Raw genomic sequence first — 57671 nt, 5'->3', positions numbered from 1 at the left:
CCCGGCCCGATGGGCGCGGTGCTGACACCGGTTTTCGATGGCCTCGAGTCGTCGCGCGACCTCCCGCACGCATGCACGATGAACGGCAAGTGCCAGGAAGTCTGCCCGGTGGCCATCCCGCTGCCGACCCTGCTGCGCGGCTGGCGCGACCGCTCCTGGCGCGAGGGCCTGGAGCCGGCCACGGTCCGTTTTGGCCTGGGCATCCACACCTTCGTCGCATCACGCCCGCGGCTGTACCGGCTCGGCACGGCGATCGCGATCCGGGTGATGCGCCTGTTCAGTCGCGGCGGCCTCGTGAAGGGAATGCCCGGCCTGGGCGCGTGGACCGCCTACCGCGAGTTCCCCGCGCCGGCGAAGCGCACCTTCATGGAGATGTACAAGGACCAGGAGAAAGGCCAATGAGCGCACGCGAAACCATCCTCAACGCCGTGCGCAGCGGCCTCGGCAACACAGCGGTCGATCCGGCGGCGGTACGTCGCGACGCGGATGCGCTGCTGCAGGATCTGCCGTCCATTCGCCCGGCGCTGCTGGCCGACGGGCTGGTGGACGCCTTCATCGCCCGCGTCACCAGCCCCAAGGTGGCCGCAACCGCCGAGCGCATCGCCAGCGCGAGCGAGCTGCCGGCGGCGGTCGGACGCTACCTCGAGGCGTTTGGACTGCCCGCGGTGGTGGCACTGCAGCCCGCGGCGCCGCTGCAGGACCTGGACTGGTCAGGGTTCGAGCTCCACGACAAGGTGGCGCCAGACGAGATGATCGCGATCGGCGTCGCGCGCTGGGGGATCGCCGAGACCGGCTCGCTGGTGTTTCACTCGGGCGCCGATACGCCGATCCTCGCCAACTTCCTGCCGCTGCATCACCTCGTCATGGTACGGGCGGACACGATCCTCCCCTTCCTCGACGACTACGCCGCGGCCACCGCCGGCCAGCGCCCGCCGCGCAACGTCAACATCGTCACGGGGGCCAGCGGCACCACGGACATCGAGGGCAGCCTCGTGCTGGGGGCGCATGGCCCGCGTTTCCTGCACGTGGTGATCGTCGGAACGCCCGACAGCAGGGAATAAGTGAAGGCGTCGCACCAAGTCAGCTCTGTGCTGGTGCGGCATCAAGACGTCTCCACCCCAGTTTCATCGGCTCCCTCCTCCGGCCGGTGAAAACGAGGCGGCGCCGATGGGCTCCCCCCCCATGCAACAGGCGCCGCCTCACCTCTCCCCCGACAAATCCGATTGAAGGCGTAGCGATCGATCAAGACCGGAGCCGTCCCGTGTGTTTGCATCCGCAAGATGCGGGCGCGCCGCCAACCTTTCCTTTTCCCGAAGAGCGATGGGGGGACGAATCGGGTCAAACCTCGATGCTGATTTCCTCTCGCCCGTCACGCCGAGGAATGGCAGGTTGATGCCATGTTCTGCTGACTCCCCTCAGCAACATGCCCAGGTAGCCATGATCCCCGAGGCTAAGGCGCGGTTCCGGCCGCGTTGATCACACCAGTTCGCACCGACATCCATGTGCGAACGGCCATCGCCTGTCGATGGCGATGTCACCAAGCTGTTCCATCAACCCACGCGGGGTTCCACACCTCCCGCGCCTGGGTCCGGTGTGTCTCCGCCTCATTGTTCTCAGGAGATTCACCATGACCACTTCCAACGAAAAGTCCTACTTCGATCTGCACATCACCGGCCTCGGGTATCTCAATCGCATCCGCGAAGTGAAGCCCAAGAAAGGCGATTCCTTCCTGGCCTGCGACATTGCAGCGCTCAATGGTCCCAGCGACGACGTCTCATATGTGCGTTTCGACGCGCGTGTATCTGGATCGGAAGCGCAGCACCTGGTGCGCCGTTGCATCCAGGCAGTCGATGCCGAGAAGAAGGTGATGATCGGGTTCCGCCTCGGCGACCTGTGGACCGATACCTTCACCTACTCCAAGGGCAAGCGTGCTGGCGAGCAGGGGGTGAGCCTCAAGGCCCGCCTGCTGTTCGTCAGTTGGATCAAGGTCGACGGCAAGCTCGTCTACAAGGCCGAACCCAAGCCGACCGAGACCGACGAGCGGGACCTGGAGGAAAGTCTGACATCCGACGTAGCCGCCTCGCAGCAAGGCGCGGCTCCGGCGTCATCCGAGCCTGTCACCGAAGCTGCCGACGGCAACGCTGCCGACGCTCCTGCATGGGTCGTTGCCGAGTCGTTCTGATCCGCAAGGCACCATCCGCGGGGCCTCGTCCTCTCTTCGTCAGCAGGAGACCTTCATGATCACCATCCCTGGCCAACTGGCCATCAAGACCATCCACGGCCGCAACGGCGACTTCAACGTCGGCCGCCTGGCGACTTCGATCGGCGAGTTCGTCGTGAAGAACGCCGAACTCGATCAGTACCGCGAGGGCAAGTACGACGGTGATTTCGTCATCGTCGAGATTCGCCCCTCAACGTACAACGCCAACGGTCGCATGGTCATCGAGATCCGCGCCCACCTGAGCGGGATGACGCTGTCCAACATCGACGCCCTGAGCTGCGACGAAGCTCGCCAGCTGAGTCCGCAGGAAGTCGATCCGATCGACGAGGAAGCGCCGCCGCCCGCGCCGACCTCGCCTCCGGCCAAGGCGAAGGCGAAGCAGCGAAGCGCGCGCGATCCTCTGGTTGATACCACGCCGTTCGGCAACGAACCGGCCGTCGCATCCCCCGAAGCATCTGTCGAGGTGGATGACATGGTGCTGTTCAGTGCGCTCTGGCCGCTGGGCAAGATCGTCAAGCTCGATGCCACCGTGGATCGCCGCGTCCTGCGTCAGCAACGCGACCGTCTCGGTGCGTTGGGCTACGAGTTCGCTCCGCTGTCCCAGGACTGGCATCTCGCCAAGGCCTGATCCCAACCGTCGCGTGAGCGGCGCTACACCACCCGCCGGGGTTCTTCCCCGGTGGGGCGGGACTCCGGTCTCTCATCCAAGGAGATCGCCATGCAACTCGCGTCCCGCTTTTCTCATCGCTCCCCGGTGCTGCGGTCGAATCATCCGTTGTCGGATGATCAGATTCGTGCCGTCGCGCCCTCCATCTTCGCGGACACCCCGCACGAAAGTCGCTCCGAGCGGTACAGCTACATCCCGACGGCGACTGTGCTGACCGAACTGCGCAAGGAAGGCTTCCAGCCGTTCATGGTGTGCCAGACCCACGTGCGCAACGAGGATCGCCGCGACTACACCAAGCACATGCTGCGCCTTCGCCATGCGAGCCAGATCAACGGCGACGAGGCGAACGAAGTCGTCCTGATCAACTCGCACGATGGCACGAGCAGCTACCAGATGCTGGCAGGCATGTTCCGCTTCGTCTGCCAGAACGGCTTGGTGTGCGGCGACACGTTCGCCGACGTGCGCGTGCATCACAAGGGCAACGTCATCGATCACGTGATCGAAGGGGCCTACGAAGTGCTACGTGGCTTCGAGCTGGTGCAGGACTCACGTGACGGCATGCGTGCCATCGCGCTCGATGACGGCGAGGCCGAAGTCTTCGCCAGATCGGCCCTGGTTCTCAAGTACGACGAACCCGGCAAAACCCTGCCGATTACCGAAAGCCAGATCCTGCGCCCCCGTCGTTTCGACGACAACCGTAAGGACCTTTGGTCTACGTTCAACCGGGTGCAGGAAAATCTCATCAAAGGAGGCCTGGCCGGCCGCAGCGGCAATGGGCGACAACAGCGCACACGGCCTGTCCAGGGCATTGACCAGAATGTCCGGCTCAACCGGGCACTCTGGCTGCTTGCGGAGGGTCTGCGCAAGCTGAAAGCCTGACGTCCGAGCGGATCGTGTCCATCGCGGCATGGTCCGCTTTTTCTTTGCCGATCTGCGAGGTGGGCTTACGGCTTCGACCTTGGCGTGCCAGATGACGTCTGCAAAGTCGCGGTCTACTCACCGATCGTCAAGCTGCCAGCCGCTTCCTTTCCGACTGACAGCCTCGTGCTCGGCCCGACCCGACACCCACCGTCTCTCTCGATCGACGATCAACGGCCGCTATCGGAACGCGTTTCCCAATAGCGGCATGCGGCCATCACGAGACGTAGCGACTGGGAAATTTCCGCCAACGCGAACGACGGATAGCCGATCAGGGACTTGCCGTCTGCTTGTTATCGGCCTCGGTCAAAAACTGTGTCTGCGCCGCTGCTTGCGAACTATACGTCAATGACGTATAGTTCGCATATGAGAACAGTTGCTGAAACCGCTATCTTCCAGCGCTATGCCAGTGAAATCTGGTCGGAGGCCGAGCGCGCTGAGTTCATCAACTGGATTGCAGCCAATCCAGAAGCCGGTGACGTCATCCGGGGAAGTGGCGGCTGCCGCAAGGTCCGTTGGACATCTGCGGGACAAGGAAAACGCGGTGGCGCCAGGGTCATTTACTTCAACGCGAACACCGAAACCATTTGGCTCTTGATCGCCTACAAGAAAGCCAAGTTCGACAATCTCCCCACGTCCTTCTTGGCGGAGTTAAAGCAAGGAGTCGAAGATGCCCTCTGAAATCGAAAAGTTCCAGCAGGATTTGCTTGAGTCCGTCAAGCAAATGAGGCGTGGCGAGGCCGTACGCACCACGCGTGTCGAGTTGTCCGAAGCAGCTGAGGCTCGTGCAAAGATGGGCTTGTCTCAGCAAGCTTTTGCGGATCTGCTCGGAGTGTCAGCCAGAACGCTGCAGGAGTGGGAGCAGGGGCGTCGCTCGCCTACGGGTGCGGCCAAGACGTTGCTCCGTGTTGCCGTTTCTCACCCTGAAGTCTTGCAAGAGTTACGTATGTAAATAAATTCACATCGGGTATTTTCAAAGAGCCGCACGGACGGCAGCTTGGTGACCGGCATGTTGCCGTTTAGCTTGATAACGTCATCAGGCGGCTCAGGGTCGATACTTCCAGTTCGCCGGACGGAGAAGCCGCCGTTCACCGTCGCCCGACGCGCGAACGGCAGGTGACCAACCCATTGCTGCCTGACTGTGCCATCAAGCCACCGGCAGCTGAGGCCGATTATGTAGATGCCTCGATTATGTTAAGCGTCCGGGATAGCAGGCCGTAGATCCCAGTGTGCTCGAGCTTTTGCTTGCCGGGGTAGGAGTCTGAGCTCGACATAATTCCAGCGCTCTCCTGAAGTGGAGTTTCCACTCCAGGAGACGCTCATGAACCCATCCGCCCAATCCCGGCGCGCGCAACCTACGCGCCCAAGCGCAGCCCCCTCCGACGCCATCGCCGACGAACTGCGGCGGTACGACGACCACCTGCATGACGTCCGTGGCCTTGCGGCATGCACACGTCGCAACCATTGCCGCATCGTCGGTCTGTTGTTGCAGAAGAAGTTTGCCGGCGGCGTCATCGACATGGCCAGGCTGCATGCAGCCGATGTTCGGCGCTTCATCGCCGGGCAACTGGGGGACGGCCCCTCGCATTCTGCCGCTTCGCAAGTCGCAACCGCCTTGCGAAGTTACCTCCGCTACCGGACGATCTGCGGCGACTCGGTTGCCGGTCTGAGCGCAGTCATCTCCTCACCGGTGCAGTGGAACCTTGCAGTGCTGCCCCGCGCCCTCAAGCCGGACGAAGTTCAACGGCTGCTCGCCGCACTCCCTTATGGACGCAAGCCCAGGCGAGGTTATGCCATCGTCCGCTGCGCACTGGACATGGGGCTGCGCGCGGGCGAGATCGCGAACCTGTCGATCGACGACATCGACTGGCGAGAAGGCACGGTCACGCTGAAGGGGACGAAGTCGCGACGGCGGGACGTCCTGCCGCTGCCGATGACCACCGGGCAAGCCTTGGCGGACTATTTGCAGCATGAGCGCCCGGCAGCCCCAAGCCGGGCAATCTTCCTTTGCCGCCGCGACTCGCGTGACGTTCCAGTCACAACCTATGCGATTCAGAACGTGATCCGCCGGGCGTGCCAACGGGCCGGCTTGCCTGGTACAGGATCGCACGTCCTGCGGCATACGCTGGCGTGTCGCCTCGTCGAGAACGGCGGCTCACTCAAGGAAGTTGCTGATGTCTTGCGGCACCGGTCTCTGGAAACCTCCCGGATCTACGCGAAGCTCGACACGCCAAATCTCGCCGACGTTGCGCTGCCCTGGCCGGGGAGTGAATCATGAGCCGACGCCGAAGCCTGCAGGCCAGAATCGACGACTATCTGGCCGAGCGCCGTCGTCAGGGTTTCCGTCTGCGCTCCGGTGACGCCTTCCTCTCCAGGTTTGCCCGCTTCGTGGCGGCCAAACGCCATCGTGGTCCGCTGACGGCCGAGCTCATGGCCGAATGGGTGCGTACCGCCAAGGATGGCAATGGCGATGCAGGCACCTGGGCGCGCAGTTGGGGACGACTGCGGCACTTCATCTGTTACCTGCAGCAGTTCGAGCCGGATACCGAGTTGCCCGAGGCATCGCTCTTCGGCCCGGAACCCGGCCGCGTTGCACCCCACATCTACCATGACGACGAGATCGTCGAGTTGCTCGCGGCAGCACGCACACTCGGCCCCACTGGCAGCATTCGGCCCTTCACCTACGAAACCCTGTTCGGTCTGATGGCTTCGACCGGACTGCGCGTTTCCGAAGCCATTCACCTGCGCGATGCGGATGTCGACCTCAAGCGCGGGATGCTGACGATCCGGCAGACCAAGTTCGCCAAGTCTCGGCAACTGCCGATCCATCCGAGCACGGTCAAGGCACTGGGCTGCTACCGAAGGCAGCGCGAGAGGCATCTTCCGACGACAGCGGGCATGCCGTTTCTGATCAGCAGTCGTGGCCGCCGACTGGGGCTGCCGCTCAGCGATCGACAGGTACACCGCGTCTTTACCGGCCTGCGCGAGCGCCTCGGATGGATCAATCGCGGCGGACACGAGGCGCCCCGCTTGCACGACTTGCGCCACACCTTTGCTGTCCGGCGGTTGATGCGCTGGTACGCCGACGGTGCCGAGATCGACCAGAAGATGCTGGCCCTGGCGACCTACATGGGCCATGCCGAGATCTTCTACACGTACTGGTACCTCACCGGCGTTCCGGAGTTGATGGCCATCACAGCCAGGCGGTTCGAGCAGTTCGCCGACCTCGCGGGAGACGATGATGCGTAGGCAAGCCAAACCACCGCCATCGTTTCCCGCGCTCGTACAAGCCTTCTTCGTCGAACACCTGACACAACAACGCGCCCTCAGTCCGCGCACCGTGGCCGCTTACCGGGATGCCTTCATGCTCTTCCTGGGGTTTGCCGAGGCGCGCCTCGGCCGGTCGCCTGCGCTACTCACACTGCCCGACATCACGCCGGATCTGATAATGGCCTTTCTCGACCATCTGGAACGCGATCGGCACAACAGCGTGCGTAGCCGCAATGCCCGCCTCGCGGCGCTGCGTTCGTTCCTGAAGTTTGCGGCGCACCGCGACGTGTCATCGCTGCAGGTGATTGAACATGCGCTCGGTGTTCCGGCAAAACGCTTCGAACGCCCGATGCTCGGCTATCTGTCCCGGGAAGAGATGCTGGCGGTGATCGGAGCGCCAGATGGGACGTGGTTCAGCCAACGGGATCATGTGTTGCTACTGATGCTCTACAACACCGGTGCGCGGGTTTCAGAGATCGTCGCCGTGAAGGTCGGCGATGTCGTACTCGACGATGCTGCCGCTTGTGTTCATCTACATGGCAAGGGGCGCAAGCAGCGCAGCGTGCCGCTGTGGCGCTCAACCATCAGGGCGATCAGGGCTTGGCTTCGGCGCAATCCGCAGTTCGATTCGAACTCGCCGTTGCTACCCAATCGCGAAGGCCAAGCGATGTCGCGATGGAACGTGATGCAGCGACTGGAGCGCGCCGTCCAGGTGGCCGCGAAATCGTGCCCCGACTTGGCGACACGTCACATCTCGCCTCACATGATTCGCCACACGACGGCAATGCACCTGCTGCAGGCCGGCGTCGACATCAGCGTCATTGCGCTTTGGCTCGGCCATGAGAGCCCGGCAACGACGCACCAGTACGTCGAAGCTGATCTGGCGATGAAGGAGCGGGCGCTGGCCCGGCTTCACGAGCCAGAGGCCAAACTCAGGCGCTATCGGGCACCCGACTCGCTGATCGACTTCCTGCGAACGCTCTGATTATGTGGAGATCAAAAACGGCGCCTGCAGCCCCAGCCGGGCGGTTGGCGCACGACGCCCATGCTGGCTCAACATAATCGAGGCATCTACATAATCGGCCTTATGTGGAGCTCCACATAAGGCCGACATCCCGCCGTACCCCGTCCAGCCGTACCGGCACGGCCCTTCTCCGTGCATTGCCAAGGCTGGTGCCCGTGTGGCGTCCGGCGGTCAGGGTGTGGCGCTGCGCATCTGCAGCGTTGCTCGGCAGCGTGGGAAGTGGGTGCAGCCCCAGAAGCGCCCGCGCTTGCTGTCGCGCGCCGCCATCTTCACGCCGCAGGAAGGGCAGGTGGGTGTTGTCCAGTCGCCCTCGGTCGCAAAGTCGAGAAGCTGCTGGCGCAGGGGTTCGGGCAGGCGCTCGAGCATGGCGAGGAAGAGCTTGCCGTCGAGCAGGGTGATCCGGTTTTCGGCGGCGAAGGCGCGGGCCTCGTCGGTGAAGCCGTTCGGGGCCATGAAGAAGGCCTTGTCGACGCGCTCGTGGGCCATGACCCCGCGCAGTTCGCGCACTGGTTTTACGCCCACTGCCTGGTTCCAGGCCTTGTACTGCACGACGGCTGTGCAGCGCTCAGGGGCGGTGTCGTCCTGGAACAGACGGATATCCACGCCGCCGTCGGCAGTCGGACGTGGTAGCGATCTCGAACAGGCCCGGATCGCGGCGGGATCTGCGGTAACGGCGGGACATGGGCCGATTATGCGTCCACCGAACCCATGCGGCATGGCTGATGCGATGACGTCCGAGAACTATGTCGCGCTCGCAGCTCAGCCCAACAGGTTCAGTTGCTCAACCAGACGGTCGTGCAAGGCGTTCAACTCGCCGATGCGTGCGCGCACCTCGTCGGTGCGGCCCTCGCGCTTCAAGGCGACCAGTGCTGCAGCCAGGCGGTGGATGTCGCGTTGCAGGGCATCCACCGCCTGGCTGGCATCTTTCGTACCCGGCGTGGCCGCGGTGGCCTTGTCGGGCAGGTGGCCGAAGCGGTACTGCTGGGTGTCTGGCGGTGCGGGGCGGTCGCCGTCGCCCGACAGGTAATCGACGAGCGCGGCCATCCATGCGCGCTGCTCCACGGCGGCGAAGAGTACCGGCAGGCGATCCTGGCTGATGGGGGCGGCGGCTTGCCAGCTGGGCGGGGTTTTCCAGGAGCCCACCCAGCGCTTGAGGTCCTGCGCAGGCATCGGACGGGCGATCGCGTAGCCCTGGCCCCATTCGCAGCCCATGCGCAGCAGCATTTCGCCGTGTGGCAGCGTCTCCACGCCTTCGGCGATGGTCTGGCGGCGGAACGCCCTCGCCAGGCCGAGCACGCCTTCGAGAATGGCCAGGTCTTCCGGGTCGTTGAGCATGTCGCGCACGAAGCTCCGGTCGATCTTGAGCAGGCCGGCGGGCAGTTGCTTCAGGTAGCTCAGCGACGAGTAGCCGGTGCCGAAGTCGTCCAGGGCGAAGCCGATGCCCATCTGCTGGCAGGCCTCCATCACCTGCGATACCACGGCGATGTCTTCCAGCGCGCTGGCTTCCAGGATCTCCAGTTCCAGCTCGCCGGGCTGCACGCCGGGGTGGCGGGCCATCAGCGCGTGCAGGCGAGAGACGAAGTCGGCTTGCTGCAGCTGCAGGGCGCCGACATTGACGCTGACCGGGACGGACAGCCCGTCCGTGCGCCAGGCTTCGATCTGCTGCAACGCGGTGTCGATCACCCATTCGCCCACGTCGATGGCAAGCGGATGGCCCTCGATGACGGGCAGGAACGCGGCCGGTGGCAGCAGGCCGCGCTGCGGGTGCTGCCAGCGGATCAGGGCTTCGGCCCCGACCAGCGCGCCCGTGCGCATGTTGACCTTGGGCTGGTAGTGGAGGACGAACTGCCGCTGCGCCAGCGCTTGGCGGATGTGCTCCAGGCTCTCGTGCAGGCCCCGTACGTTGCGGTCCTGTTCGGCGTCGAAGATGTGGTAGCGGTTCTTGCCCGCCTGCTTGGCCTGGTACATCGCCTGGTCGGCCTGGCGCAGCAGCTGGTCGGCGTCGATCTCCTCGCTTTGCGGGAAGAAGGTCACGCCCAGGCTGGCGGAGACGTGCAGCATGGTGTCGCCGTGGGCCACCGGCTGGGCGGCGGCGTCGAGCAGCCGGGTGAGCATCGGCACGCTGGCCTCGTGGTCGGGCAGGTCGACGAAGACGGCGACGAACTCGTCGCCGCCGATGCGCGACAGCGTGTCGCCGTTGCGCAGCACCTGTGCCAGGCGCTTTGCCAGGGTTGCGAGCAGGTGGTCGCCGACTTCATGGCCATGGTTGTCGTTGATCGACTTGAACCCGTCCAAGTCCAGATAGGCGACGGCCACGCGCTTATTGCGCCGCGGGGCCTGGTTCATGGCCTGCCTCAGGCGGTCGGCCAGCAACAGCCGGTTGGGCAGGCCGGTGAGCCCGTCGTAGTGTGCGATGTGCTCGAGCTCGTTCTGGTATTCCTTGAGTGCGGTGATGTCGGACAGCAGCGAGATGAAGTGCTTGATCTCGCCACGCTCGTCGCGCACGGCACTGATGGTCAGCATCTCGGCATACACCCGGCCATCCTTGCGCCGGTTCCAGACCTCGCCCGACCAGCAGCCCTTGGTGTTCAGCTCCTGCCACATGGCGGCGTAGAAGGCCTGGTCCTGCTTGCCCGAGCTGAGGATGCGCGGGTTCTGGCCGAGCACGTCCTCGCGCTGGTAGCCGGTGATGTCGGTAAAGGCGGGGTTGACCTCGAGGATGTTGGCATCGCGGTCGGTGATCACGATGCCTTCGCGGGCGTGCGTGAAGACGTTGGCCGCGAGGCGCATCGATTCCTCGGCCTTGCGGCGTTCGGTGATGTCGCGCACATGGGCTTGCAGCATCGTATGGCCGCCCAGCTCGAAGTGCGACAGCAGCACCGAGGTGAGGAAGGTTTCTCCGTTCAGGCGCCGGTGCTCCCACTCGAACAGGAGCGAGCCCTCGGCCAGGGCGGTCTCCATCATCTCCCTGGCCTTGGCGGCTGACGGGCTGCCGTCCGGCTGCAGTGCGGGCGAGTAGTCCCAGGGTGTCCGCGAGATGAAGTCCGCCTCGTCATCGGCGCCGAACAGCGTGATTGCCGCGCGATTGCAGGTGGCGAACCGCCATGACGGGGGCGCCAGCGTCATGATGGCGTCGCGCGAGGTCTCGAACAGCACGCGGTGCTTCTCTTCGCTTGCCCGCAGCGCAGCCTCCACCCGCATGCGTTCGACGATGTCCTGCTTGAGCGCCTCTTCATTGCGCCTGACCGACTCGATCAGGCGGTTGAAGCTGACGATGAGCTGGCCGACCTCGTCGTCGTGGAGCACGGCCAAGGGCTGCAGCGCTGCGCCCTGGGGCTGGGCCATGCCGGACAAGGCCTGCGTTGCCGACACCATGGGTGCGAACTGGCGCCGCAACATGTGGCGCACGAGCAGCCACGCCACGAGGCCGGCGAGCACGCTGAACAGCGCGGCAACACCCATCACGCGCCGCTGCGTGGCGTGGATGGGCGCGAGGGCTTCGGCAGTGGGCAGGGTGCCGACGAGAAACCAGTCGGCAGCAGGGATCCGCTTGGCTGCCGCGATCTCCTCCACGCCACGCGAGCTGACTGCAACGCCATAGCCCTCATAGCCGGCAACGAAGCGGTCGTGGTTCCGATTGACACCAAGTGGCGGCATCGGCGACATGGTCCGCGACTTGTCGGTGCCGGTGACGATCAGGCCGTGCTGGGGCGCGATGAGCAGGTAGCCGCCGCTCTGGCCGAGGCGGCTGTTGGTCATGCTGTCGAAGAAGCTCGGCTCGCCGAGGTTGATGGCGCCGACCACGGCGCCGACGATTGCGCCCGTACCGTCCCGAATCGGGGCTGCCAGCCCCAGGACCGGCGCGTTCAATACTCTGCCGAGGATGGGGCGCCCGATGCTGGTCCTGCCGTCGCGCAAGGCGGTGACCATGTAGTCGCGGTCGGCGTAGTTGGCGCCGATGCGCTCGGGTGAGTAAGGCATGCTGGCGACCGTATCGGCCGCCGCATCGTTGACGCGTATCCCGCCGTTGAACAGGGCGAGCAGGTCGGTGCGCGTGGCGATGTATTTCTGCAGCCCGGCCGCATCGCTCATGAGCGCCACCGGGACCTCGCCCGCGAAGCGGTCCAGCGCCTGCAGGCGTGTCCTGAGCTCATTGTCGAGCTGGCCGGCGACCGTGGAGACGGCCGAGAACTGCTGCGTGCCGAGCAGCTCAAGCATGTCGCGCTGCAGGCGTTGCGTGGCGTAAAAGGCGATCGACCACACGCCGACCAGGAAGACCGCCAGCGTCAGCAACGAAATGCGGCTTTTCAGCGAGAGCTGAAAAAGCTTGCCGAGCGGCATGGGATCAGTCCTGACATGAAGCACGCCACATTGTCCGTGGTCCGGGGAGGTGTGGCGCAAGCTTACCCGATGTGTAAACCCGGATATCAGGTCAGGAGATGAAGGCGTGCACTTTGCCGCGCCTGGCTGCCTTTACCGCATCTCGAACGCCTCGCGGCGGAAGCGCAGCCGTCGTCCCCACAGCCGTGCGAGCCCGGCCTTGAGCTGGTCGCCGAAGCCGCGCGGACCGCAGAACCAGACTTCCGCGCGCTGGCCGGTGGTGGCCGTAGCGGCGAGGCGTTCGGGCGTCAGGTCGTCGCCGGCGGCGCGGTCGTGGATGTGCAGGCGCACGCTCGGCAACTCGGCGCACAGGCTGCGCAGGCGTTCCACGAAGGGGTCTTGCGCGGCACTGCGGGTGCTGTAGTGCAGCTCCACCGGCGGGGCAGCGGCGGGGGCGGCGCGCAACGCATCGAGCCAGGCCAGGAAGGGGGTGACGCCGATGCCGCCCGCGATCCAGATCTGGCGCGCAGTGTGGTCCTGGCGGCCGAGCACGAAGCGGCCATAGGGGCCTTCCACCGTGACTGCCTGGCCGACAGCTACGCGGCTGGCGAGCTGGCGGGTGTAGTCGCCCAGGGCCTTGATCTGGAAAGTGAGGCTGCGGTTGCCGTGGTCGGCGCTGGCGATGGTGAAAGGATGTGCCCCTTCGAAGCGTTCGAAGCCGATGAAGGCGAACTGCCCGGCCTGGTGTCCTGGCCAGGCATCGTCCAGCCGACAGACGATCTCGGTGACGTCGGGGGCGGGCGAGGACACCGCAGTGACCACGCCCTGCACCTTGCGATGGCGGCCGATCCGACCCGTCAGCGCGATCAGCGAGGCCACCGTTCCGCCGGCCAGCAGGAGCGCGAGCAGTACGCCAACCGGCTGCGTCCAGTAGGAGGGTGGGGCCAGCACTGCGGCATGGAAGGCGAGCAGCAGGTAGAACACCGGCATCGCACGGTGCAGGTGGCGCCAGAACTTGTAGGGGAAGCGCTTCCACAGGCTGAGCACGACCATCGCCAGCACCAGGTAGATGGCGAATTCGCCGGCTTCCTCGCCGGCGTCACGAAGCAGCTCGTAGAGGCCGCCGAACTCGTCGTGCGCCGGCCGCCCGGTGCGGCCGTAGATCGACTTGATGACGTCGTCCGACATTTCGACCAACCAGTGCAGCGCGGCGAACACCGCGGCGAGGATGCCGGCCCATTTGTGCAGGCGGAAGATGCGGTCCATGCCGCCGAGCGGGCGTTCGAGCATGGCCGGGCGGGTGGCGAGCACCATCGCCAGTGACATCAGGCCGATGGCGAGCAGGCCGCTGAGGTAGAGGCCTTGTTCGCGGACGAGCCAATGCAGGGAGGCGGTGCCGCCGTCGAGGGCGGCGACGTTGAGGCCCCATGCGAGGGCGAGGATGCCAATGAAGGCGGATAGGACGGGGATCATGGCGGGGCCTTCCAGGTGGCGGGAACCGGGAAAGGGGCGTTGGCCGCGCCGTCACCCCCTCGGGTAAGCGCTTACTTGTTGCGCTTGACCTCGGTCTTGAGGATTTCGCCGGTCACCGGATCGACATCCAGTTCGACGCGCTGGCCCTGGGGGTCGGTGGCCTTGACCTCGTACTTGTTCTTCTCGCGCTCGACCTCGCGGAAGTCGCTGTAGCCGGCGGCTTCGAGCTTGCTCAGTACATCCTGCACGCTGAGCCAGTTGGGCTGGGCAGCGGCTGGGGCCGAGCTCTGGGCGAACGCCGGGGCGATGGCGGCGCCCGCGCCGATGAGTCCGCCGCTGAGGGCGAGGGTGGCGATGAGGGTGGTGGCACGCATGATTGCATCTCCTTGCTTGGGTTGGCGGTCTCGTTTCGACCGTGATGCCATGGTGCGCGCCATGGGCTGAATCGATGCTGAAGGGGGTGTTCACCTTCCGTTAATGTCGAGCGCGCCCGCCCTTGGGGGGCGCGCCGTCGACGCCGCCAGGGCCTCGGCTGTGACCGGCCATGCTTTGCCGGAGACGCAACTTCGCGTCGGCGAACGGTTCGAAACCGGGGAACTTGCTGATGTCGTGCCGATCGACAGACGCTTCAAGCCACAATGACGCGGACCCTGGCACGGCGTCAGCGTGCGTGTCGCTGCGCGTCGCGGAGCGATTTGACGGAAGATCTCAGGATTCGATGGATACCTTGACCCACGCCCTTTCGGGGGCCCTCATCGGCCGTGTGCTCGCGGGTCGGCGCATACCTGCCGGCACCCATTCGGGCACTTCCCGCGCTGCGCAGCCGCCGGTGTGGCAGATGGTGGTCGCCGGCACGATCGCGGCGACCTTCCCCGATCTCGACTTCGTGCTCGGCTGGATCTCCGAGCTCACCTACCTGCGCGGGCACCGCGGCGTCACCCACTCGCTCATCCTGCTGCCCTTGTGGGGGCTGCTGATCGCGTGGTTGCTGGCACGCTTCTGGTCGCGCGGCGGCCGCCCGGGGGCGGGCTGGCAGGGCTTCTACCCGGTGGTGTGCGCGGCGATCTTCGTGCACATCCTGGGCGATCTCATCACCCAGTTCGGCACCATGATCCTGGCGCCGTTCTCCGATCATCGCTTCGGCTGGGGCACCACCTTCATCATCGACCTACCCTTCACCGGCATCATCGTGGCCGGCCTGCTCGCCGGTGCGCTGTGGCGCAGCAGCCGGGTGCCGGCGACGGCGGCGCTGGTCCTGCTCGCCGCCTGGGTGGGCGTGCAGGCGACGGGGCGCGCCGAGGCGATCGACGCTGCGCGCGCCTACGCTTCGGCCAAGGGCATTGCCGTGGTCGAGGTGGATGCGGCGCCGCGCCCGGCGTCGCCGTTCAACTGGACGGCGATCGTGTTCGACGGCGAGCGCTATCACTACGCCCACATCAACACGCGTCGCAGTACGCCGTTGGTGGTGACGGAAGCCGACAACTTCATCCGCCGCTTCTCCGCACCCTACATGCCGGTGGCGATGGCGCAGTGGCAGGTGGCCGAGCGCTTCGGCAACGGTGACGGCCGCGAGCTGGCCGAGAAGGTGTGGCGGGCCGAGGATTTCGCCTTCTATCGCTGGTTCGCGATGTTCCCGGTGCTCGACCATGCCGAGCGCGATGCCGACGGGCAGGTGTGCGCTGCCTTCCGCGACCTGCGCTTCGTGACCCCGGGGCGCGGCCGCGAACCTTTCGTGTTTGGCCTGTGCGGCCGTGGCGGCGAATGGCGCCTGTTCGAGCGTGAGGGCGACGTGCGGCGCTGGATCGACGTACGATGACGGGCATGAATCCAGACCCTTCACGCGACGGGGCAGGCGCCGTGCCGGTCCGCAAGCGGCCGCGCTGGCGGCGCTGGGCGCTCGAGATCGCGATCTTCATCGGCCTCTTCCTGGCCATCCAGGCCTGGATGGCACGCGACGTGCCCGCCGGCCCGGCGCCCGACTTTGCCGCCTTGGCCGCCGATGGCCAGCCGCTGAGCCTGGCCGAGTGGCGCGCCGCGCATCCGGGCAGGGCGGTCGGGGTCTACTTCTGGGCCGACTGGTGTCCGATCTGCACCGCGCAGGAGGGTACGATCGATGCCGTTCAGGCTGACCATCCGGTGCTGTCGGTGGCGATGCAGTCGGGCGACGCGGCGGCCGTGGCCGCGGTGCTGGCCGGGCGCGGGCTCGACTGGCCGACCGCGATCGACGCCGATGGCCGCATCGCCCAGGCCTATGGCCTGCGTGGCGTGCCGGCCTTCGTTGTGGTGGATGCGGCGGGGGCGATCCGCTCCGTATCGCTCGGCTACAGCACGGGCTGGGGGCTGCGCGCCCGCCTGTGGTGGGCGGGGCTGAGTTCGTGAGGGCGACGTGATGGGCGCGCCGGGGCTGCTCACGGCCTTCACCGCAGGTGCGGCGGCGCTGGCCGGCGGCCGCGCGCTGGTGCATTGGGGTATCCGCAAGGGGCTGGCGGCGCCGCGGGTGGCGCACCACACCGACCCGGCGGCGCTCGGGCTCGACTTCGACGCGCTACGCATCGCCACCGCCAACGGCCGTACGCTGCACGCCTGGTTCATCCCCGCGCCGGGGGCGTCCGCTGCCGCGCCGGCACTGGTGGTGATGCACGGCTGGGGCGGCAATGCCGCGCTGATGCTGCCGCTGGCGCGCCCGCTGCACGAGGCCGGCTTCGCCACCCTGTTCGTCGATGCGCGCTGCCATGGCGCGAGCGACGACGACAGCTTCGCCTCACTGCCGCGCTTCGCCGAGGACGCCGAGCATGCCTTCGCCTGGCTGGCCACACGGGCCGGGGTCGATCCGCGCCGTATCGCGCTGTTCGGGCATTCGGTGGGGGCGGGCGCAGTGTTGCTGGCGGCCGCGCGCACGCCACAGGTGGCCGCCGTGGTCAGCGTCGCCGCGTTCTCGCATCCGGCGGCGATGATGCGGCGCTGGCTCGCCGTCAAGCGTATTCCGGAAAAGCCAGTGGGGCGCTACATCCTCGATTACGTACAGAAGACCATCGGCCACCGCTTCGACGACATCGCGCCGGTCGCGACCATCGGTCGCATCCGCCGCCCGGTGCTGCTGGTCCATGGCGAGGATGACGAGGTGGTGCCGATTGCCGAGGCGCGGCAGATCTTCGCGGCGCGCGGCGACACCCCGGTCGAACTGCTGACGCTGGCCGGCGATCACGAGTCCTTTGCCGACCTGGAGCACAACATGGGGCGGCTGGTGGCCTTCCTGCGGGAGGGCTTAGGGGGCGCCGCGGGCGAAGGATGACGCATGACGCGCAGCAGTGCGCGTGTGCGGGTCAGGCTTGTTCGATCAGGCTTCTGATGGCGCCCTGGATGCCGCTGACGAGGCGTCCGCGGTCAAGCTCCGGGTTTCGGATGCTGCGTAGCAGCAGGCCCTCGAACAGCGTGGCGAGGACCTCGACCATGCCTTCTATCTTCGCGTCGTCGTCGTCGTGGCCTGCGGCGCTGCGGATGGCGCGCAGGGTTGCGGCCAGGCTGCGCCTGCAGGCGAGGTCGGCCTCGCGCACGATCTCTGCGACGCGAGGGTTGCGCGCGGCTTCTGCTGCGATCTCGAGCTTTAGCCCGGCGGTGGCGGGGTCCAGTTGGTCTGCGACGCCTTCGGCCGCGCGCTCGATAAGGGCCTGTCCGATATCGCCCGCTGCCCTCAGTTCGGCACTCAGCTTCAACAGACCCTCAAGATCCTGCGCCACGATGGCGGCGATGATCGCCTCCTTGTTGTCGAAGTAGTGATAGATGTGGCCGGCACTCATGCCGGCGCTCTTCGAGATCTGCGCTATGCTGGCGCCATGGAAGCCGTGCTCGCGAAAGCACTGCGCGGCGGCGCACAGAATCTGCTGGCGGCGTGCCTCGGCGCGGGTGTGGTCGGTCGTGCTGGATGATGTGGGCATGTAATGGTCTCCTGCGATCCTGGGCGTGGATCGTCTTTTCGATCTTGCACTGCAGCAGAGACTAACATAGAATGAGCGTTCAATCTAGAATAACCATTCTAAAGAGCAGGTCTTGTTCGCGCTGGCCAGGAGCTGGGGTGGAGCAAGGGCTTGCTTGCTCAAGAGAGGCCTGACCCATGCACTTCTCCCGCATTCCCCTGTCACGCGCAGCCGCGGCGCTGTCGCTGGTCCTGGGCGCTGTCTTCCTCGCCGGCTGCGGCCAGGGCAATGGCGGTGCCGCGGCCGCGGCCGGCGCGCCGCAGGCGCCGGCCGTCACCGTCATCACTGTCCAGCCCGAATCCGTGCCCATGGTGGTGGAGCTGCCCGGGCGCACCACGCCGTCACTGATTGCCGAACTGCGCCCGCAGGTCACCGGCATCCTGACCCAGCGCGCCTTCAATGAGGGCAGCGAGGTCAAGGCAGGCCAGGTCCTGTACCGCATCGATGCGGCACCCTATCAGGCCGCCTACGACAGTGCCCGTGCCAGCCTGGCGCGCGCCGAGGCCAATGCCGATGCGGCGCGGCTGCGTGCGGAACGCCATGCCGGGCTGGTGGCGATCGAGGCGGTCAGCAAGCAGGCCAACGACGATGCGCAGGCCGCGCTCAAGCAGGCGCGTGCCGAGGTTGCCGCTGCGAAGGCCGCGGTCGACAAGGCGAAGATCGACCTCGACTACACCCAGCTCAAGGCGCCGATCGCGGGCCGGATCGGCCGCTCGGCGGTGACGCCGGGGGCCTTGGTCACCGCCAACCAGGCACAGGCGCTCGCCACCGTGCAGCGCCTCGACCCCATCTATGTCGACCTCACGCAGTCCAGCGCCGACATGCTGCGCCTGCGTCGCGAGGTCGAGTCGGGCCGCGTGCAGCGTGGTGCCGGCGGCGCTGTGGAAGTCCGGCTGCTGCTCGAAGACGGCAGCGAGTACGCAGCGGCGGGCCGCCTGGCCCTGTCCGAGGTGACGGTGGACGAAGGCACGGGCAGCGTGACGCTGCGCGCCGAGTTCCCCAACCCCACGGGTGACCTGCTGCCGGGCATGTACGTCCGTGCGCGCCTGCCGCAAGGCGTGCGCGCCGAGGCGGTGCTGGTGCCGCATGCGGCTGTGGTGCGCGACGCGCGCGGCAGTGCGCTGGTGATGGTGGTCGATGAGCAGAACGTGGTTCAGGCGCGTCCGGTAGAGGTCGTGCAGGCGTTCGGCGACAAGTGGGTGCTGGGCGGTGGCCTGCAGGCGGGCGAGCGCGTCATCACCGAGGGCCTGCAGCGCGTTCGCCCCGGCGTGACCGTGCAGCCCGACCAGGCCGGCGTGGCGCCGGCCGCTGCGGCCCAGCAGTGAGGTAGCCACCATGGCCCGCTTTTTCATCGACCGACCCATCTTCGCGTGGGTCATCGCCATCGTCATCATGCTTGCCGGCGCGCTGTCCATCCAGCAGCTGCCGGTGTCGCAGTATCCCTCCATCGCACCGCCGGCCATCGTCATCAACGCGCGCTATCCCGGCGCTTCGGCCAAGGCGGTCGAGGACTCGGTGACGCAGATCATCGAGCAGAAGATGACCGGGCTCGATGGCCTGTTGTACATGAAGTCGACCAGTGACTCCTACGGCAATGCCGCGGTGACGCTGACCTTCTCGGCCGACACCGACCCCGATATTGCCCAGGTGCAGGTGCAGAACAAGATGCAGACGGCGCTGCCGCTGCTGCCGCAGCCGGTGCAGCAGCAGGGGGTGACCGTCGCCAAGTCGGCGGCCAACTTCCTGATGGTGGTCGGCTTCGTGTCGGAAGATGGCACGCAGTCGGGCACCGACCTGTCGGATTTCCTCGTGTCCTCGGTGCAGGATCCGCTGTCGCGGGTCGAGGGGGTCGGCGAGGTTCAGGTGTTCGGCTCCCAGTACGCGATGCGGGTCTGGCTCGACCCCGCGAAGCTGACCAATTTCCGCCTCACGCCGGGCGACGTGCGCCAGGCCTTGCAGGCGCAGAACGCCGAGGTGTCCGCTGGCCAGCTCGGCGGTACGCCCGCCGTGCCCGGTCAGGGCTTCACCGCCACCATCACGGCGCAGAGCCGGCTGCAGACCGCGGAACAGTTCGAGGACATCCTGCTGCGCAGCAGCGCGCAGGGCGGCGAGGTGCGGCTGCGCGACGTGGCGCGCGTCGAGATCGGTGCCGAGAACTACGGCACTGTCGCCCGCTTCAACGGCCAGCCCGCCGCGGGCGTCGGCATCCGCCTGGCTTCGGGGGCCAACGCGCTCGACACCGCGACCGCGGTGCGCGCCCGACTCGATGACATGCAGCGCTACTTCCCTGCCGGGGTGCAGTACGTCGTGCCCTACGACACGACGCCCTTCGTCAAGATCTCCATCCAGTCGGTGGTGATGACCCTGATCGAGGCGGTGGTGCTGGTCTTCCTGGTCATGTACCTGTTCCTGCAGAACCTGCGCGCGACCCTGATCCCGACCATGGCAATTCCGGTGGTGCTGCTCGGCACCTTCGGCCTGATGGCGGCGTTTGGCTTCTCGATCAATACGCTGACCATGTTCGGCATGGTGCTGGCGATCGGTCTGCTGGTCGATGACGCCATCGTCGTGGTGGAGAACGTCGAGCGCGTCATGACCGAGGAGGGCCTGCCGCCCAAGGAGGCCACCAAGCGCTCGATGGACCAGATCACCAGCGCGCTGATCGGCATCGGCCTGGTGCTGTCGGCCGTGTTCGTGCCGATGGCCTTCTTCGGCGGCTCGACCGGCGTGATCTACCGCCAGTTCTCGATCACCATCGTGTCCGCGATGGCGCTGTCAGTGCTGGTGGCGATCGTGTTCACCCCGGCGTTGTGCGCAACCATGCTCAAACCGGTGCAGCAAGGTCATGGTCATGGCGAAGGTGGCCTGCTGGGCGGCTTCTTCACCTGGTTCAACCGCAGTTTCGACCGCAGCACGCGGCGCTACGAGTCCGCCGTTGGCGGCATCCTCAAGCGCAGCGTGCGCTTCCTGGCGATCTACCTTGCCATCGTTGCGGTGCTCGGCCTGTTGTTCATGCGCATGCCGACCTCCTTTCTGCCGGAGGAAGACCAGGGCGTGATGTTCAATCAGGTCGTGCTCCCCGCCGGGGCGACCCAGGAGCGCACGCTGGAGGTGCTGAAGAAGGTCGAGGACCATTTCCTCGAGAACGAGAAGGACACCGTGCGTGCGATCTTCACCGTCGCCGGCTTCTCCTTCGGTGGCAGCGGCCAGCACATGGGCATCGGCTTCGTCAATCTCAAGCACTGGGACGAACGCAAGGCACCGGGCATGGATGTGAAATCGGTCGCCGGCCGAGCGATGGGCGCTTTCTCGCAGATCCGCGAGGCCATGGTGTTCGCCTTCGTGCCGCCGGCGGTGATCGAGCTCGGCACCTCGGGTGGCTTCACGGTGCAGATGCAGGACCGCTCGGGTCTCGGCCATGACGCCCTGCTCGCCGCGCGCAACCAGTTCCTCGGCATGGCGGCGCAGGATCCGCGTCTGGTGGGCGTGCGCCCGAACGGCCAGGAAGACATGCCCGAGCTCAAGCTCGACGTCGATCATGCCAGGGCGGGTGCACTCGGCCTGTCCATCGCCGACATCAACGACACGCTTGCCACCGCCTGGGGCGGCAGCTACGTGAACGACTTCCTCGATCGCGGCCGCATCAAGAAGGTGTATCTGCAGGGCGATGCCGCCGCGCGCATGACGCCGGAAGACCTCGACCAGTGGTTCGTGCGCAACAAGGCGGGCGACATGGTGCCGTTCTCGGCCTTTGCCAGTTCGCACTGGACCTATGGTTCGCCGCGTCTCGAGCGCTTCAACGGCCAGCCGTCGATGGAGCTCCTCGGCCAGGCTGCCCCCGGGCTTTCGTCCGGCGAGGCGATGCAGGCGGTCGAGGAGATCATGGCCAAGCTGCCGCCGGGCATCGGCTACGACTGGTCGGGCACGTCTTACGAGGAGCGTCGCAGCGGGTCGCAGGCACCGGCACTGTATGCCTTGTCGCTGCTGGTGGTGTTCCTGTGCCTGGCGGCGCTGTACGAGAGCTGGTCGGTGCCTTTTGCGGTGATGCTGGTGGTCCCGCTCGGCGTGCTCGGCGCGCTGATGGCGGCGACCGGACGCGGGCTGTCCAACGACGTGTATTTCCAGGTCGGCCTGCTCGCCACCATCGGCCTGTCGTCCAAGAACGCGATCCTGATCGTGGAGTTCGCCAAGGCGCAGATGGAGGAGCAGGGCAAGGACCTGGTGTCGGCCACGCTCGCCGCGGTGCGCATGCGCTTGCGGCCGATCCTGATGACCTCGCTGGCCTTCGGGTTTGGCGTGCTGCCGCTGGCGATCGCCACCGGCGCCGGTGCCGGCAGCCAGAACGCGATCGGCACCGGTGTGCTCGGCGGCACGATCTCCGCGACCCTGCTCGGCATCTTCTTCGTGCCGCTGTTCTATGTCGTGATCAAGCGCATTTTCCCGGACAAGTCCGGCGCTGCGGCGACTGCGCCCGCTGCCCAGGAGGGACGTTGAAATGATTGACCATGTTTCGGCCTTATGTGGAGCTCCACATAAGGCCGATTATGTAGATGCCTCGATTATGTTAAGCGTCCGGGATAGCAGGCCGTAGATCCCAGTGTGCTCGAGCTTTTGCTTGCCGGGGTAGGAGTCTGAGCTCGACATAATTCCAGCGCTCTCCTGAAGTGGAGTTTCCACTCCAGGAGACGCTCATGAACCCATCCGCCCAATCCCGGCGCGCGCAACCTACGCGCCCAAGCGCAGCCCCCTCCGACGCCATCGCCGACGAACTGCGGCGGTACGACGACCACCTGCATGACGTCCGTGGCCTTGCGGCATGCACACGTCGCAACCATTGCCGCATCGTCGGTCTGTTGTTGCAGAAGAAGTTTGCCGGCGGCGTCATCGACATGGCCAGGCTGCATGCAGCCGATGTTCGGCGCTTCATCGCCGGGCAACTGGGGGACGGCCCCTCGCATTCTGCCGCTTCGCAAGTCGCAACCGCCTTGCGAAGTTACCTCCGCTACCGGACGATCTGCGGCGACTCGGTTGCCGGTCTGAGCGCAGTCATCTCCTCACCGGTGCAGTGGAACCTTGCAGTGCTGCCCCGCGCCCTCAAGCCGGACGAAGTTCAACGGCTGCTCGCCGCACTCCCTTATGGACGCAAGCCCAGGCGAGGTTATGCCATCGTCCGCTGCGCACTGGACATGGGGCTGCGCGCGGGCGAGATCGCGAACCTGTCGATCGACGACATCGACTGGCGAGAAGGCACGGTCACGCTGAAGGGGACGAAGTCGCGACGGCGGGACGTCCTGCCGCTGCCGATGACCACCGGGCAAGCCTTGGCGGACTATTTGCAGCATGAGCGCCCGGCAGCCCCAAGCCGGGCAATCTTCCTTTGCCGCCGCGACTCGCGTGACGTTCCAGTCACAACCTATGCGATTCAGAACGTGATCCGCCGGGCGTGCCAACGGGCCGGCTTGCCTGGTACAGGATCGCACGTCCTGCGGCATACGCTGGCGTGTCGCCTCGTCGAGAACGGCGGCTCACTCAAGGAAGTTGCTGATGTCTTGCGGCACCGGTCTCTGGAAACCTCCCGGATCTACGCGAAGCTCGACACGCCAAATCTCGCCGACGTTGCGCTGCCCTGGCCGGGGAGTGAATCATGAGCCGACGCCGAAGCCTGCAGGCCAGAATCGACGACTATCTGGCCGAGCGCCGTCGTCAGGGTTTCCGTCTGCGCTCCGGTGACGCCTTCCTCTCCAGGTTTGCCCGCTTCGTGGCGGCCAAACGCCATCGTGGTCCGCTGACGGCCGAGCTCATGGCCGAATGGGTGCGTACCGCCAAGGATGGCAATGGCGATGCAGGCACCTGGGCGCGCAGTTGGGGACGACTGCGGCACTTCATCTGTTACCTGCAGCAGTTCGAGCCGGATACCGAGTTGCCCGAGGCATCGCTCTTCGGCCCGGAACCCGGCCGCGTTGCACCCCACATCTACCATGACGACGAGATCGTCGAGTTGCTCGCGGCAGCACGCACACTCGGCCCCACTGGCAGCATTCGGCCCTTCACCTACGAAACCCTGTTCGGTCTGATGGCTTCGACCGGACTGCGCGTTTCCGAAGCCATTCACCTGCGCGATGCGGATGTCGACCTCAAGCGCGGGATGCTGACGATCCGGCAGACCAAGTTCGCCAAGTCTCGGCAACTGCCGATCCATCCGAGCACGGTCAAGGCACTGGGCTGCTACCGAAGGCAGCGCGAGAGGCATCTTCCGACGACAGCGGGCATGCCGTTTCTGATCAGCAGTCGTGGCCGCCGACTGGGGCTGCCGCTCAGCGATCGACAGGTACACCGCGTCTTTACCGGCCTGCGCGAGCGCCTCGGATGGATCAATCGCGGCGGACACGAGGCGCCCCGCTTGCACGACTTGCGCCACACCTTTGCTGTCCGGCGGTTGATGCGCTGGTACGCCGACGGTGCCGAGATCGACCAGAAGATGCTGGCCCTGGCGACCTACATGGGCCATGCCGAGATCTTCTACACGTACTGGTACCTCACCGGCGTTCCGGAGTTGATGGCCATCACAGCCAGGCGGTTCGAGCAGTTCGCCGACCTCGCGGGAGACGATGATGCGTAGGCAAGCCAAACCACCGCCATCGTTTCCCGCGCTCGTACAAGCCTTCTTCGTCGAACACCTGACACAACAACGCGCCCTCAGTCCGCGCACCGTGGCCGCTTACCGGGATGCCTTCATGCTCTTCCTGGGGTTTGCCGAGGCGCGCCTCGGCCGGTCGCCTGCGCTACTCACACTGCCCGACATCACGCCGGATCTGATAATGGCCTTTCTCGACCATCTGGAACGCGATCGGCACAACAGCGTGCGTAGCCGCAATGCCCGCCTCGCGGCGCTGCGTTCGTTCCTGAAGTTTGCGGCGCACCGCGACGTGTCATCGCTGCAGGTGATTGAACATGCGCTCGGTGTTCCGGCAAAACGCTTCGAACGCCCGATGCTCGGCTATCTGTCCCGGGAAGAGATGCTGGCGGTGATCGGAGCGCCAGATGGGACGTGGTTCAGCCAACGGGATCATGTGTTGCTACTGATGCTCTACAACACCGGTGCGCGGGTTTCAGAGATCGTCGCCGTGAAGGTCGGCGATGTCGTACTCGACGATGCTGCCGCTTGTGTTCATCTACATGGCAAGGGGCGCAAGCAGCGCAGCGTGCCGCTGTGGCGCTCAACCATCAGGGCGATCAGGGCTTGGCTTCGGCGCAATCCGCAGTTCGATTCGAACTCGCCGTTGCTACCCAATCGCGAAGGCCAAGCGATGTCGCGATGGAACGTGATGCAGCGACTGGAGCGCGCCGTCCAGGTGGCCGCGAAATCGTGCCCCGACTTGGCGACACGTCACATCTCGCCTCACATGATTCGCCACACGACGGCAATGCACCTGCTGCAGGCCGGCGTCGACATCAGCGTCATTGCGCTTTGGCTCGGCCATGAGAGCCCGGCAACGACGCACCAGTACGTCGAAGCTGATCTGGCGATGAAGGAGCGGGCGCTGGCCCGGCTTCACGAGCCAGAGGCCAAACTCAGGCGCTATCGGGCACCCGACTCGCTGATCGACTTCCTGCGAACGCTCTGATTATGTGGAGATCAAAAACGGCGCCTGCAGCCCCAGCCGGGCGGTTGGCGCACGACGCCCATGCTGGCTCAACATAATCGAGGCATCTACATAATCCAACATTGCGGCCGCAGGTGCTGCGTCGCAGCCGGTGCGGGCGAGCCGCCGCCGCCCGCCGCTGCGCGCCTTGATGGTGGCGCTGGCGGCCAGCGCCCTGGGTGCGTGCTCGATGATGCCGGCCTACGAGCGTCCGGTGGCGCCGGTGCCGGCGAGCTTGCCGCAGACCCAGCAGAGCGCCGGGCCGGTCAGCGCGCAGGCGGTCGACAGCGCTGCCTGGGCCGACTACTTTGCCGACGAGCGCCTGCGCGGGGTGATCGCGCTCGCCCTCGACAACAACCGTGACCTGCGCATCGCAGCGCTCAACATCGAGCGTGCGCGGGCGCAATACGGCATCCAGCGTGCAGATCTGTTGCCGTCGATCGCGGTCAGCGGCGGGCAGAGTGCGCAGCGCGTGCCGGGCGACCTCAACATGAGCGGCGAGCCCGCCATCAGCCGCCAGTATTCGGCCAACCTCGGTTTCGCATCCTATGAACTGGACTTTTTCGGCCGCGTGCGCAGTCTCGAGGAGCAGGCCCTGCAGGTCTACCTCGGCACCGAAGAGGCGCGCCGCAGCGCGCAGGTCAGCCTGGTGGCCGAGGTCGCCAACGCCTGGTTGCGCCTGGCTGCCGACCGCGAGCGCCTGGCGCTGGCGCGCAGCACGCTGGAGACGCGCCAACAGTCGGTGACGCTGGTGCGCCGCAGCCTGGAACTGGGCGCGGTGTCGGCGCTCGACCTCAACCAGGCCGAGACCCTGCTGCAGACGGCACGTGCCGACGCCGCACGTTATGCCGCGCTGGTGGCGCAGGATGAGAATGCGCTCGCGCTGCTCGTCGGTGCCGCTGTCCCGGCCGGCTTGCAGCCCCCGGCGCTGGACGACAGCGTGGCCGCCGTGCCGGTGCTGCCGGCAGATCTGTCCTCGGAGGTGCTGGTGCGCCGGCCCGATGTGGCGCAGGCCGAGCGCGCGTTGATGGCGGCCAATGCGAGCATCGGCGCGGCGCGCGCAGCCTTCTTCCCGCGCATCACGCTCACCGCCAGCGCGGGGACGGCGAGCAGCACGCTCGACGGCTTGTTCGACGCGGGTTCGGGGGCGTGGAGCTTCGTGCCGCAGATCCGCATCCCGATCTTCGAGGCCGGCCGTCTGCAGGCGAGCCTGGACGTGGCCGAGATCCAGCGCGACATCAATGTCGCGCAGTACGAGAAGGCGATTCAATCGGCCTTCCGCGAGGTGGCCGACGCGCTCGCCGAGCGTGCCACGCTTTCCGAGCAGCTCGCGGCGCGCCAGGCACTGGTGCAGGCGACGCAGCGCAGCTTCGAGCTGTCCGAAGCGCGCTACAAGGGTGGGGTGGACAGCTATCTCAACCTGCTCGATGCGCAACGCAGCCTGTACGGGGCGCAGCTCGAGCTGATCGGCACGCGCCTGAGCGATGCGGTGAACCGCGTCGCCTTGTACAAGGCCTTGGGCGGCGGCTGGCGGTGAGGCGGTGGGGCCCCGTCAGCCGGGGCGCCCACCTGCAGCCTTACTCACATTCGGCAGTGCAGTCGCCGGTGCTGCAATCGGCCACGGCGACCTTGCAGGCCTGCTTGCTGCGATAGACCATGCGGTGGTCGTTCTCGTAGTCGCACACCAGTCGGGTGAGACCGTTCTTGCTGTCGCTGCTCATGCGCAGCGGCTTCGAGGCGTGGATCTGTTCGGCCGGCACATTGCACGACAGGTAGCCGCTGAACTTGCCGTCGGCAGACTCCCACATGGCGATGTTCTTCGCTTCCTTGTAGTTCTCGAAGGTCGAGCAGGTCAGCACGTCACGGCCGTACAGGCGCGCGTTGTCGCCACAGAAGCCCATGTAGGTGTACTTGAGCTCGGCCTCGGTCGGGCAGGCGGCGACCTGTACGGCGGTCTTGAGGTCGGGGCAGGCGTGGTTGTCGGCCTGTGCCGGGCCGGAGAGCAGGCCGGCGGCCAGGCAGAGTCCAATCAAGGCCTTGAACGGCGGGGTGCGTCTGTGCATCGTGTCCTCGTGGGGTCGAGTTTGCGGTTGATCGATTGGCGATTGTTGGCGGCGGCTTACCAGAACTTCCACCACCATTTGCGCTTCTTCATCGCCTGCTCGACGTGATCGGACCACTTGGTCTCGCCGCCGGATTCGATGAAGTAGGCTCCGAAGCGCTTGTCGGCCTCGTTGATATGGCGAGTCAGCCACACCTTGAGGAAGTGCAGCAGTTCGAAGGTGATGGTGGCCTGCCCGGTATCGAGCTTTTCCTGCAGTGCGCGCACCTGGCCGATCAGATCTTCGTGGTTCTGCTTGTGTGCAGCGAACTCGGGGTAGTTCGACACCCGCATCAGGCTTTCTTCTACGGCGAAGTGCGTGCGTGTGTAGTCGGCGAGCTTGTCCAGTATCTGGCGCGAGGTCGCGGAGCCGTGATGCTCCCGGATTGCCTCATGCAGTTGGTTGAGCAGGTCGACGAGTTCCTTGTGCTGTTCGTCGATCTCCTGCAGCCCGACGCTGAACTCATCGGACCAGTGGAAGAGGTCGGTCGTCATGGTTTTACATGGCTGAGGTCGAAACCCGAAGGCTAACCCTTTTCCTGGCAAGGTGATTGACTGTGGTCAACGATGGGCATCTTCTTTGCAATGCAAGTGCGCTGCTTTGTGGCGGCCGCTATTGCTATCCTTGCAGGCCATGGATCGCGGACAAACACCCTTGAGCGCCTCTGAGGCAAGCAGCCACCGCTTGGGCCGGCTCGAAGTGCACTGGCTGGCCGAGCTGGTGCGTCGCCATGAGACGCGGCACGGGCCTCTCGACGACGACGAAGCCAATGCCCAGGCGCGCAAGGCCGGCCCTGACTTCGGCGCGCGCGTGCTGCAGCGTGCCGCGCTGCTTGGTGCGCGCATGGGCTGGTGCGATGCGGTCGTACGCTGGCATGGGCGTGCGCGCATGCTGCTCGCGCTTGCGCTCCTGCTCGCGCTGCTTGCCGGCTTTGCGGCCGCTGCAGGTGTGCTCGGCGATGGCGGGCGACCGATCAACGTGGTGTGGGCCGTCGGTGGTCTGCTCGGGGTGCATGTGCTGAGTCTGCTGCTGTGGCTGTTCGGCCTTGGGCTGCAGGGGCGCATGGGGGGCGGCCCTGGCCGCGGTGGCCTGCTTGGGCGCGCGTGGCTCAGGCTGGTGGGCGTCCTCGACCGCAGCCAGGCGGCTGCCGATCTGCCCGCCGCGCTCGGCAGTCTGCTGGCGCGCGGACGCCTTGCCGCGTGGGGCATCGGCGCGGTGAGCCACGCGCTGTGGCTGGCGGCACTGCTGGGCGCGGCGCTGGGGGTGCTGGTGCTGCTGGCGACCCGGCGCTACGGCTTCGTGTGGGAGACCACCATTTTGCCCGCGCACACCTTCATCAGTCTCAGCGCGGCGCTTGGCGCGCTGCCGGCGGCAATCGGCTTCCCGGTGCCCGACGCTGCGCTGGTCGCGGCCAGCGGCGACGCGCCGATGCTGGAGGAGGCTGGTCGTCGCGCATGGGCGGGCTGGTTGCTCGGTGCGGTGGTGGTCTATGGCGTGCTGCCGCGCCTGGCGCTGGCACTGCTGTGTGCGGGCTTATGGCAGCGTGGCCTGGGCCGCATCGGCCTGGACGTGTCGCTGCCGGGGTATGCCCGCCTGCGCCCGCTGTTGATGCCCGACAGCCTGCGCATCGGCGTCAGCGATCCCGAGCCCGCCCGCATGCCGCGACCGCAACGCCACGCGGCAGCGGCGTCTGCTGCGGACGACGTGATCGCCGTGGCGCTCGAACTTGGAGAAGACCTCGATTGGCCGCCGCAGCGGTCCGGGATGCCCTGGCAGGACGGCGGACGCATCGACTCGCGTGAGCAGCGCCGTACCCTCCTGGAGCGGCTTGCGGCCCGCCCGCCCGCGCGCCTGCTGGTCGCGGTGGATGCGCGCCAGACACCGGATCGCGGCAGTCTCGGGCTCGTCGCCGACCTGGCTGACCGCAGTGCCGCAATCAAGGTCTGGGCGCGCACTGCCGGCCGGCCTGCCGCGCGCCTGCCGCAGTGGCGCGATGGTCTTGCCCGCCTCGGGCTCGATGGCGCCCTGGTCGAGGATGAGGCCGCAGCGCTCGCCTGGCTGGAACAGGCGGGCGGCGAAGGATGAATGCATGCACGCGATGAATGACACCTTGCGCCTGGCCGTGGTCGGCCACACCAACACCGGCAAGACCTCGCTGCTGCGCACCCTGGCGCGGGACGTGGGTTTTGGCGAGGTGTCGGACTGCGCTGGCACCACGCGCCATGTCGAGGGCCTGCGCCTGATGGCCGACGGCTTGCCAGCGGCCGAGCTCTTCGATACGCCCGGCATGGAGGATGCGATCGCGTTGCTGGAGTTCAGCGATGGCCTGGTCGCAGCAGGCGAGCGTGTGGACGGGCCGGAGCGTGTCGCACGCTTTCTCGCCAGCGAGGCGGCGCGTGGCCGCTTCGAGCAGGAGGCCAAGGTGTTGCGGCAGATGCTGGCGAGCGATGCCGCGCTGTACGTGATCGATGCGCGCGACCCGGTACTGCCCAAGCACCGCGACGAACTCGAACTGCTCGCCGCCTGCGCTCGTCCCGTGCTACCGGTGCTCAACTTTGTCGCCGCGCCGAATGCGCGGGTGGCCGACTGGCGCGCCGCGCTCGCGCGCCTCGGCCTGCATGCGGTGGTGAGCTTCGACACCGTGGCGCCACCGCTCGACGGTGAGCGCGAGCTGTTCGACACACTCGCTACCCTGATCCACGCCCATCGCCCCCGGCTGCAGGCGCTCATCGATGCGCGTGCGCGCGAAGCCGATGCTCGCGGCGAGGCCGCACAACGCCTCGTTGCCGAGCTGCTGGTGGAGCTCGCCGCCCGTCGCGACCGTATCGACGAGCCCGCCGGCGAGGCCAGCGAGGCCGCGCTGAAGGCCGCGGTCGAGCGCCTGCACGCCGTGGTGCGCGCGCGCGAACAAGCCTGTGTCGATGCCTTGCTGCGCCTGTACCGCTTCCGCCCCGATGATGCCCGGCTCGACGAACTGCCGCTCGCCGACGGACGCTGGGAGGATGACCTCTTCAACCCCGAGACTCTGCGCCAGATGGGCGTTCGCCTGGGCACCGGCGCCGCAGCGGGGGCGGCCGCCGGCGTCGGTGTGGACCTGATGGTGGGCGGCATCACGCTGGGTGCCGCGGCGGCGCTCGGTGCCCTCGCCGGTGGCCTGTGGCAGACCTTCGGCCACTATGGCGAGCGCATCGCCGCCAAGTTGCGCGGCCACCGCGAACTGACGGTCGACGATGCCATCCTGCGTATCGTCGCACTGCGCCAGCGCGAACTGCTTGCAGCGCTGGAAGGCCGCGGTCACGCTGCGATGCAGCCGATCGAGCTCGGTCGCGCAGCCGCAACGGCGGCGGTCGCGCCGGCAGTCGAGTCAGCGGTCGACCCGGTCGTCCGCCAGTGGCGCAGCGGGGCGCTGCCAGCGGCGCTCGGCCGTGCCCGTGCCCACCCCGAGTGGGCAGGCGAGGCGGCCGATGCGGACAAGGACGAGGCGATCGCCGAACTGCTGGCTGCCCTCGCCTGAGCCTGCCGTTCTCAGTAACGCACCCCGGGCGGCGGGCTGAACGAGTCGATCGCGTTGAGATAGGCCGCACGCGCGAAGGCACTCGGGTCGGCCAGCCTGCGCTGGCTCATCGAGCCCTTTAGCTGCGCCACCGATTCGTATTCACGCTCGTGCATCCAGCGCGTCATGCCCGCCAGCGTTTCGGTGAGGGCTTGCGGGCCGTTCTTCAGCAATGCGCTCGCCATGTGCACGACGTCGGCACCGGCGAGCAGCATCTTGAGCGCGTCCTCTGCCCCATGCACGCCGCCGGTCGCGGCCAGGCTCAGGCTGGTGTGGCCGTGCAGCAGCGCGATCCAGCGCATCGTGAGCAGGCCGTCGGCCGGCGAGGACAACTGCACGCGGTCGACCACGGACAAGGTGTCGAGGTCGATGTCGGGCTGGAAGAAGCGGTTGAAGAGGGACACGCCGGCGCCGCCGGCCGCTTCGATGCGGGCAACGAAGTTGGGCAGCGCGGAGAAGAAGGGCGACAGCTTCATCGTCACCGGGATTTTGACCACCGCAGTCAGCTCGCGCAGCAGGGCGAGGTAGCGCTCTTCCAACGCGGTGCCGGTGAGCGCCGGGTCGCTCGCCATGTACCAGGCGTTGAGTTCGAGCGCGTCGGCGCCGGCTGCTTCCATCTCGCGGCCGAGCTCGACCCAGCCCGACAGCGAACTGCCGTTGAGGCTGGCGATTACCGGGATGGACAAGCGCGCCTTCAGGCACTCGATCTGCTCGAGGTAGGTGTCGAGCTTGCTTTGGTAGCCGGCGTCGGCAGGCAGGTGGCCGGCAGCTTCGCCGAAGGTGTCGGGATGGATCAGGAAGCGGTCCATCATGCGCTCGTCGTTGATCACGTCCTCCTCGAACAGCGAGTGCATGACGATTGCCGCCGCTCCAGCGTCCTCCAGATGGAGCACCGGGTCGAGGCTGCGGCTGAGCGGCGTGGAGGACGGCACGAGCGGGTTCTTCAGCGCCAGGCCGAGGTAGGTGGTGCGCAGGTCGGGGGTGTCGAGCTCAGCCATTTTGCGTGTCTCCGGTGCGGGCGGCGGCATCCCCGCTGCCAGTTTCGTCCATGGCGGGCAGGGCGGCCAGCTCCATGTAGTCGTGGTGGCGGTGGCGGGCGTGGCGTTCGGCCTCATTCAGGAAGCGCTCAGATGCACCGGGGTTCTGGCGCTCGAGCACGGTGAAGCGGGCCTCGTTGCGGGCGAAGTCGCGGTAGGGCACGCTCGGCGCAGCGCTATCCACCGACAGCGGGTTGCGGCCCTGTGCGCGCAGCCGTGGGTCGTAGCGCAGCAGCGGCCAGTGGCCGGACTTCACCGCCAGGTCCTGCTGGTGCAGGTTGAAGGACATGTCCACGCCGTGGGCGATGCAGGGGCTGTAGGCGATGATGATCGACACCCCCGGGTAGCTCTCGGCGTCGAGGAAGGCCTTGAGCGTATGCACGTCCTTGGCGCCGTAGGCCACCTTGGCGACGAACACGTTCTCGTAGTCCATCGCGATCTTGGCCAGGTCCTTCTTGTGCGCGGGCTTGCCGCCGGCGGCGAACTTGGCCACCGCGCCCAGCGGTGTGGCCTTGGAGTTCTGTCCGCCGGTATTGGAGTACACCTCGGTGTCGAGCACGAGGATGTTCACGTCCTCGCCCGAGGCCATCACGTGGTCGAGGCCGCCGAAGCCGATGTCGTAGGCCCAGCCGTCGCCGCCGATGATCCACACGCTGCGCCGGATCAGGTATTCGGCGAGCGCCGCGAGCTGGCGCGCGGCCGGGGTGTCGATGGTTGCGAGACTCTGGTTGAGCAGTGCGACGCGTTCGCGCTGTTCGTGGATGCCGGCCTCGGTGTGCTGGTCGGCATCGAGCAGCGCGGCGACGAGCTCAGTGCCGAGCGCCTCGCCATGGGTCGCCGCCAGCGCTTGCAACTGGGTACGCGCGGCGGCGGCGAGCTGGTCGGTGGCCAGGCGCATGCCGAGGCCGAACTCGGCGTTGTCCTCGAACAGCGAGTTGTTCCAGGCCGGGCCGCGGCCGTCGGCGTCGGTGCAGTAGGGCGTGGTCGGCAGGTTGCCGCCATAGATCGACGAACAGCCGGTGGCGTTGGCCACCAGCATGCGGTCGCCGAAGAGCTGTGTGGCGAGCCGGATGTAGGGCGTCTCGCCGCAGCCCACGCAGGCGCCGGAGAACTCGAACAGCGGCTGCAGCAGCATCGAGCCGGGGATGGTGCTGCGCTTGGCGTCGCGGCGGGCGAGGTCGGGGAGCTTGAGGAAGTAGTCCCAGTTCTCCACCTCCTGCGCGCGCAGCGGCGGCTGCGGCGCCATGTTGAGCGCCTTGTGCGAGACGTTGGACTTGTCGCGGATCGGGCATACGTCCACGCACAGCGTACAGCCGGTGCAGTCCTCGGGCGCCACCTGGTAGCTCATGTGGGTGCCGGGGGCGTAGTCCTTGCTGCGCGCGGGAGTGTGTTTGAAAGCAACAGGGGCGTCGGCGACGAGATCAGAAGGGAAGATCTTGGCGCGGATCGCCGAGTGCGGGCACACGAAGACGCATTTGCCGCACTGGGTGCATAGCTTCTCGTCCCACACCGGGATCTCGAGCGCGAGGTTGCGCTTTTCGTGGCGCGCGGTGCCGGTGGGCCAGGTCCCGTCGACCGGCAGCAGCGACACCGGCAGGGCGTCGCCCTTGCCCTGGATGAGGGGAATGGTGACGCGGCGGGTGAAGGCGTCGAGGCCGGCGGCGATCGCAACCGCGCCGGCCGCGGCGTCTGGCGCGGCCAGCGTCTCGGGCACGTCGACGCGCTGCAGCGCGGCCACGGTGGCGTCGATGGCGCGGTAGTTCTGCTCGGCGATGCGCCGGCCCTTGCGGCCGTAGGTCTTCTCCACCGCGCGCTTGATCGCGGCGATCGCCTGGTCCTGCGGCAGGATGCCGGAGATGGCGAAGAAGCAGGTCTGCATCACGGTGTTGATGCGCCGCCCCATGCCGGCGTCGAGCGCGACCTGGTAGGCGTCGATGACCCAGAAGCTGATCTTCTTCTCCACCATGCGGCGCTGCATCGCCGCCGGCAGCGTCGCCCATACCTTGTCGGCGGGCAGGCTGGCATTGAGCAGGAACACCGCGCCCGGTGCGGCGTGGGCGAGCACGTCGTGCTGCTCGATGAAGAGCGGCTGGTGACAGGCGACAAACTTGGCGTCGCCCTCGCCGGTGAGGTAGGCCGAGCGGATCGGTTGCGGGCCGAAGCGCAGATGCGACACCGTCATCGCACCCGACTTCTTGGAGTCGTAGACGAAATAGCCCTGGGCGAAGAGCGCGGTCTCGTCGCCGATGATCTTGATCGAGTTCTTGTTGGCCGACACCGTGCCGTCCGAGCCCAGGCCGTAGAACACCGCGGCGAAGGCGCTGGCGGCGGCGTCGGTGCGGAAGCCGGCGTCCCAGGGCAGCGACAGGCCGGTGACGTCGTCCTCGATGCCGATGGTGAAGCGGCGGCGCGGCGCGGCCTGCTGCAACTCTGCGAACACGGCGCACACCATGGCGGGGTTGAACTCCTTGGAGCCCAGGCCGTAGCGGCCGCCGATCACCCTCGGCATGGCGGCGAAGTGGGGTGCGGTGCCGGCCTGGTCCTCGGCCAGCGCCACCATCACGTCCTTGAACAGTGGTTCGCCGTCGGCGCCGGGTTCCTTGCAGCGGTCGAGCACCGCCAGGCTGCACACGCTGTGCGGCAACGCCGCGAGCAGGGCGGCGGGGGCAAAGGGGCGGAACAGGCGCACCTTCAGCAGGCCAACCTTGTCGCCGCGGGCGGTGAGGTGGGCCACCGTCTCTTCCACCGTGTCCGCACCCGAACCCATGATCACGATCACGCGCTCGGCATCGGGCGCGCCGACGTAGTCGAACAGCTTGTAGCGGCGGCCGGTGAGCGCGGCGAAGTCGTCCATCGCCTGCTGCACGACGGTGGGGAAGGCGTCGAACCATGGGTTCTGCGCCTCGCGAGCCTGGAAGAACACGTCCGGGTTCTGCGAGGTGCCGCGGATCACCGGGCGCTCGGGCGACAGCGCACGTGCGCGCTGCGCCGCGATGCGTTCGGCCGGCAGTAGCGCGTGCAGCACATCGTCGTTGACGAAATCGATCTTGGCGACCTCGTGCGAGGTGCGAAAGCCGTCGAAGAAATGCAGCACGGGCACCCGGCCGGCCAGTGTTGCCGCGCTGGCGATGGCGGCGAAGTCGTGCGCCTCCTGCACCGAGTTCGAGGCCAGCAGCGCGAAGCCGGTGGCGCGGGTCGACATCACGTCGGAGTGCTCGCCGAAGATCGACAGCGCATGGGTGGCGAGCGCGCGTGCCGCGACATGGAAGACCGTGGGCGTCAGTTCGCCGGCGATCTTGTACATGTTGGGGATCATCAGCAGCAGGCCTTGCGAGGCGGTGAAGGTGGTCGCCAGCGCACCGGCCTGCAGGGCACCGTGGACCGCGCCGGCGGCGCCGCCCTCGGACTGCATCTCGACCACCCGTGGCACGCTGCCCCACAGGTTGGGTTTGCCCGCGGCAGCCCATTCGTCGGCCAGCTCGCCCATGTTGGAGGAGGGCGTGATGGGGTAGATCGCGATCACTTCGGATGCGCGGAAGGCGACGGAGGCGGCGGCCTCGTTGCCGTCGATGGTGATCTTGGTGCTCATGGAACACTCCTCGATGCCGACGATGAACCACGATACGAAGACATTGCGGTGCAACATTTGACATTTGTCATGGAATGATTCCATGAGCGGAATCAATTGCGTCGTGCGTGAAGCGAGGCACGGCGGCGGCGGCCATGCCGAGTGCTGTCGCCAGGGTATCAAGGTGGGCTCAAGTCCTTGATCCGGATGCCGTTAATCATCCATCGCCACGCAAGCCGGGAGTCCGCCCATGAAGATCGCCGCTTTTGACATCGAACTCCAGTCTGCGCACCGCTTCTCCCAGTCGACCGAGGTGCGCGAGCGCCTGGCGGTGTGGCGCGACGCGCCGGAAGCGACGGGTGCTCAGTCCGGGCGTGGCGCGGTGCAGATTTCCGCCGCAGGCCAGGCTGCGCTGACTGCGGACGCTGCAACGGTGGAGCAGGCGATGGAGGACGTGATCGACCGCGACCCCCGTCTGGCCGTGCTCGTGCGCATGATCGAGTTCCTCACCGGCGAGCCGGTGCGCCGCCTCGACCTGCGCGAGCTGGGGGCAGGCGCATCAGGGGGCGCGTCGAGCCCTGACATGGCGACTGGCATCGGCGCGGGGCAGGTCGCTGCGGCCCGCGCCGGCTTCGGCGTGGAGTACGACTTCAGTGCGACCTACGCCGAGTCCGAGCAGCTGGCCTTCAGTGCTGCCGGCGTGGTGCGCACCGCCGATGGCGCCGAAATCCGCTTCGAGCTCGGCTTCGCGATGTCGCGCAGCTACACCGAGTCGGTGTCGTTCAGCCTGCGTGCTGGCGACCAGCGCCTGAAGGACCCCCTGGTGCTCGACTTCGGCGGCCCGGCGGCAGCCCTGTCGGATGTGCGCTTCGACTTCGATCTTGATGGCGACGGCCGCAAGGAGCAGTTGCCGCTGCTCAATGGCAGTGGCTTCCTGGCCTTCGACCGCAATGGAAACGGGCGTATCGATGACGGCCGCGAGCTCTTCGGTCCGGCCAGCGGCGACGGCTTCGCAGAGCTTGCCCGCCTCGACGACGACGGCAACGGCTGGATCGACGAGGCGGATGCGGCATGGTCGCAGCTGAGGCTGTGGTCGCCCGATGCCGAGGGCAAGGGCAGGCTGCAGACCTTGAACGAAGCCGGCGTCGGCGCTTTCTATCTCGGTAGGGTCGATACGCCGTTCAGCCTCAAGGACGCTGCCAACGACATCCAGGGCCTGATGCGTGCGAGCAGCATCTATCTGCGCGAGGACGGCCGTGTCGGCACCGTGAGCCAGGTCGACCTGCGCGTCTGAGCAGGACGAGCAGCGAGTCTTTCGCGCGCCCCCCATCGTCTTCGCCTTCAACCCCTCGCGACTGGCGTCGCTCCCACGGCGGGCGATGCGCGTGGCGCCTTCCGGTAGGCGCGGCGCAAGCCGCGAGCTCTTTGGGCGACCCCCCATCGTCTTCGCCTTCAACCCCTCGCGACTGGCGTCGCTCCCACGGCGGGCGATGCGCGCCGCGCCTTCCGGTAGGCGCGGCGCAAGCCGCGAGCTCTTTGGGCGACCCCCCATCGTCTTCGTCTTCAACCCCTCGCGACTGGCGTTGCTCCCACGGCGGGCGATGCGCGCCGCGCTTTCCGGGGCCTATGCGGTTGGTGCGATTGCCCTGGGGCCCTGAGGTGGATCAAGGCACAGCCATGCGGCGCCGAGGACAATCCGCGACTTGCACTGTTGCGTTGCGTCCAGTCCTGACCGCGAGGAGCCCTCTTGAGTCTGCCCGATTTCTACCGCCATGTTCCGCGCCTGCGTGTGCGCGATCCACTTGCCGACTTCCTCGGCGCCGCCGACGCAGGGGTGCTCGAGTATGGCTACGAGGACGCGGTCAGGCTCGCCGGTCACTCGTGTCCGACCGTGGCCTCGGCCTATGCGCTCGGTTGTCAGGCGTTGGCCGCGCTCTACCCCGGCGAGCTGCCGGAACGTGGCGGTGTGCGTATTGACTTCGCGGAGCGGCTGGATGCCGGCGTCACCGGCGTCATCGCCAGCGTGCTCACGCTGCTCACGGGCGCGGCCCAGCAGGGCGGCTTCAAGGGCATCGGTGGCGCTTTCGTGCGCCGCGAGCTGCAGCAGTTCGAGGTGGCGCTGCCATTGTCGCTGCGCTTCACACGCATCGACAGCGGTGCGGCGGTGGATGCCGCCGCGGACCTTTCACGCGTGCCGGCCCACCCCGATACATCGGTGCTGCTCGGCGCCTGCCTGCGTGGCGAGGCCGATGCGGATGCGCGCCGGCGCTTCGGTGAGCTCTGGCAGCAACGCGTGGCGCGCATCCTGGTCGAGCACTGGAGCGACCAGGCGGTATTCCGGGTGCAGGCTGCGTGATGTGCTGAGCCCGCGTGGGCACGCCGCATGCGTGTGCCCGTGCCAGGCGCGCGTTCACAGCTGGTTCGGCGGCACGATGCCGAAGCGCTTCATCTGCCGATACACGGTGGCGCGCGCAATGCCGAGCTCTACTGCGGCGGCAGTGACGTTCCAGCGCTGGCGGCGCAGCGCGGCCTCGAGTTCGGCCGCCTCGCCGCGTGTTGCCTCCGGGCCCTCGGTTGCTGCGGGGGCGCGGTGGTCGGCGGACATGAGCTCGGCGGGCAGGTCATCGGTGGTGATCGTTCCGCCATCGCAGACCGCCAGCGCGAAGCGCAGCACGTTGCGCAACTGGCGCACGTTGCCGGGCCAGCTGTAGTCGAGCAAGGCATGGCGAGCGCGTAAGTCGAGGGTGGCGTTGGTGCCGAGTTCGCTGCCCTCGGCCGCCAGCAGGCGCTCGATCAGGTAGTCGAGGTCGCGGCGTTCGCGCAGCGGCGGGAGGTACAGGATGGCCCCGCACAGGCGGTAGTAGAGATCTTCGCGGAAGCTGCCCTCGGCGATCAGTTTGCGCAGGTCGCGGTGCGAGGCGGCGACCACGGTCAGGTTGACGGGTATCGGCTTTTCGGCGCCGAGCGGCAGTATCTCGCGCTCGGCCAGGACCCGCAGCAGTCGGGTCTGCAAGTGCAGCGGCATGTCGCCGATCTCGTCGAGCAGGAGGGTGCCGCCGTCGGCCTGCTGGATGAGGCCGCGCATGCCCTTGCTGCGCCCACCGGTGAAGGTGCCGGCGGTATAGCCGAACAATTCGCTCTCGATCAGCGACTCGGGAATGGCCGCGCAATTGACCGCCACGAAGGGCTTTGCAGCGCGTTCGCTGGACTCGTGCAGCGCCTTGGCGAGGACCTCCTTGCCCGTGCCGGTTTCGCCGTGGACCAGGATGTTGACCGGGCGGTTGACCAGCCTGGAGGCTTGCGCGATCAGGCGCTGCATCTGCGGATCGTCGCCCGCCAGGCGTTCGAGCGCCGGCGCGCGCGCAGCCGCTTCGGTTTCGGTCGACCGTGCCGCACGCGGGGCGATGCGGGGCTGTACGACGGTGCCGTAGTAGACCTCGCCGCTGCCCGTCGACAGCGCGGTGCGGTCCGCGGTGAAGCCGGCCCGGGCAATGCGCCAGATCGAGTCCATGCCCTCGCGGAAGATCTCGCCGAGCGTGCGGCCGACCAGCGCGCCGTCATTGCCGCCGCGCAAGGGGCGCAGCGACTTGCGGGCGCCGCTGTTGGTGCCGACGATGACGCCGTCGGCATCGAAGGCGAGCATGATCTCGCCCGATACATCCACCATCGACCATGCCGAGCCCAGGCGCAGCACCCAGCGGTCGCGGAAGTAGCGCAGGAAGTTGGCGTCCTCGACCATCTGCGCGAACATGGTGGTCATCTGCAGCGCCAGGTGCTGGCTGTCGCGGGGCGAAGGCGAGGTCAGTGCGGAGACGTCGAGCACGCCGAGGAAATCCCCGGTGGGGTCGAACAAGGGGGCGGCGTTGCAGGTCAGCGAGATGTGGGTGGCGTCGAAGTGGTCGGCGTGATGGACCGTGATCGGCGTTTTCTCGACGATGCAGGTTCCCACTGCACAGGTGCCGGCGCGCGCCTCGCTCCAGTCGGCGCCAAGGTAGAGGCCGGACTGCTTGAGTTCGCGCGCCCAGGCGTCGTTGCCGATGAAGTCCACCGCGATGCCGTGGGCGTCGGTCAGCAGCAGCACGTAGCCGATGCCGGCCATGCGCTTGTAGAGCTGCTCCATGCCGGTGCGGGCGACACCGAGGAACTCTTCGATATGGTCCTGGTGTTCGCGCAGGCGCGCATGCTCGATGATATGGGCGCGCGTCGGGCGACAGGGGTCGAGCCCGTAGTCGCGGATGCAGCGTACCCACGAACTCCCGATGCGGTCGGACGGGGGCGCTCCGGTCTGTGATACGGCGAGCACGTGATCAATGTGCTCCCGTTGTGATTGGGCCAGCATCTCGTCTCCTCTTCCGGGCAGTGTCATGCGGGTGCCCGGTGCGGACCATGGTTCGGTCTCTGTGTGTGACGGTACAAGTTACTCCGCCCTTCCCTGCGGCTCAACAGAAAAGGGCGGGGCGGCCTTGACGGCACGCCCCGCAAAACGCCTGGAGGAGGGAGTCAGGCATGGGAAACCGCCGAGCCCGCGGCGCATGGGCGCCCCGGGAGCATGCGGGCTGGGGCGGGAGTCAGCTGGCGGGGAAGCGCGGGTCCCAGAGCTTGCGCTGCAGTGTCTTCTCGTGGGCCATGCCGTTCGGGGCACTCACGAGTTCGAGCTGCAGCCCCCAGGGCGCGAGGAAATAGACCCAGGTTAGCCCGGCCGCAGGGCCTTCGGTGAAGGTGCTCGGCGAGTCGAGCACGCGCACGCCCTTGGCCTTGAGGTAGCTGACGGCCGCATCCATGTCATCGACGTAGAAGGCGAGGTGGTGGCCGCCGATGTCGCTGTTGCGGGGGCCGCGACGGTTCTGGTCGGGGGCGGTGTACTCGAAGACCTCGAGGTTGGTGCCGTTGCCGCAGCGGACCATCTGGAAGTCGCTGATCGTGGCGCGCGGATGCACGTCGAGATGGCGCGCCATCCAGTCGTCGTCGAACTTGAAGGTGCCGAAGGTGAATGAGGGTTCGCAGCCGAGGATGTCGCGGAAGAAGGCGACGGCCTCGTTCATGTTCGGCACCGTGATGCCGATGTGCTGCATGCCGCGCATGCCCGGGATCGGTTCGGCCTGCGCGGGCAGGCTGGCGGCGGCCAGGCCGGCGCTGATCATGGCCGCCGACAGGATGCGGCGAAAGCTGTTTGTCTGGCTCATGGATGTCTCCGTTTCTTGTGGTTGAGGATGTGGCCCCGGCGGTGTGCCCGAGGCTGCACGCTGAGGCTCAGAGTTCGCGGCGCTGCATGGCGTTGGCGATGTGTTCGGCCTGGCGCACCGCCAGCGCGACGATGGTCAGGGTCGGGTTGGCCGCCGAGCTGGAGGTGAACTGGCTGCCGTCGGAGATGAACAGGTTCTTGATGTCGTGGGTCTGGCCCCACTTGTTCACCACGCCGTCGCGGGCGTTGGCGCTCATGCGGTTGGTGCCCATGTTGTGGCTCGCCGGATAGGGCGGCATGTCGATGACGCGGGTCGCCCCCACCGCCTCCGACACCTTGCGCCACGCGGCCAGGCCGTGGCGGCGCATCGCGGCGTCGTTGGTGTGGTCGGTCTTGGTCACGATCGGGATGGGCAGGCCGTACTGGTCCTTCTCGGTCGGGTGCAGGGTGATGCTGTTCTCTTCCTGCGGCATGTCCTCGCCGCACACCCACACGCAGCTCATGTGGTCGTACTGCTCCAGCGCCGAGGTGACCTCGCGTCCCCAGCCGCCCGGCTTCATGAACGCGGCGGTGAAGGGCAGGTGCAGCGCCAGGCCCTCGAGGTGGTAGCCGCCGAGGAAGCCGCGGTCGGGGTTGAGCTGGGCCTCGTCAGAGATCACCGCGGCGATGTCGAAGCCGCGGTACATGTACACCGGCCCCTTGTGGATCGCGATCGCGGCCGCCGTGGTGTGGTTCATGTAGTTCTTGCCGACCTGGCCCGAGGAGTTTGCCAGCCCGTTCGGGAACAGGCTGGAGGCGGAGTTCAGCAGCAGCCGCGGCGATTCGATCGAGTTGCCGGCCACGCACACCACGCGCGCCTTCTGCAGGTGCTGGCGGCCGTCCTTGTCGGCGTAGAGCACGCCGCTGGCCTTGCCGCTCTTGTCGTGCTCGATCCTGAGCACCATGCTCTGCGGGCGCAGCTCGGCATGGCCGGTTTCGATGGCGCGCGGGATTTCCGAGTACAGCGTCGACCACTTGGCGCCGATCTTGCAGCCCTGCATGCAGAAGCCGATCTGCTGACAGGCCGGGCGGCCGTCGTTGGCTCGGGTGTTGGAGGCGACCGGCCGGCTGATGTCCTTGTAGCCGACCTTCTTCGCGCCAGCCGCGATCACCTTGTAGTGGTTGTTCGGCGGCATCTCGGGCAGACCGCTGGCCTTGGTGCCGGCCACGCCCATCTTGCGTTCGGCGATATCGTAGTAGGGCGCGAGCTCCTCGTAGCTGATCGGCCAGTCGAGCACGTTGGCGCCATCGACCGTGCCATAGGTGCTCTTGATGCGGAAATCGTGCGGCAGGAAGCGCAGCGCCAGCCCCGAGAAGTGCATGGTCGAGCCGCCCACGCCCTTGACGATCCAGGCCGGCAGGTTGGGATAGGTGTCGGTGTGATGCCAGCCGCCGGCCGAAATGCGCTTGTCCAGCCACGAGATCTTGTGGAACATCGCCCACTCGTCGTTCTCGAAGTCGTTCTGGGTGTAGTGCTTGCCCGCTTCGAGGATGACGACATTCACCCCGCGTTTGGTCAGTTCGTCGGCCAGTGTGCCGCCGCCAGCGCCCGAGCCGACGATGACCACCACGCTGTCGTCGTCCAGCGAGAATTTCGCGCTCATGATGTGTCTCCTTGGTGTTGTTGTGTGTCAGGGTCGGCGGGTCAGGCTTCGTCCAGCCAGTCGATGTCGTCGAAGCCACGGTTGATGTAGCCGCCCTTTTCCCAGGACGAGCCTTCGTAGCCGAACAGCTGCCACACCGCCTTGTTGTCGTAGAAGCCGGTGACCAGGTGGCCCTTCACCTTCTGGAAGAAGGCGCCGTGCTCGATGACGTAGAGCAGCGTCAGGCGGTCGCTTTCCTTGGGCAGGTCGGTGTAGGCCTTCTTGAAGCGCAGCTTCGCCAGCCGGTCGAGTGCGGCCACGCCCTCGGTCAGCAGGGTCTTGAGCTTTTCGTCCTGCCCGGCCTGCGCCTCCAGGGGCTCGAGCGCCTGCAGGTAGTAGCGGTCCGAGATGCGGTCGTGGGGGAAGATGTCGCGCGCCAGCTGCAGCAGGGTCTTGCCGGTGCTGGCGCCGAGGACCTTGAAGTTGGCGGCCAGCGCCTCGCTGGCCGGCAGCATCAGCGTGGCGGTGCTCAGCGCCCCGACGCCGAGGGCGGCCATGCCGCCACCCTTGAGGAAGCCGCGACGGGAGAAGGTGATGCGCTTTTCGACGACGCGCATCGGTGGGCGTGATGTTGTGTTGCTCATGGTTGTCTCCTTGCTGTTATCGAGGCCTTGCGGCCGGTTCTCTGCGGAATCGGGGGCTGCGGGTGTGTCAGCTGCCGTTCTCCGGCTCGCAATCGCCGAGCACGTCGGTCAGCATCTGCTGCAGGCTGTCGGCCAGGGTTTCGATGTGGATCGAGGTGCCGAGCTGGTCTGCGCATGAGGTGGTGGCGGCATCGAGGCGGGCGACATCGTCGTCGGGGCGCCCGAGTGCACGACACAGCAGCGACCAGTCCGGACGCTGCAGCAGCGTGCCCGTGGTGAGCAGCACGCCCTGCTGGCGGCGCAGCTGGGCCAGGCCGACAAGCTTGCGGCCGCCGGCGATCACCTCCCAGGGCGACAGCCCGCCGAAGCAGGCCCAGGCCAGGGCGGGGTCGGACGGACGACGGGCGAGCTCGTCCGGCGCCAGCGCATGCGCCGCGATGCCGAAGTCGCGCAGCAGGCCGGCGTGGAGGATGCCGAGCCAGCGATAGCTGGTGACGGTGCCGCCGGCCAGCAGGCGGTGCTGCGGTGGCAGCACGATCGACGATGACAGCATCCACGGACCGGTGAGTACGGCGCCGCCGCCGGCACGGCGCTGCACCAGCTCACACTGGGTACGCGCCGCCCGCAGCGCTTCGCCATGCAGCGCCGCCTGAGCGCAGCCGAACACCACGCCGGGTGCCGGGTAGGCCCACACGCGCACCCGTGGCGCCGTCACCGGCGTGGCGAGCTGGCGGGTGTTCCAGTCCTGCTCGGCCGTGGCGCGTACCAGGGTCAGGGCAGTGCCGGCCGCGCCCGGCCGGCGGCGGGTGCTGGAGGAGGCGAGGGCGGCGACGGGCATCAGTCGAACTCCGCCTGTTCCAGCCGGCGCGCGACCTCGCCGAGGAAGAGCGCGGCCGGGTAGCCATCGACCGCGCGGTGGTCGAACACCAGGGTCAGGTTGGCGACCGCCGCGGCGACCACGCTGCCGTCCTTCACCACCGCTTGCTGGCGCGTGCGGCCGACGCCGAGGATGGCGACCTGGGGCGGATTGATGACCGGGCTGAAGCGGTCGACGCAGGTGCCGCCAAGGTTGGTCACGGTGAAGGTGCCGCGCTGGTAGGCCCCGCCCGTGAGCGCGCCGGTGCGCGCGCCTTCGGCGAGCTGGCGGGCCTCTGCCGCCAGTGCGGCCAGCGGCTTGGTGTCGGCCTGACGCACGACCGGCACCATCAGGCCATCGTCGAGGGCGACGGCGATGCCGATGTTGATGTCGTCGACGAGCTCGATTTCCTTTTCGCGCATGAGCGCGTTCAGCCGCGGATGGCTGCGCAGCGCTCGCGACACCGCGTGGATCACCAGGGTGTTCAGGCTGAGCTTCTCGCCGGCCGCCGCGCGCTCGGCGCGCAGGGTTTCGACGCGGCTCAGGTCGACGTCCACCGAGTGCGCCACCCGTGGTGCCTGCCAGCCCTGCGCCATGTTGCGTGCGATCGCGCCGCGCAGGCCGCTGAGCGCGACCGTACGGCGCTCGGCGACCGCGCTGCTTGAGGGGGCGGCGCTCGCCGCCACGCTCGTGGTCATGGCTCAGGCCTCCAGTTGCGCGAGCACCGTGCCGCGGGCGAAGGTGTCCTGCTCGGCGACGTTGAGCCTGACAATGCGGCCCGCTGACGGTGCGAAGATCTCGTGGCTGGTCTTGACCAGCTCAGCCACGCCAAGCACCTGGCCGGCCTCCACGCTGTCGCCTTCCTTGACCTGCCATTCCTGCAGCAGGGCTTCGGTGCCTTCATCGACGTCGGCCCATACCGCGTCGTCGAGGATGATGTCGGTCATGTCTTGTCTCCTGAATGATCAAGCGAGCGTGAAGCGCATCAGGCCGCGCACGCTGGCGACGATGTTGTCCACTTGCGGAATGGCGAACTGCTCGAGCGGACGGCTGAAGGGGATGGGTACGTCGGGTACGGCCAGGCGGCGTACCGGCGCCTTGAGGCGCAAGGTGTCCAGGTTCTCCGCCACCAGCGCGGCGATTTCGCCCGACAGCCCGTAGCTGAGGTAGTCCTCGTCGGCGACCAGCAGGCGGCCCGTTTTCGCCACCGAGGCGAGTACGGCGGCGCGGTCCAGCGGCACCAGGGTGCGCAGGTCGAGCACTTCGGCGGAGATGCCTTCGGCGGCGAGCTGATCGGCAGCCAGCACCGATTTCTGCACCATCTGCGACAGCGTCACGATGGTGACGTCGCTGCCCTCGCGGACGATGCGTGCCTGGCCGAAGGGGATGGTGTATTGCGCTTCGGGGACTTCGTTGGTGCTGCCCTCGAAATAGGACATCCAGCTCAAGCCCATGATGCCCTTGTGATAGAGGAAGACCACCGGGTTGTCGTCGCGGATCGCGGTCGTCATCAGGCCCTTGGCGTCATAGGCGTTTGACGGCACGACGACCTTCAGGCCGGGTACGTGGGCGAAGATCGAGTACAGGCACTGCGAGTGCTGGGCGGCGTCGTTGTAGCCGCCGCCGATGCCGGTGGTGATCACCAGCGGGTACTTGCAGGCGCCGCCCGACATGTAGTGGTTCTTGGCGATGTGGTTGTAGATCTGGTCGAAGCAGACGCCGAAGAAATCGACGAACATCAGCTCCGAGATCGGGCGCAGGCCTTCGGCCGCGGCACCCAGGGCGGCGCCCATGAAGCCGGTCTCCGAGATCGGCGTGTCCATCACGCGCTCGGGGCCGAACTGGTCGAGCAACCCGGTGGTGGCGCTGAAGATGCCGCCGTACTTGCCGACGTCCTCGCCCATGACGAAGACGCGGTCGTCGCGCGCCATCTCCTGCGCAGTGGCCTCGGCGATCGCCTGCGCCATGGTCAGGCGGCGGGTGGTGGTGGTCGTGCTCATCTTGGTCTCCTCGTTCTCAGTCGGCGAACACGTGCAGCAGCGCGTCTTCGGGCGCGGGGTAGGGGCTGTTGCGGCCGAAGTCGTAGGCCGCCTGGACGCGCGCCGAGATGCGCGTGCGCAGTGCGGCATCGGCCTCGTCGTCGAGCAGGTCGCGCTGGCGCAGCAGGGTGGCGAGCGCGGGGATGGGGTCGTGCTGGCGCAGGGTCTTCGCTTCGTCCTTGGGACGGTAGGTCTCCGGGTCGCCCTGGAAGTGGCCGAAGTAGCGGTCGGTGTTGACCTCGATCAGGGTGGGGCCCTCGCCGCGCCGGGCACGCGCCACCGCTGCGCCGGCGGCTTCGAACACCGCCAGTGCGTCGTTTCTTTCCACCAGCACGCCCGGCATGCCGTAGGCGGCGGCGCGATCGGCATTGGAGGCGATGGCGGTGGAGGCGGACTTCTCCACCGAGATGCCGTACTTGTTGTCCTCGACCACGAACACCACCGGCAGCTTCCACAGTGCGGCCAGGTTCAGCGCCTCGTGGAAGGCGCCCTGGTTGGCTGCGCCCTCGCCGAAGAAGGCGATCGCCACCGCGTCGGTGCCGAGCTTCTTCGCCGCCAGTGCGGCACCGCAGGCCTGCGGGGCGCCGGCACCGACGATGCCGCTGCAGGAGAACTTCACCGCGGGGTCGAACAGGTGCATGTGGCCGCCCTTGCCGCGACCCAGGCCGGTGACCTTGCCGAACATCTCGGCGGTCATCGCGTTCAGATCGACGTCCTTGGCGATCGCAAAGTGGTGCGGGCGGTGTGCCCCGACCACGGTGTCGTCGCGGCGCAGGTGGGCGCACACGCCCACGGCCACGGGTTCCTGGCCGGCGGCAAGGTGCATCTCGCCCGGCACAGGGCCGGCGCCGATGTCGAAGGCCAGGCCCTTCTGGATCTTGGGCGGGAGCTTGCCTTCGAGATAGACCTTGACCATGGTCTCCTCGTACTCCCGGATCTCGATCATTTTTTCGTACATCCACAGCAGTTGTTCGCTTGTCGCATCCATCGCTGCAAAGCCTCCTCGTCGATTGGGTCGTCTGGTCGCGCGCTGGTCGGGAAGCGGTTGCGGTCGTGCTGTCCGTGCTCGCTTCGCATTGCCATCGCGTCTGGGGCTTGCTTTGCAACTTCGGTGCCACCACCGTGCCGAGTTGCATCGAAAGGTATAAAAACGTATTTGAAACAGAGGCTTGGTTGTTTTTCGAAGCGACTTTCAGGGGCGCCAGAGGGGCCGCGACAAGGGGCTGGCTGTCGCAGCGGAGGCGACACATGTCGCACGCCGGATGCAACAGATGCGACTGCGCTGCGACTGCTCGGGATGGCTAAGGTGTTGATTAATATGGGGTGGCTGGCATGGCACCGAACGTGCAATGGCATGGGCTCGGGGCGGGGCGTCCAGGCGGTGTCCTGGGCAGGCCCTGCGACCCCGATTTCATCCATTTGAACGAGAAGAAAAGGAGACACCCATGCTCAGGAACCATCGCTCGCGACAAGGCGCATCCAAGTGCGCGCTACCGCTGCTCACCGTCTGTGCAGCGCTTGCTGCACCCGTGACGGCGCAGGCCCAGGTCACGCTGGACGTGATCGGTCCGCACGAGTACGACCTGCCGGTCGGCTTCGAGCCGTTCAACGTGTTCGTGCAGTACGCCACCTTCCAGAACGGTGCGCGGGTGTGGGATGGCAGCGGCGACGACCGCCGCGCGGCAGCGAAGACGAGGACCATCGTCGGCCTGTCCAAGTACGTGCGCTTCTGGTCGCCCGAGTCGAACCCGAATATCGGCCTGGCCTACGAGGTGATCCTGCCCGAGGTCGGTGTACGCAATGACGCGACCAACAGCTCCGCAAGCGGCATCGGCGATCCGCTGACCGGTCCGGCGATCTGGTACAAGCCGACGCCGAATTCGACGCTCGGGTTCCAGACCTTCTTCCAGGTGCCGGTGGGCAACCAGGATGTTGGCGGCGGTGACGGATGGAAGAACCTGTCGAGCCTGTTCTGGGACGTGCAGTTCGAGCGCGTCAGTTACACCGCCGATGCCGGTTTCGTGTTCTTCGGCAAGTCGACGGCTGCAGATGCTCGTCCGGCCACCCTGTTCCATACCAACCACCGGCTGGGATACAAGCTCAGCGACGCGGTCCAGCCTTTCATCGCGCTCGACTACGAGCGCCAGGGGCGCTGGACCAACCGCGCCACCGGGGCGGAGGTGGCCGCCAGCCACGAGACGACCGCCGGTATCGGTGTGATGTTCAGCTACTACGGCAACCAGTCGATCACCGTGCGCTACTCGCGCGGTGTCAGCGGTGAATCGCACGGCCTGACCGACAGCTTCAACCTCAAGTACGCCTACGCCTGGTGAGTCGGGCGGTCACCGCAGCTGCGGTGACCCGCTGCAATGAAGAACGCCGCCGGGCCCTGCGACCGGCGGCGTTCTTCTTGTGCCCTACACGCAGGGCAGGCGGTGTGCGCAAGGGCTCACCACTTGCCGAGCGACTTAAGGTAGGCCACCAGTTCCCAGATTTCCTCGGGCGAGAACACATCGCCCCAGGGCGGCATCGGGGTGGCGCCACGACCGCCGTCCCTGATTGTGTTGTAGACGTACTCGGGGTCCAGGCCCTGGCGGTCGATGAACAGGGCGGGCTCGTGGCCATGACAGAAATCGGCGCAGCCGGACTGGTAGCGGGCCTTGCCGGCGGCGATCCGTGCGCTGTCATCGAGCTTGAAGGGCGGGCCGCCCGCGGCCTCGACGACCACTTCCTCGGCAGCAGGCGCTTCCGGCAATACGGCATTGAAGGCGAGCACCGACGTGGTGATCAGCGCCAGGGCAATGGGGGTCAGGTGGTATGTCTTCATGATCTTGGAGTCTCGTTGCTGTATGCGAACGGCAGCGTCCGCTTGACAGGACCGCCTCCGGGGCGGCGCGGCAATGCCGCGGCCCCGGAGGCGTACGGTCAGTTGACCTGGACTGCGACCAGCTCGGCGGGCAGCCCGGCCCCGCCGATCGGCACGACGACGTACTGCTTGTCGCCGGCGCGATAGGTCATCAGCGCACCGAACGCGGCGCCCGGCAGGCGCAGCTCCGAGATCAGCTCACCCGAGCGCGCGTCGTGTGCATACAGGTAGGGCTCCTTCTCGTCGGCATTGGCTTGGGTGATCAGGGCGTTGCCGCGCGAGGACAGGCCGATCACGCCATGAGTCCCTTCCGGGGCGAGGAACAGCACCTCGTCGGTGAGCGCGATGAAGCTCTCGCGCGGGACGCCGACACGGCCGAGGTTGAGGTCCTTGATCGCCGGGTGGTCGACCGGGCCCTTGCCTGCGGGAATGCGCCACAGGTGCTTGCCGGTGTTCATGTCGATCGCGGTCACGGTCGAGAACGGCGGCTTGAACAGCGGCAGGCCCTGCGGGCCGCCGACCCCGGCCCAGGTGCCGGTGTAGTCGTAGACGCTGGCGTTCTCCTTCTTGATCTTGATGCCGAACGGGATCGTGAACGAGGGCACGTACAGCACGTTGGTGTTCGGATTGTGCGCAGCGCCCGCCCAGCTTGCGCCGCCGAGTACGCCCGGTACCTGCAGGGTGCCGGCCTTGTCGAGCGTGGGCGGGGTGTACAAGGGCCCATAGTTGTAGCGCGCCAGGATCTTCCTGGCCTCTTCCTTGAGCTGGGGCGTGAGGTCGATCAGGTCGTCCTCGGTCACCCCCTGCTGGACGAAGGGCGCCGGCACGGTCGGGTGCGGTTGAGTCGCGGCCGAGCGTTCCCCGGGTACGGTGGACTGCGGTACTGCGCGGTCCTCGATCGGCCACACGGGCTTGCCGGTGGCGCGGTCGAAGGTGAACACGAAGCCCTGCTTGGTGACCTGGGCCACGGCCTTGATCTTCTTGCCGTTGACGGTGAGATCCATCAGGTTGGGGGCGGTCGGCAGGTCGTAGTCCCACAACCCGTGGCGCACCATCTGGTAGTACCAGGCGAGCTTGCCCGACTTGGCGTCGACCGCCACCAGCGACTCTCCGAACAGGCCGTCGCCCTTGCGGTGGCCGCCGTAGAAGTCGTTGGTCGGGGTCGAGAACGGCAGGTAGACCAGGCCGAGCTCTTCGTCGCAGCCGGGGCGTGCCCACATGTTGCCCGAGCCCGTGGTCTTCCACGACTCGTCTTCCCAGGTCTCGTTGCCTGGCTGCCCCTTCTGCGGCGGCTGCTCGAAGATCCACACGCGCTTTCCGGTGCGTACGTCGAAGGCCTGCACGTCGCCGGGCGGGTGGTACTTCATCGGCTGGCGGCCGATGGCGAAGGAGTCGAGCACCGCGATGCTGGGCACCACGGTGTCGCCGCACACGATGGGGGGCGAGGTGACCGCGATGAGGGAGCGGTCGACCCGACGGCGCATGCCTTTGGTCAGGTCGACACGCCCTTGTTCGCCCCAGGACTCGATCGGCTTGCCGGTCGTGGCGTTGAGGGCGATCAGGTAGCCGTCGCCGGTGCCGACGATGATGCGCTTGTCGTCGCCGTCGGCCCAGTAGGTCAGACCACGGTTGATGAAACCGAGGTTGGGCGGGGTGCCATCCTTGTAGGCCTCGGGGTCGTAGGACCACAGCGTCTTGCCGGTTTCGCCGTCGATTGCCGACACCGTGCTCATCGGCGAGGTGGAATACAGGATGCCGTCGATCGCCAGCGGCGTGGACTCGTTGACCCAGGTGCGCAGCTCGGCGTTGTCGGCGGCGATCGCGTTGTCGGGCATGGCCCAGCGCCACGCGACCTTCATCGACTTCACGCTCTCGGTGGTGACGCTCTTGCTGGGCAGATAGCGCGAGCCGGCCTTGTCGCCGGTGTACTCGGTCCAGTTGCCATCGTCGGCGGCAAACGCCGTGCTCATCGCCGCGAGCAGTGCGGTGACGCACAGTGCGCTGCGGGTGGCCTGCGGCCTGCCGCGCTTGGTTGTCGACGGTTTCATGTCCTTGTCTCCTTTCTGGTTCGTATGGCGCGCATGGACTGAGCGCGCGTTGCGTAGTGGACGTGCAGCAGCCGGAGGCCGGCCTGCCGCAGAAAGGACAGCAAGGACGGTGCCACTAATTGAAGTGATTGTTTTGTGTGGAAAAATTGGCCGTGCGCAGCCCGAGTGGGGGTGGCGGCCGAGACAGCTGTCGCGTGGCGCCTGCGACAGCTGCGACAGGCGTCTCAGCGCCCGGGTCTTGGCGGGCCCTGCGTGAAGTCGGCGCGTGTGCGCCTTGTCAGTGCTTGTGCTCGGGGTCCGCCAGCAGCCCAGCGGCGCGCGCCGATGCCACCAGGATCAGCTTCATCGTCGCTCGCGTCGCACCCACGAAGAGCTTGCGCATGGTGAGCTCGTCCATCCCGTCCGCGCGCGGCTCGAAGTCGATCTCGGTGAAGATGATGCAGGGCGCGGACTGGCCCTTGAAGCGGTACACAGAGTCGATCAGCAGCTCGCCCTGCGAGTGCTCCGGCTCGCCGAGCAGGTCGTAGCGGCCGGTGAAGGCGCGCAGGCGGTGGGGGCCGAGGTGCTCCAGCGGCGTGAAGCGCGAGTGCTCGCGGCCGCGGAAGGTGAGCAGCACGATCATGTCGCGCCGAAAGCCGAGTCCGAGCGCGCGCGTGATTGCGCGCTTGGTGGCCTCCAGCATGCCGGCCTCGTCGTGCCAGGCGAGCAGTTCGGGCTCGCTGTCGGCCACCGGGCTGCCGGCGCGGATGGGGGCGGGCAGGGGCAGGCGGGCGTTGAGCAAGGCGAGCACGTCGGCCGGGGTGCGGTAGTTGGTGTCGGCGCTCAGCCCGACCCAGCCCGGCAGGGTCACGGCCGGGCGGTCGTAGAGGTTCTGCAGCGGGTCTTCCAGCCACCACGCCCGCCCGCCCGGCTTGAGCAGCGCGAGCAGGGTGTCGCGCCAGGCCTCCATGAAGTCCTGGCCCTCGTCGATGATGAGCTCGTCGAACTGCCACCGGGGGTCGGGCTGTCCGCTGGCCGGGGCGGCCACCAGGGCGGCGAAGTCCGCCTCCATGCGGCGGAAGGCGCCGGGAGCGCCGAAGCGCGGCGGGCGGCCGGCGTCGCGCAGGCGGCGGTCGCAGAGCTGGTGGTAGGTGGCAATCTCGCCGCCGGCGGGGGCGATGCGGGCGAAGTGGTCGGCCAGCGGGCGGTTGTAGCAGACGTAGAGCGGGCGCCGGCCGGCGGCGAGCGCATCGGTGTAGGCGGCGAGCGCAAGCTGGGTCTTGCCGCTACCGGCGGTGGCGGTCACGCGCAGGCGGTGCGGGCTCATGTCGATGCGGCGCGCCCATTCGGTGAGCCCGCCCGACAGCCGCGTGCTCAGCTCATCCACCTGGCCGATGTGCGACTGCACGTCGGGCACCAGCTCAAGCAGGTCGGCGAAGAAGCGGTGCAGGGCCTGCTGGCGGGCAGGGTCGGCGGGCGCCGCGCCGTCGGTGTCGCCGGTGAGGGCGCGGATGGTGGCGACCAGCTGCTCGCGCCGCGGCGCGTCTACGATGCGCGCCGGGTCGAGGCCGGCGGTGCCGGGCTGGCGCACGGTGTAGTCGGGGCAGTAGAGCAGCACGTCGAGCATTGGCTCGGCGCCGCCCAGCGCCGGGCGCAGGCGCGCGCGCAGGGCATCGGCCTGGCGTGCGAGATCCACGCTGATGTTGCGTTCGCGTCGCCGCCCCGGGCGCAGCAGGCCGTGCTCGGCCTCGTCGAGGAAGCCGGCCTGCTGTTCGATGAGCAGGATGCGCCCGCCCGGGCCGAGGACGACGAAGCCGATGTCGCCGAACACCGCCGCGCTGCCCTCGGCCCGCGTCCAGTGCAGGCCGTGGTAGATCGTAGTGTCGGCTGGCAGCGCGCCCGCCAGCAGCGCGAGCGTCTGCAGCTCGCGGGCGCGGGCGCCGCTGGCGGGCAGCAGGCGCCAGCCTTCGGGGTGGGTCTTGGCCATGGCGGTGGGCAGGTGGACGATGAACAGCGGCCAGTTTACACATTCGCAGGCGAGTGCCTGTGCGCGAGCTTTTGGGGCCGGCCCGGGGCATGTCACCTTCGACCCCTCGCGGCTGGCACCGCGCCTACGGCGGGAACAGACACCGCGACGCCCCCCGGTAGGAGCGGCGCAAGCCGCGAGCTTTTCATCGCACCCACCCGACGCCCGTCGCCTTTGACCCCTCGCGGCTGGCGCCGCTCCTACGGCAATCCCATGCGCCGCCGTTCGCAGTGGGAGCGGCGCGAGCCGCGAGCTTTTTGGGTCCAGCCCGGGGGCATGTCGCCTTCGACCCCTCGCGGCTGGCGCCGCGCCTACGGCAATCCCCTGCGCCGCCGCGGGCTGTGACGTGATGCGTTATCCTGCTGTGCTTGTCGTGTCGCCCTGCCGGCGCCCCTGCGGAACTCCTGCATGCTGTCCCTGAGCTTTTCCAACCGCTTCGAGATCCTCCTCGACGATCTCCTCGAACGTCTCGCCGACGAGCAGCCCGGCCCCTTCGGCGAGCGCGAGGTGGTCGTGCCGAGCGCCGCGCTGCGCCGTCGGCTCGAGCTGGCGGTGGCCGATCGCGAGGGCGTGAGCGCCAACCTGCGCTGCGACTTTCTTGCCCAGTGGCTGTGGCAGCAGATCGGCCGCGTCGTGCCCGAGGTGCCGGCGCGCTCGCCCTTCTCGCCTGCGCTACTGGCCTGGCGCATCCACGGCCTGCTCGATGCAGGCGCGGCCGAAGGCGCCTGGCTGGGCGAGCATCCGCGCCTGGCGCACTACCTCGCCGGGGCTGACGCGCGCATGCGCTTCGAGCTCGCCGAGCGCATCGCGCGCGTGTTCGACCACTACCTCACCTATCGGCCGCAGTGGCTGGCGCGCTGGAGCGAGGGCCGGGGCAGCGTGCTGGAGGCGGACGCGAGCGCTGCCGCGCGTGCCGACGAAGCCTGGCAGGCCGCGCTGTGGCGCCGCATTCGCGAGGCCATGGGGCTGCGCAGCGAGCACCCGGCGACCGCCTTCCTGCGCGCGGTGACGGCGATGGATCATGATGCGCTCACCGCCACCGGCCTGCCGCGCAGCGTGCATGTGTTCGGCCTGCCGGCGCTGCCACCGCTCTACCTCGACATGCTGCGCGAACTGGCGCGGGTGGTCGATGTGCGTCTGTACGTGCTCAACCCCTGCCGCGAGTTCTGGTTCGACATCGTCGATGCACGCCGCCTGTCCTGGCTCGCCACCCGCCAGCAGGACCTGTTCTTCGAGACCGGCAACCGCCTGCTCGCTGCCTGGGGCAAGCAGACCCGCGCCCACATCGGCCTGCTGTTCGAGGGCGAGCATGTGCTCGAGGAGGAAGCCTTGTTCGCGCCGCACCCCGGCCGCCACCTGCTCGCCCGCGTGCATAACGCCATCCTCGACCTGCAGGAGCTGCCGCCCGCCGGGGTCAGGCTGGCCGCCGCCGACCGCAGCATCGAGGTGCATGTCTGCCACTCGCGCACGCGCGAGCTCGAGGTGCTGCACGACCGCCTGCTCGGCCTGTTCAAGGCGCACGAGGGCACGCCGGACGCGCTCACCCCGGCCGATGTGGTGGTGCTCACTCCCGACCTGGAGGCGAGCGCACCGATCATCGAGGCGGTGTTCGGCACCGCCCCGCCAGCGCGTCGCATCCCTTGGCGCATCACCGGCCTGGGCGGCACTCGCGACAACCCGGTGGCCCAGGTGCTCGACCGCATGCTTGGCCTGGCCGCCAGCCGTTTTCCCGCCACCCAGGTGTTCGATCTGCTGCAGCAGGCCCCGGTCGCCGCCCTCCATGGCCTGGACGACACGGCGCTCGAGACCCTTCACGACTGGCTGCGTGCCGCTGGCGTGCGCTGGGGCCTGGATGCGGGCGCGGTGCACGCGGCGCTGGGGCAGGCGGAGGGCGAGCCGGCCGGCCTGCCACATACGCTGGAGGAGGGCCTGCACCGCCTGTTCCTCGCCTGGGCTGCGGGCGAGGCCGCGCAGCACGCGTCCTTTGCCGGGCGCATCGGCGCCGCCGCGCCCGAGGGCCAGGCGGCGCTCGCGCTTGGACGCTTCTGGCGTTACGCCGAGAGCCTGCGCAGCCTGCGCGCGCGCCTGCTCCAAGCGCATGACGCCGAGGGCTGGCGCGCGCTGCTCAACGAGGTGCTCGACCGCCTGGTCGGCGACGCCGCCGCGTGGGCGGACGAACTGCGCGAGTTGCGCGCCGCCATCGCCCAGCTCGCCGACAACATGGCGGCAGGCGGTTGCACGGACGCGCAGGGGCTGGCGGTGATCCGCCCCGCGCTCGCGGCCCTGCTCGATGACCCGGCGCGCGGTGGCGTGCCCGGCGGCACGCTCACCTTCTCCGCGCTGTCCTCGCTGCGCGGGCTGCCCTACCGCGTGGTGTGCGTGATCGGGCTCGATCACGGCCTCTTCCCCGGCAGCGATCGTGCCGCCGAGTTCGACCTCATGGCGGCCCGCCCCCAGGCCGGCGACCGCCAGCGCAGGCTGGACGAGCGCAACCTCTTCCTCGATGTGCTGCTGTCCGCGCGCGAGGCACTGCACCTGTCCTACGTCGGGCGCAGCGTGCGCGACGGCAGCGAATTGCGCCCCTCGGTGCTGGTCGATGAGTTGCTCGACGTGCTCGCCGAGGCCACCGCGAGCAGCGCCACCGACCCCGAGGCGCTTGCCGCGGCACGTCAGCGCCTGTGCGTGGCGCATCCGTTGCAGGCTTTCGCCCCCGAGTACTTTCTGGCCGCCGAGCGCGGCGATGCGCGCCTGACAAGCTTCAACGAAGACTACGCCGAGGCCCTCGCCGCCCGCCTCGGGGCTGCTGCCGATGAGCGAACCGGGTACGTGGGCGCAAGCGGCGCGGCCGTCGAGGCGGCGGAAGATGCGATGGAGGCGGTGGAGGGTGCGGATGACGGTCCGCTTGCCGTAGACGCCGCGCCCTTCTTCGATCACCCGCTGCCACCGCCCGGGCCGGAGTGGCGCACGCCCACGCTCGAGCGCCTTGTGCGCTTCTTCCGCAACCCCTGCCGCGCCCTGCTGCGAGAGCGCCTCGGACTCGACCTGCCCGAAGCCGATGCCGAGCTGGAGGACACCGAGCGCTTCGTGCCCGACCTGCCTGCGCGCTGGGCGTTGGCCGAGCGTCTGATGCCGGTGCTGCTTGACGCTCAGGCTGATGAGTGCGACTCGGCACTGAGGGGCGCCGGCGAGGGCGCTGGGCGCGATGACGCGGTGCTTGCGCAGCTGGCGCGCGCCGGTGGCGAGTTCCCGCGCGGTGCCATGGGCGAGGCGGCACTGGCCGCCGAGCTGGCCGCGATGCGCGAATTTGCAGCCCGCCTGGCCGCGGCCCGGCACGTCCCGGCGCTTGAGGCCGCAAGCTGCCAGATCGCGTTCGAGCTCGACGGCGAGGCGTGGACGCTGGGTGCCGTGCTCGGCGAACTGCGTCCCGAGGGCATGCTGCGCTGGCGCTATGCCGACGCCGGCGCCAGCCACTACCTCGAGGCCTGGATCGCCCACCTGATGCTGTGCGCCGCCAGCCCGGCCGGCGTCGAGCGCCGTACCCGGGTGATGCTGCGCGACGCCGACTTCACTTTCGCAGCGCTGTCGCGCGCCCAGGCGCATGACTTGCTTGCCGAACTGCTGGCGCTCTACCGCGAGGGCCTCACGCAGCCGCTCCACTTCTTCCCCAAGTCGGCCTGGGCCTGTGTTTCCAACGACGGTAATCCGCGCAAAGCGCACGACAAATGGACGGGCGGCCAGCGCCCGCAGTTCGGCGAAGGCCGCGACCCAGCCTACCGCCTGGCGCTGCGCGGCGTCGAGCAGCCGCTGGACGCGCGCTTCTTCACGCTCGCGCAACGGGTCTTCGGCCCTGTGCTTGAGCACCTGCAGGAGGCCGGCACCGAGGGCGCGGCGCCGCCCGCCTGAACGACCAGGATCGCTGCCCGATGCCGCTCATCCTCGCCGCCCCCGTCCATAGCGAGCTGATCATCAAGAAGAGTCGCTTCATCGGCTGCGTGCAGCCGATGGCCGATCGTGCCGGCGCGCAGAGGGTGGTGGCCGAGCTGTGGGCCCGGCATCCGGGCGCGCGCCACGTGTGCTGGGCCTTGCTCGCCGGCGGCCAGTCGGCGGCGGTCGATGACGGCGAGCCCAGCGGCACCGCCGGCCGTCCGATGCTCGACGTGTTGCGCCACCAGGACCTGGAAGGTGTGCTCGCTACCGTGGTGCGCTACTTCGGTGGCGTCAAGCTCGGCGCCGGCGGCCTGGTGCGCGCCTACACCGACGCCGTGGCCCAGGCCCTGCTGCAGGCCGAGAAGGTGCCGATCGTGTGCTTGCAGACCCTGGCTTGCGTCGTGCCCTATGCGCTCGAAGGCCTGCTGCGGCGCGAACTCGATGCCGCTGGCGCGAACCTGCTGAGGGTGGCGCATGGGCAGGCCGTGGAGCTGCACTTCAGCCTGCCCGAAGAGGCCGCCGCCGCGCTGCAGGCGCGCCTGGCCGAGGCGGGTCAGGGGCGTCTGGCCTGGCTGGATGAGGCCGGTGGATGAGACTCCACGACGGGGCGCCGCGGTGTCCGTTCCCGCCGTAGGAGCGGCGCCAGCCGCGAGGGGTTGAAGGCGACGAGCGTCGGGTGGGTGCGATGAAAAGCTCGCGGCTTGCGCCGCTC

Annotated in this window: 47 protein-coding genes (1 of these 47 running past the window's edge); 26 read left to right on the top strand and 21 right to left on the bottom strand. The window is 67.8% G+C overall.

Annotated features, from left to right (window positions below; genetic code table 11):
- The 10 genes from C662_RS14675 to C662_RS14630 all read left to right on the top strand — a co-directional run.
- A protein-coding gene (locus tag C662_RS14675; RefSeq protein WP_002930671.1) for a LutB/LldF family L-lactate oxidation iron-sulfur protein crosses the window boundary here: on the top strand, positions 1-402 show its end. 1008 nt of this gene lie to the left of the window's left edge; 402 of the gene's 1410 nt are visible here — the last part of the coding sequence; the start codon falls outside the window, past its left edge; it ends in the stop codon at positions 400-402.
- On the top strand, positions 399-1061 hold the full coding sequence (locus tag C662_RS14670) for a LutC/YkgG family protein (protein ID WP_002930670.1): 663 nt from the start codon (positions 399-401) through the stop codon (positions 1059-1061). Before C662_RS14675 ends, C662_RS14670 begins: the two co-directional genes overlap by 4 nt.
- 566 nt (positions 1062-1627) lie before the next feature.
- Positions 1628-2182 (top strand): STY4534 family ICE replication protein, encoded by a 555-nt coding sequence (locus C662_RS14665; RefSeq protein WP_002930666.1) that lies wholly within the window; start codon positions 1628-1630, stop codon positions 2180-2182.
- Positions 2183-2237: 55 nt separating this feature from the next.
- Positions 2238-2849: a DUF3275 family protein gene (locus tag C662_RS14660; RefSeq protein WP_002930665.1), complete on the top strand. Its 612-nt coding sequence runs from the start codon at positions 2238-2240 to the stop codon at positions 2847-2849.
- 90 nt (positions 2850-2939) lie between these two features.
- A complete protein-coding gene (locus C662_RS14655; protein WP_002930663.1) occupies positions 2940-3767 on the top strand; it encodes a DUF932 domain-containing protein in 828 nt (275 codons plus the stop codon).
- A 405-nt stretch (positions 3768-4172) separates the two neighbouring features.
- Entirely contained in the window at positions 4173-4487 is a 315-nt protein-coding gene (locus C662_RS14650) for an L-histidine N(alpha)-methyltransferase (RefSeq protein WP_232433284.1), read from the top strand.
- A complete protein-coding gene (locus tag C662_RS14645) occupies positions 4477-4758 on the top strand; it encodes a helix-turn-helix domain-containing protein (protein WP_002925881.1) in 282 nt (93 codons plus the stop codon). The genes C662_RS14650 and C662_RS14645 overlap by 11 nt, the downstream gene beginning before the upstream one ends.
- Before the next feature lie 534 nt (positions 4759-5292).
- Positions 5293-6084 (top strand): site-specific integrase, encoded by a 792-nt coding sequence (locus tag C662_RS14640; protein WP_232433283.1) that lies wholly within the window; start codon positions 5293-5295, stop codon positions 6082-6084.
- On the top strand, positions 6081-7055 hold the full coding sequence (locus C662_RS14635; RefSeq protein ID WP_002930643.1) for a tyrosine-type recombinase/integrase: 975 nt from the start codon (positions 6081-6083) through the stop codon (positions 7053-7055). The genes C662_RS14640 and C662_RS14635 overlap by 4 nt, the downstream gene beginning before the upstream one ends.
- Entirely contained in the window at positions 7045-8061 is a 1017-nt protein-coding gene (locus C662_RS14630; RefSeq protein WP_232433282.1) for a tyrosine-type recombinase/integrase, read from the top strand. Before C662_RS14635 ends, C662_RS14630 begins: the two co-directional genes overlap by 11 nt.
- 210 nt (positions 8062-8271) lie before the next feature.
- Here C662_RS14630 and C662_RS14625 read toward each other — a convergent pair whose 3' ends face one another.
- From C662_RS14625 to C662_RS14610, 4 genes are all read right to left on the bottom strand, one after another.
- Positions 8272-8817, bottom strand: coding sequence for a restriction endonuclease (locus C662_RS14625; protein ID WP_269745387.1), 546 nt, complete (start codon positions 8815-8817; stop codon positions 8272-8274).
- Positions 8818-8859: 42 nt separating this feature from the next.
- Positions 8860-12441: a bifunctional diguanylate cyclase/phosphodiesterase gene (locus C662_RS14620; RefSeq protein ID WP_002930659.1), complete on the bottom strand. Its 3582-nt coding sequence runs from the start codon at positions 12439-12441 to the stop codon at positions 8860-8862.
- 132 nt (positions 12442-12573) lie between these two features.
- Entirely contained in the window at positions 12574-13893 is a 1320-nt protein-coding gene (locus tag C662_RS14615) for a ferredoxin reductase family protein (RefSeq protein WP_002930654.1), read from the bottom strand.
- Between the two features lie 71 nt (positions 13894-13964).
- Positions 13965-14267: a PepSY domain-containing protein gene (locus C662_RS14610; RefSeq protein WP_002930653.1), complete on the bottom strand. Its 303-nt coding sequence runs from the start codon at positions 14265-14267 to the stop codon at positions 13965-13967.
- A 344-nt stretch (positions 14268-14611) separates the two neighbouring features.
- Between C662_RS14610 and C662_RS14605 the strand changes: the two genes are divergently transcribed.
- Genes C662_RS14605 through C662_RS14595 form a run of 3 tightly spaced genes read left to right on the top strand, consistent with a single transcriptional unit; the run spans position 14612 to position 17185 of the window.
- The gene (locus C662_RS14605) at positions 14612-15709 is read left to right on the top strand and encodes a metal-dependent hydrolase (RefSeq protein WP_002930652.1); all 1098 of its coding nucleotides are present in this window, start codon (positions 14612-14614) and stop codon (positions 15707-15709) included.
- Complete coding sequence (locus C662_RS14600; protein ID WP_002930651.1) at positions 15706-16272, top strand: redoxin family protein; 567 nt, start codon at positions 15706-15708, stop codon at positions 16270-16272. Before C662_RS14605 ends, C662_RS14600 begins: the two co-directional genes overlap by 4 nt.
- A gap of 10 nt (positions 16273-16282) precedes the next feature.
- Positions 16283-17185 carry an alpha/beta hydrolase gene (locus tag C662_RS14595; protein WP_002930650.1) on the top strand — a complete coding sequence of 301 codons (903 nt, stop codon included), beginning with the start codon at positions 16283-16285 and terminating at the stop codon, positions 17183-17185.
- 31 nt (positions 17186-17216) lie between these two features.
- Here C662_RS14595 and C662_RS14590 read toward each other — a convergent pair whose 3' ends face one another.
- Complete coding sequence (locus tag C662_RS14590) at positions 17217-17828, bottom strand: TetR/AcrR family transcriptional regulator (RefSeq protein WP_002930649.1); 612 nt, start codon at positions 17826-17828, stop codon at positions 17217-17219.
- A 176-nt stretch (positions 17829-18004) separates the two neighbouring features.
- On the opposite strand from C662_RS14590, the gene C662_RS14585 reads away from it, so the two are divergent.
- The 6 genes from C662_RS14585 (at position 18005) to adeC (ending at position 27047) form a co-directional block, all read left to right on the top strand.
- Positions 18005-19192, top strand: a complete 1188-nt coding sequence (locus C662_RS14585; RefSeq protein WP_002930646.1) for an efflux RND transporter periplasmic adaptor subunit — start codon at positions 18005-18007, stop codon at positions 19190-19192.
- Positions 19193-19202: 10 nt separating this feature from the next.
- Positions 19203-22361 (top strand): efflux RND transporter permease subunit, encoded by a 3159-nt coding sequence (locus tag C662_RS14580; RefSeq protein WP_002930645.1) that lies wholly within the window; start codon positions 19203-19205, stop codon positions 22359-22361.
- Between the two features lie 362 nt (positions 22362-22723).
- A complete protein-coding gene (locus C662_RS14575) occupies positions 22724-23515 on the top strand; it encodes a site-specific integrase (RefSeq protein ID WP_232433283.1) in 792 nt (263 codons plus the stop codon).
- On the top strand, positions 23512-24486 hold the full coding sequence (locus C662_RS14570) for a tyrosine-type recombinase/integrase (RefSeq protein ID WP_002930643.1): 975 nt from the start codon (positions 23512-23514) through the stop codon (positions 24484-24486). Before C662_RS14575 ends, C662_RS14570 begins: the two co-directional genes overlap by 4 nt.
- Positions 24476-25492 carry a tyrosine-type recombinase/integrase gene (locus tag C662_RS14565; protein ID WP_232433282.1) on the top strand — a complete coding sequence of 339 codons (1017 nt, stop codon included), beginning with the start codon at positions 24476-24478 and terminating at the stop codon, positions 25490-25492. Before C662_RS14570 ends, C662_RS14565 begins: the two co-directional genes overlap by 11 nt.
- Positions 25493-25661: 169 nt before the next feature.
- Complete coding sequence (adeC, locus tag C662_RS14560; RefSeq protein WP_037984749.1) at positions 25662-27047, top strand: AdeC/AdeK/OprM family multidrug efflux complex outer membrane factor; 1386 nt, start codon at positions 25662-25664, stop codon at positions 27045-27047.
- A 40-nt stretch (positions 27048-27087) separates the two neighbouring features.
- Here adeC and C662_RS14555 read toward each other — a convergent pair whose 3' ends face one another.
- Together C662_RS14555 and C662_RS14550 are read right to left on the bottom strand one after the other, a co-directional pair.
- A complete protein-coding gene (locus C662_RS14555) occupies positions 27088-27573 on the bottom strand; it encodes a hypothetical protein (protein WP_002930634.1) in 486 nt (161 codons plus the stop codon).
- 56 nt (positions 27574-27629) lie between these two features.
- Positions 27630-28106: a bacteriohemerythrin gene (locus C662_RS14550; RefSeq protein WP_002930632.1), complete on the bottom strand. Its 477-nt coding sequence runs from the start codon at positions 28104-28106 to the stop codon at positions 27630-27632.
- Positions 28107-28266: 160 nt separating this feature from the next.
- Between C662_RS14550 and C662_RS14545 the strand changes: the two genes are divergently transcribed.
- Positions 28267-29697 carry a DUF2868 domain-containing protein gene (locus C662_RS14545; RefSeq protein WP_232433281.1) on the top strand — a complete coding sequence of 477 codons (1431 nt, stop codon included), beginning with the start codon at positions 28267-28269 and terminating at the stop codon, positions 29695-29697.
- 4 nt (positions 29698-29701) lie between these two features.
- Positions 29702-31126 carry a DUF3482 domain-containing protein gene (locus C662_RS14540; protein ID WP_002930628.1) on the top strand — a complete coding sequence of 475 codons (1425 nt, stop codon included), beginning with the start codon at positions 29702-29704 and terminating at the stop codon, positions 31124-31126.
- An 11-nt stretch (positions 31127-31137) separates the two neighbouring features.
- Here the strand turns inward: C662_RS14540 and C662_RS14535 are convergent, their stop codons facing one another.
- Both C662_RS14535 and nifJ read right to left on the bottom strand, forming a co-directional pair.
- Positions 31138-32163, bottom strand: coding sequence for a dihydroorotate dehydrogenase-like protein (locus C662_RS14535; RefSeq protein ID WP_002930626.1), 1026 nt, complete (start codon positions 32161-32163; stop codon positions 31138-31140).
- Positions 32156-35791: a pyruvate:ferredoxin (flavodoxin) oxidoreductase gene (gene nifJ, locus C662_RS14530; protein ID WP_232433280.1), complete on the bottom strand. Its 3636-nt coding sequence runs from the start codon at positions 35789-35791 to the stop codon at positions 32156-32158. The genes C662_RS14535 and nifJ overlap by 8 nt, the downstream gene beginning before the upstream one ends.
- A 229-nt stretch (positions 35792-36020) precedes the next feature.
- Between nifJ and C662_RS14525 the strand changes: the two genes are divergently transcribed.
- A complete protein-coding gene (locus C662_RS14525) occupies positions 36021-37064 on the top strand; it encodes a hypothetical protein (protein WP_002930622.1) in 1044 nt (347 codons plus the stop codon).
- Positions 37065-37517: 453 nt separating this feature from the next.
- Positions 37518-38126, top strand: a complete 609-nt coding sequence (locus C662_RS14520; RefSeq protein WP_002930619.1) for a hypothetical protein — start codon at positions 37518-37520, stop codon at positions 38124-38126.
- Between the two features lie 54 nt (positions 38127-38180).
- Here C662_RS14520 and C662_RS14515 read toward each other — a convergent pair whose 3' ends face one another.
- The 9 genes from C662_RS14515 to C662_RS14475 form a co-directional block, all read right to left on the bottom strand.
- The gene (locus tag C662_RS14515) at positions 38181-40109 is read right to left on the bottom strand and encodes a sigma-54-dependent Fis family transcriptional regulator (RefSeq protein ID WP_002930617.1); all 1929 of its coding nucleotides are present in this window, start codon (positions 40107-40109) and stop codon (positions 38181-38183) included.
- Positions 40110-40338: 229 nt separating this feature from the next.
- Entirely contained in the window at positions 40339-40953 is a 615-nt protein-coding gene (locus tag C662_RS14510; protein WP_002930615.1) for a VOC family protein, read from the bottom strand.
- Between the two features lie 67 nt (positions 40954-41020).
- Positions 41021-42595, bottom strand: coding sequence for a GMC family oxidoreductase (locus C662_RS14505; RefSeq protein ID WP_002930614.1), 1575 nt, complete (start codon positions 42593-42595; stop codon positions 41021-41023).
- A gap of 41 nt (positions 42596-42636) precedes the next feature.
- Positions 42637-43218 carry a twin-arginine translocation signal domain-containing protein gene (locus C662_RS14500; RefSeq protein ID WP_232431674.1) on the bottom strand — a complete coding sequence of 194 codons (582 nt, stop codon included), beginning with the start codon at positions 43216-43218 and terminating at the stop codon, positions 42637-42639.
- A 67-nt stretch (positions 43219-43285) separates the two neighbouring features.
- A complete protein-coding gene (locus tag C662_RS14495) occupies positions 43286-44056 on the bottom strand; it encodes a lipoate--protein ligase family protein (protein WP_002930609.1) in 771 nt (256 codons plus the stop codon).
- A complete protein-coding gene (locus C662_RS14490; RefSeq protein ID WP_002930607.1) occupies positions 44056-44772 on the bottom strand; it encodes a dihydrolipoamide acetyltransferase family protein in 717 nt (238 codons plus the stop codon). Before C662_RS14490 ends, C662_RS14495 begins: the two co-directional genes overlap by 1 nt.
- A 3-nt stretch (positions 44773-44775) precedes the next feature.
- A complete protein-coding gene (locus tag C662_RS14485) occupies positions 44776-45021 on the bottom strand; it encodes a lipoyl domain-containing protein (protein ID WP_002930606.1) in 246 nt (81 codons plus the stop codon).
- An 18-nt stretch (positions 45022-45039) separates the two neighbouring features.
- Positions 45040-46074, bottom strand: coding sequence for an alpha-ketoacid dehydrogenase subunit beta (locus C662_RS14480; protein ID WP_002930605.1), 1035 nt, complete (start codon positions 46072-46074; stop codon positions 45040-45042).
- 16 nt (positions 46075-46090) lie between these two features.
- Positions 46091-47101: a thiamine pyrophosphate-dependent dehydrogenase E1 component subunit alpha gene (locus C662_RS14475; protein WP_002930603.1), complete on the bottom strand. Its 1011-nt coding sequence runs from the start codon at positions 47099-47101 to the stop codon at positions 46091-46093.
- Positions 47102-47558: 457 nt separating this feature from the next.
- Between C662_RS14475 and C662_RS14470 the strand changes: the two genes are divergently transcribed.
- Positions 47559-48446 carry a transporter gene (locus C662_RS14470; protein WP_002930602.1) on the top strand — a complete coding sequence of 296 codons (888 nt, stop codon included), beginning with the start codon at positions 47559-47561 and terminating at the stop codon, positions 48444-48446.
- A 116-nt stretch (positions 48447-48562) separates the two neighbouring features.
- Here C662_RS14470 and C662_RS14465 read toward each other — a convergent pair whose 3' ends face one another.
- The 3 genes from C662_RS14465 to C662_RS14455 form a co-directional block, all read right to left on the bottom strand.
- Positions 48563-48940 carry a c-type cytochrome gene (locus tag C662_RS14465; protein WP_002930601.1) on the bottom strand — a complete coding sequence of 126 codons (378 nt, stop codon included), beginning with the start codon at positions 48938-48940 and terminating at the stop codon, positions 48563-48565.
- A 98-nt stretch (positions 48941-49038) separates the two neighbouring features.
- Positions 49039-51027, bottom strand: a complete 1989-nt coding sequence (locus C662_RS14460) for a pyrroloquinoline quinone-dependent dehydrogenase (RefSeq protein WP_002930600.1) — start codon at positions 51025-51027, stop codon at positions 49039-49041.
- Between the two features lie 277 nt (positions 51028-51304).
- Entirely contained in the window at positions 51305-52993 is a 1689-nt protein-coding gene (locus tag C662_RS14455) for an ATP-binding domain-containing protein (protein ID WP_002930599.1), read from the bottom strand.
- Between the two features lie 447 nt (positions 52994-53440).
- Here C662_RS14455 and recC point away from each other — a divergent pair, with 447 nt between their 5' ends.
- Together recC and C662_RS14445 are read left to right on the top strand one after the other, a co-directional pair.
- Positions 53441-56935 (top strand): exodeoxyribonuclease V subunit gamma, encoded by a 3495-nt coding sequence (recC, locus tag C662_RS14450; protein WP_002930596.1) that lies wholly within the window; start codon positions 53441-53443, stop codon positions 56933-56935.
- A 20-nt stretch (positions 56936-56955) separates the two neighbouring features.
- Complete coding sequence (locus C662_RS14445; RefSeq protein WP_002930595.1) at positions 56956-57552, top strand: IMPACT family protein; 597 nt, start codon at positions 56956-56958, stop codon at positions 57550-57552.
- Positions 57553-57671 lie beyond the last annotated feature (119 nt).

It is taken from the genome of Thauera sp. 28 (genome assembly GCF_000310145.2).
Classification (GTDB): domain Bacteria; phylum Pseudomonadota; class Gammaproteobacteria; order Burkholderiales; family Rhodocyclaceae; genus Thauera; species Thauera mechernichensis.
This window is presented reverse-complemented; position numbering and strand designations above follow the sequence as displayed.

What these genes read in the sequence shown, in the direction of transcription:
- C662_RS14665 (WP_002930666.1), top strand. Translation starts at nt 1,628, where the DNA reads ATGACCACTTCCAACGAAAAGTCCTACTTCGATCTGCACATCACCGGC.
- C662_RS14645 (WP_002925881.1), top strand. Translation starts at nt 4,477, where the DNA reads ATGCCCTCTGAAATCGAAAAGTTCCAGCAGGATTTGCTTGAGTCCGTC.
- C662_RS14510 (WP_002930615.1), bottom strand. Translation starts at nt 40,953, where the DNA reads ATGAGCCAGACAAACAGCTTTCGCCGCATCCTGTCGGCGGCCATGATC.
- C662_RS14495 (WP_002930609.1), bottom strand. Translation starts at nt 44,056, where the DNA reads ATGCCCGTCGCCGCCCTCGCCTCCTCCAGCACCCGCCGCCGGCCGGGC.
- C662_RS14635 (WP_002930643.1), top strand. Translation starts at nt 6,081, where the DNA reads ATGAGCCGACGCCGAAGCCTGCAGGCCAGAATCGACGACTATCTGGCC.
- C662_RS14505 (WP_002930614.1), bottom strand. Translation starts at nt 42,595, where the DNA reads ATGAGCGCGAAATTCTCGCTGGACGACGACAGCGTGGTGGTCATCGTC.
- C662_RS14620 (WP_002930659.1), bottom strand. Translation starts at nt 12,441, where the DNA reads ATGCCGCTCGGCAAGCTTTTTCAGCTCTCGCTGAAAAGCCGCATTTCG.
- C662_RS14525 (WP_002930622.1), top strand. Translation starts at nt 36,021, where the DNA reads ATGAAGATCGCCGCTTTTGACATCGAACTCCAGTCTGCGCACCGCTTC.
- C662_RS14445 (WP_002930595.1), top strand. Translation starts at nt 56,956, where the DNA reads ATGCCGCTCATCCTCGCCGCCCCCGTCCATAGCGAGCTGATCATCAAG.
- C662_RS14570 (WP_002930643.1), top strand. Translation starts at nt 23,512, where the DNA reads ATGAGCCGACGCCGAAGCCTGCAGGCCAGAATCGACGACTATCTGGCC.
- adeC (WP_037984749.1), top strand. Translation starts at nt 25,662, where the DNA reads ATGGTGGCGCTGGCGGCCAGCGCCCTGGGTGCGTGCTCGATGATGCCG.
- C662_RS14625 (WP_269745387.1), bottom strand. Translation starts at nt 8,817, where the DNA reads ATGCCGCATGGGTTCGGTGGACGCATAATCGGCCCATGTCCCGCCGTT.
- C662_RS14500 (WP_232431674.1), bottom strand. Translation starts at nt 43,218, where the DNA reads ATGAGCAACACAACATCACGCCCACCGATGCGCGTCGTCGAAAAGCGC.
- C662_RS14485 (WP_002930606.1), bottom strand. Translation starts at nt 45,021, where the DNA reads ATGACCGACATCATCCTCGACGACGCGGTATGGGCCGACGTCGATGAA.
- C662_RS14490 (WP_002930607.1), bottom strand. Translation starts at nt 44,772, where the DNA reads ATGACCACGAGCGTGGCGGCGAGCGCCGCCCCCTCAAGCAGCGCGGTC.
- C662_RS14600 (WP_002930651.1), top strand. Translation starts at nt 15,706, where the DNA reads ATGACGGGCATGAATCCAGACCCTTCACGCGACGGGGCAGGCGCCGTG.
- C662_RS14515 (WP_002930617.1), bottom strand. Translation starts at nt 40,109, where the DNA reads ATGCTGGCCCAATCACAACGGGAGCACATTGATCACGTGCTCGCCGTA.
- C662_RS14605 (WP_002930652.1), top strand. Translation starts at nt 14,612, where the DNA reads ATGGATACCTTGACCCACGCCCTTTCGGGGGCCCTCATCGGCCGTGTG.
- C662_RS14460 (WP_002930600.1), bottom strand. Translation starts at nt 51,027, where the DNA reads ATGAAACCGTCGACAACCAAGCGCGGCAGGCCGCAGGCCACCCGCAGC.
- C662_RS14480 (WP_002930605.1), bottom strand. Translation starts at nt 46,074, where the DNA reads ATGAGCACGACCACCACCACCCGCCGCCTGACCATGGCGCAGGCGATC.
- C662_RS14650 (WP_232433284.1), top strand. Translation starts at nt 4,173, where the DNA reads ATGAGAACAGTTGCTGAAACCGCTATCTTCCAGCGCTATGCCAGTGAA.
- C662_RS14535 (WP_002930626.1), bottom strand. Translation starts at nt 32,163, where the DNA reads ATGGCTGAGCTCGACACCCCCGACCTGCGCACCACCTACCTCGGCCTG.
- C662_RS14615 (WP_002930654.1), bottom strand. Translation starts at nt 13,893, where the DNA reads ATGATCCCCGTCCTATCCGCCTTCATTGGCATCCTCGCCCTCGCATGG.
- C662_RS14555 (WP_002930634.1), bottom strand. Translation starts at nt 27,573, where the DNA reads ATGCACAGACGCACCCCGCCGTTCAAGGCCTTGATTGGACTCTGCCTG.
- C662_RS14610 (WP_002930653.1), bottom strand. Translation starts at nt 14,267, where the DNA reads ATGCGTGCCACCACCCTCATCGCCACCCTCGCCCTCAGCGGCGGACTC.
- C662_RS14580 (WP_002930645.1), top strand. Translation starts at nt 19,203, where the DNA reads ATGGCCCGCTTTTTCATCGACCGACCCATCTTCGCGTGGGTCATCGCC.
- C662_RS14470 (WP_002930602.1), top strand. Translation starts at nt 47,559, where the DNA reads ATGCTCAGGAACCATCGCTCGCGACAAGGCGCATCCAAGTGCGCGCTA.
- recC (WP_002930596.1), top strand. Translation starts at nt 53,441, where the DNA reads ATGCTGTCCCTGAGCTTTTCCAACCGCTTCGAGATCCTCCTCGACGAT.
- C662_RS14585 (WP_002930646.1), top strand. Translation starts at nt 18,005, where the DNA reads ATGCACTTCTCCCGCATTCCCCTGTCACGCGCAGCCGCGGCGCTGTCG.
- C662_RS14565 (WP_232433282.1), top strand. Translation starts at nt 24,476, where the DNA reads ATGATGCGTAGGCAAGCCAAACCACCGCCATCGTTTCCCGCGCTCGTA.
- C662_RS14590 (WP_002930649.1), bottom strand. Translation starts at nt 17,828, where the DNA reads ATGCCCACATCATCCAGCACGACCGACCACACCCGCGCCGAGGCACGC.
- C662_RS14660 (WP_002930665.1), top strand. Translation starts at nt 2,238, where the DNA reads ATGATCACCATCCCTGGCCAACTGGCCATCAAGACCATCCACGGCCGC.
- C662_RS14455 (WP_002930599.1), bottom strand. Translation starts at nt 52,993, where the DNA reads ATGGCCAAGACCCACCCCGAAGGCTGGCGCCTGCTGCCCGCCAGCGGC.
- C662_RS14670 (WP_002930670.1), top strand. Translation starts at nt 399, where the DNA reads ATGAGCGCACGCGAAACCATCCTCAACGCCGTGCGCAGCGGCCTCGGC.
- nifJ (WP_232433280.1), bottom strand. Translation starts at nt 35,791, where the DNA reads ATGAGCACCAAGATCACCATCGACGGCAACGAGGCCGCCGCCTCCGTC.
- C662_RS14475 (WP_002930603.1), bottom strand. Translation starts at nt 47,101, where the DNA reads ATGGATGCGACAAGCGAACAACTGCTGTGGATGTACGAAAAAATGATC.
- C662_RS14630 (WP_232433282.1), top strand. Translation starts at nt 7,045, where the DNA reads ATGATGCGTAGGCAAGCCAAACCACCGCCATCGTTTCCCGCGCTCGTA.
- C662_RS14540 (WP_002930628.1), top strand. Translation starts at nt 29,702, where the DNA reads ATGCACGCGATGAATGACACCTTGCGCCTGGCCGTGGTCGGCCACACC.
- C662_RS14595 (WP_002930650.1), top strand. Translation starts at nt 16,283, where the DNA reads ATGGGCGCGCCGGGGCTGCTCACGGCCTTCACCGCAGGTGCGGCGGCG.
- C662_RS14550 (WP_002930632.1), bottom strand. Translation starts at nt 28,106, where the DNA reads ATGACGACCGACCTCTTCCACTGGTCCGATGAGTTCAGCGTCGGGCTG.
- C662_RS14465 (WP_002930601.1), bottom strand. Translation starts at nt 48,940, where the DNA reads ATGAAGACATACCACCTGACCCCCATTGCCCTGGCGCTGATCACCACG.
- C662_RS14655 (WP_002930663.1), top strand. Translation starts at nt 2,940, where the DNA reads ATGCAACTCGCGTCCCGCTTTTCTCATCGCTCCCCGGTGCTGCGGTCG.